63 protein-coding genes (1 of these 63 running past the window's edge) are annotated in these 55,220 nt (G+C 63.2%); 42 read left to right on the plus strand and 21 right to left on the minus strand.

Going from position 1 to position 55,220, the window contains the following annotated elements:
• Positions 1–171 precede the first annotated feature (171 nt).
• The 13 genes from VGN68_RS11885 (at position 172) to VGN68_RS11945 (ending at position 7,172) form a co-directional block, all read left to right on the plus strand.
• Positions 172–588: a MerC domain-containing protein gene (locus VGN68_RS11885; protein WP_327476901.1), complete on the plus strand. Its 417-nt coding sequence runs from the start codon at positions 172–174 to the stop codon at positions 586–588.
• Positions 589–718: 130 nt separating this feature from the next.
• Positions 719–892 carry a hypothetical protein gene (locus VGN68_RS11890; protein WP_327476903.1) on the plus strand — a complete coding sequence of 58 codons (174 nt, stop codon included), beginning with the start codon at positions 719–721 and terminating at the stop codon, positions 890–892.
• 3 nt (positions 893–895) lie between these two features.
• Positions 896–1,309 (plus strand): hypothetical protein, encoded by a 414-nt coding sequence (locus VGN68_RS11895; protein WP_327476905.1) that lies wholly within the window; start codon positions 896–898, stop codon positions 1,307–1,309.
• The gene (locus tag VGN68_RS11900) at positions 1,306–1,497 is read left to right on the plus strand and encodes a helix-turn-helix transcriptional regulator (protein ID WP_053556040.1); all 192 of its coding nucleotides are present in this window, start codon (positions 1,306–1,308) and stop codon (positions 1,495–1,497) included. The genes VGN68_RS11895 and VGN68_RS11900 overlap by 4 nt, the downstream gene beginning before the upstream one ends.
• Before the next feature lie 5 nt (positions 1,498–1,502).
• Positions 1,503–2,429 carry an alpha/beta hydrolase gene (locus VGN68_RS11905; RefSeq protein WP_327476912.1) on the plus strand — a complete coding sequence of 309 codons (927 nt, stop codon included), beginning with the start codon at positions 1,503–1,505 and terminating at the stop codon, positions 2,427–2,429.
• A gap of 76 nt (positions 2,430–2,505) precedes the next feature.
• Positions 2,506–2,760: a DUF6356 family protein gene (locus VGN68_RS11910; protein WP_088441503.1), complete on the plus strand. Its 255-nt coding sequence runs from the start codon at positions 2,506–2,508 to the stop codon at positions 2,758–2,760.
• A gap of 133 nt (positions 2,761–2,893) precedes the next feature.
• Positions 2,894–3,658, plus strand: a complete 765-nt coding sequence (locus VGN68_RS11915; RefSeq protein WP_327476915.1) for an alpha/beta hydrolase — start codon at positions 2,894–2,896, stop codon at positions 3,656–3,658.
• Positions 3,659–3,795: 137 nt separating this feature from the next.
• Positions 3,796–4,233 (plus strand): thioesterase family protein, encoded by a 438-nt coding sequence (locus tag VGN68_RS11920; RefSeq protein WP_327476917.1) that lies wholly within the window; start codon positions 3,796–3,798, stop codon positions 4,231–4,233.
• A 9-nt stretch (positions 4,234–4,242) separates the two neighbouring features.
• Complete coding sequence (locus tag VGN68_RS11925; protein ID WP_327476919.1) at positions 4,243–4,680, plus strand: VOC family protein; 438 nt, start codon at positions 4,243–4,245, stop codon at positions 4,678–4,680.
• A gap of 10 nt (positions 4,681–4,690) precedes the next feature.
• Positions 4,691–5,098, plus strand: a complete 408-nt coding sequence (locus VGN68_RS11930; RefSeq protein ID WP_327476921.1) for a VOC family protein — start codon at positions 4,691–4,693, stop codon at positions 5,096–5,098.
• Positions 5,099–5,167: 69 nt separating this feature from the next.
• Positions 5,168–5,896, plus strand: a complete 729-nt coding sequence (gloB, locus tag VGN68_RS11935) for a hydroxyacylglutathione hydrolase (protein WP_327476923.1) — start codon at positions 5,168–5,170, stop codon at positions 5,894–5,896.
• Between the two features lie 64 nt (positions 5,897–5,960).
• Complete coding sequence (locus VGN68_RS11940; protein WP_327476925.1) at positions 5,961–6,407, plus strand: hypothetical protein; 447 nt, start codon at positions 5,961–5,963, stop codon at positions 6,405–6,407.
• A gap of 135 nt (positions 6,408–6,542) precedes the next feature.
• Entirely contained in the window at positions 6,543–7,172 is a 630-nt protein-coding gene (locus tag VGN68_RS11945) for a DUF805 domain-containing protein (RefSeq protein WP_327476928.1), read from the plus strand.
• A gap of 10 nt (positions 7,173–7,182) precedes the next feature.
• On the opposite strand, the gene VGN68_RS11950 is transcribed toward VGN68_RS11945, so the two are convergent.
• The 3 genes from VGN68_RS11950 to VGN68_RS11960 all read right to left on the minus strand — a co-directional run bounded on the left by VGN68_RS11950 (position 7,183) and on the right by VGN68_RS11960 (position 11,974).
• A complete protein-coding gene (locus tag VGN68_RS11950) occupies positions 7,183–8,988 on the minus strand; it encodes a long-chain fatty acid--CoA ligase (protein WP_327476930.1) in 1,806 nt (601 codons plus the stop codon).
• 42 nt (positions 8,989–9,030) lie between these two features.
• The gene (gene ggt / locus VGN68_RS11955) at positions 9,031–10,722 is read right to left on the minus strand and encodes a gamma-glutamyltransferase (RefSeq protein ID WP_327476932.1); all 1,692 of its coding nucleotides are present in this window, start codon (positions 10,720–10,722) and stop codon (positions 9,031–9,033) included.
• A gap of 181 nt (positions 10,723–10,903) precedes the next feature.
• Positions 10,904–11,974: a quinone-dependent dihydroorotate dehydrogenase gene (locus VGN68_RS11960; RefSeq protein ID WP_327476934.1), complete on the minus strand. Its 1,071-nt coding sequence runs from the start codon at positions 11,972–11,974 to the stop codon at positions 10,904–10,906.
• A gap of 94 nt (positions 11,975–12,068) precedes the next feature.
• Between VGN68_RS11960 and VGN68_RS11965 the strand changes: the two genes are divergently transcribed.
• From VGN68_RS11965 to VGN68_RS12020, 12 genes are all read left to right on the plus strand, one after another.
• Positions 12,069–13,883, plus strand: coding sequence for a DUF885 domain-containing protein (locus tag VGN68_RS11965; RefSeq protein WP_414713041.1), 1,815 nt, complete (start codon positions 12,069–12,071; stop codon positions 13,881–13,883).
• Between the two features lie 106 nt (positions 13,884–13,989).
• Complete coding sequence (locus VGN68_RS11970; RefSeq protein WP_327476936.1) at positions 13,990–14,877, plus strand: helix-turn-helix domain-containing protein; 888 nt, start codon at positions 13,990–13,992, stop codon at positions 14,875–14,877.
• A gap of 305 nt (positions 14,878–15,182) precedes the next feature.
• Positions 15,183–15,689 (plus strand): Rrf2 family transcriptional regulator, encoded by a 507-nt coding sequence (locus VGN68_RS11975; RefSeq protein WP_327476938.1) that lies wholly within the window; start codon positions 15,183–15,185, stop codon positions 15,687–15,689.
• 1 nt (position 15,690) lies between these two features.
• Positions 15,691–17,169 carry a Fe-S cluster assembly protein SufB gene (gene sufB, locus VGN68_RS11980; RefSeq protein ID WP_327476940.1) on the plus strand — a complete coding sequence of 493 codons (1,479 nt, stop codon included), beginning with the start codon at positions 15,691–15,693 and terminating at the stop codon, positions 17,167–17,169.
• Entirely contained in the window at positions 17,166–17,735 is a 570-nt protein-coding gene (locus tag VGN68_RS11985) for a hypothetical protein (RefSeq protein ID WP_327476942.1), read from the plus strand. Before sufB ends, VGN68_RS11985 begins: the two co-directional genes overlap by 4 nt.
• 243 nt (positions 17,736–17,978) lie before the next feature.
• Entirely contained in the window at positions 17,979–18,242 is a 264-nt protein-coding gene (locus tag VGN68_RS11990; RefSeq protein WP_137869327.1) for a hypothetical protein, read from the plus strand.
• Positions 18,243–18,321: 79 nt separating this feature from the next.
• Positions 18,322–18,723: a hypothetical protein gene (locus VGN68_RS11995; protein WP_327476946.1), complete on the plus strand. Its 402-nt coding sequence runs from the start codon at positions 18,322–18,324 to the stop codon at positions 18,721–18,723.
• Entirely contained in the window at positions 18,710–19,453 is a 744-nt protein-coding gene (gene sufC / locus VGN68_RS12000) for a Fe-S cluster assembly ATPase SufC (RefSeq protein WP_327476948.1), read from the plus strand. Before VGN68_RS11995 ends, sufC begins: the two co-directional genes overlap by 14 nt.
• A 112-nt stretch (positions 19,454–19,565) precedes the next feature.
• A complete protein-coding gene (locus VGN68_RS12005; RefSeq protein ID WP_327476950.1) occupies positions 19,566–20,291 on the plus strand; it encodes a SufD family Fe-S cluster assembly protein in 726 nt (241 codons plus the stop codon).
• Positions 20,292–20,380: 89 nt separating this feature from the next.
• On the plus strand, positions 20,381–21,526 hold the full coding sequence (locus VGN68_RS12010; protein ID WP_327477126.1) for a cysteine desulfurase: 1,146 nt from the start codon (positions 20,381–20,383) through the stop codon (positions 21,524–21,526).
• Positions 21,523–21,993: an SUF system Fe-S cluster assembly protein gene (locus VGN68_RS12015; RefSeq protein ID WP_327476952.1), complete on the plus strand. Its 471-nt coding sequence runs from the start codon at positions 21,523–21,525 to the stop codon at positions 21,991–21,993. Before VGN68_RS12010 ends, VGN68_RS12015 begins: the two co-directional genes overlap by 4 nt.
• Positions 21,994–22,189: 196 nt before the next feature.
• Positions 22,190–22,540, plus strand: coding sequence for an iron-sulfur cluster assembly accessory protein (locus VGN68_RS12020; protein ID WP_327476954.1), 351 nt, complete (start codon positions 22,190–22,192; stop codon positions 22,538–22,540).
• Positions 22,541–22,561: 21 nt separating this feature from the next.
• Here VGN68_RS12020 and VGN68_RS12025 read toward each other — a convergent pair whose 3' ends face one another.
• The gene (locus tag VGN68_RS12025) at positions 22,562–23,278 is read right to left on the minus strand and encodes an extensin family protein (RefSeq protein ID WP_327476956.1); all 717 of its coding nucleotides are present in this window, start codon (positions 23,276–23,278) and stop codon (positions 22,562–22,564) included.
• A gap of 37 nt (positions 23,279–23,315) precedes the next feature.
• Positions 23,316–24,707, minus strand: a complete 1,392-nt coding sequence (locus tag VGN68_RS12030; protein ID WP_327476958.1) for a cytochrome P450 — start codon at positions 24,705–24,707, stop codon at positions 23,316–23,318.
• Between the two features lie 172 nt (positions 24,708–24,879).
• Between VGN68_RS12030 and VGN68_RS12035 the strand changes: the two genes are divergently transcribed.
• Positions 24,880–25,809 (plus strand): hypothetical protein, encoded by a 930-nt coding sequence (locus VGN68_RS12035; protein ID WP_327476960.1) that lies wholly within the window; start codon positions 24,880–24,882, stop codon positions 25,807–25,809.
• A gap of 7 nt (positions 25,810–25,816) precedes the next feature.
• On the opposite strand, the gene VGN68_RS12040 is transcribed toward VGN68_RS12035, so the two are convergent.
• From VGN68_RS12040 to VGN68_RS12065, 6 genes are all read right to left on the minus strand, one after another.
• Positions 25,817–27,148: a dicarboxylate/amino acid:cation symporter gene (locus VGN68_RS12040; RefSeq protein WP_327476962.1), complete on the minus strand. Its 1,332-nt coding sequence runs from the start codon at positions 27,146–27,148 to the stop codon at positions 25,817–25,819.
• 79 nt (positions 27,149–27,227) lie between these two features.
• Positions 27,228–29,009, minus strand: a complete 1,782-nt coding sequence (locus VGN68_RS12045) for an SLC13 family permease (RefSeq protein WP_414713042.1) — start codon at positions 29,007–29,009, stop codon at positions 27,228–27,230.
• Between the two features lie 10 nt (positions 29,010–29,019).
• Complete coding sequence (gene aroC, locus VGN68_RS12050) at positions 29,020–30,096, minus strand: chorismate synthase (RefSeq protein WP_327476966.1); 1,077 nt, start codon at positions 30,094–30,096, stop codon at positions 29,020–29,022.
• Entirely contained in the window at positions 30,093–30,920 is an 828-nt protein-coding gene (locus VGN68_RS12055; protein WP_327476968.1) for an SDR family oxidoreductase, read from the minus strand. Before VGN68_RS12055 ends, aroC begins: the two co-directional genes overlap by 4 nt.
• Positions 30,917–31,957 carry a YihY/virulence factor BrkB family protein gene (locus VGN68_RS12060; RefSeq protein ID WP_414713043.1) on the minus strand — a complete coding sequence of 347 codons (1,041 nt, stop codon included), beginning with the start codon at positions 31,955–31,957 and terminating at the stop codon, positions 30,917–30,919. The genes VGN68_RS12055 and VGN68_RS12060 overlap by 4 nt, the downstream gene beginning before the upstream one ends.
• 60 nt (positions 31,958–32,017) lie before the next feature.
• Positions 32,018–32,959, minus strand: a complete 942-nt coding sequence (locus VGN68_RS12065) for a DnaJ C-terminal domain-containing protein (protein ID WP_327476972.1) — start codon at positions 32,957–32,959, stop codon at positions 32,018–32,020.
• Between the two features lie 125 nt (positions 32,960–33,084).
• Between VGN68_RS12065 and pdxH the strand changes: the two genes are divergently transcribed.
• Both pdxH and VGN68_RS12075 read left to right on the plus strand, forming a co-directional pair.
• Positions 33,085–33,663, plus strand: coding sequence for a pyridoxamine 5'-phosphate oxidase (gene pdxH / locus VGN68_RS12070; RefSeq protein WP_327476974.1), 579 nt, complete (start codon positions 33,085–33,087; stop codon positions 33,661–33,663).
• A complete protein-coding gene (locus VGN68_RS12075; RefSeq protein WP_327476976.1) occupies positions 33,660–34,493 on the plus strand; it encodes a PhzF family phenazine biosynthesis protein in 834 nt (277 codons plus the stop codon). The genes pdxH and VGN68_RS12075 overlap by 4 nt, the downstream gene beginning before the upstream one ends.
• Before the next feature lie 405 nt (positions 34,494–34,898).
• Here the strand turns inward: VGN68_RS12075 and VGN68_RS12080 are convergent, their stop codons facing one another.
• Entirely contained in the window at positions 34,899–36,056 is a 1,158-nt protein-coding gene (locus tag VGN68_RS12080; protein ID WP_327476979.1) for a serine hydrolase, read from the minus strand.
• Between the two features lie 7 nt (positions 36,057–36,063).
• Between VGN68_RS12080 and VGN68_RS12085 the strand changes: the two genes are divergently transcribed.
• Positions 36,064–36,483: a hypothetical protein gene (locus tag VGN68_RS12085; RefSeq protein ID WP_327476981.1), complete on the plus strand. Its 420-nt coding sequence runs from the start codon at positions 36,064–36,066 to the stop codon at positions 36,481–36,483.
• Positions 36,484–36,493: 10 nt separating this feature from the next.
• Here VGN68_RS12085 and VGN68_RS12090 read toward each other — a convergent pair whose 3' ends face one another.
• From VGN68_RS12090 to VGN68_RS12105, 4 genes are all read right to left on the minus strand, one after another.
• Positions 36,494–36,739 carry a hypothetical protein gene (locus tag VGN68_RS12090; RefSeq protein WP_327476983.1) on the minus strand — a complete coding sequence of 82 codons (246 nt, stop codon included), beginning with the start codon at positions 36,737–36,739 and terminating at the stop codon, positions 36,494–36,496.
• 3 nt (positions 36,740–36,742) lie between these two features.
• The gene (locus VGN68_RS12095) at positions 36,743–37,525 is read right to left on the minus strand and encodes an AraC family transcriptional regulator (RefSeq protein ID WP_327476985.1); all 783 of its coding nucleotides are present in this window, start codon (positions 37,523–37,525) and stop codon (positions 36,743–36,745) included.
• 224 nt (positions 37,526–37,749) lie between these two features.
• Positions 37,750–38,670, minus strand: coding sequence for an alpha/beta hydrolase (locus VGN68_RS12100; RefSeq protein WP_327476987.1), 921 nt, complete (start codon positions 38,668–38,670; stop codon positions 37,750–37,752).
• A gap of 33 nt (positions 38,671–38,703) precedes the next feature.
• Complete coding sequence (locus VGN68_RS12105) at positions 38,704–39,291, minus strand: helix-turn-helix domain-containing protein (RefSeq protein ID WP_327476989.1); 588 nt, start codon at positions 39,289–39,291, stop codon at positions 38,704–38,706.
• A gap of 35 nt (positions 39,292–39,326) precedes the next feature.
• On the opposite strand from VGN68_RS12105, the gene VGN68_RS12110 reads away from it, so the two are divergent.
• Together VGN68_RS12110 and VGN68_RS12115 are read left to right on the plus strand one after the other, a co-directional pair.
• Positions 39,327–40,244, plus strand: coding sequence for an alpha/beta hydrolase (locus VGN68_RS12110; RefSeq protein WP_327476991.1), 918 nt, complete (start codon positions 39,327–39,329; stop codon positions 40,242–40,244).
• A 230-nt stretch (positions 40,245–40,474) separates the two neighbouring features.
• Entirely contained in the window at positions 40,475–40,882 is a 408-nt protein-coding gene (locus VGN68_RS12115; RefSeq protein WP_327476993.1) for a hypothetical protein, read from the plus strand.
• Here the strand turns inward: VGN68_RS12115 and VGN68_RS12120 are convergent.
• A complete protein-coding gene (locus tag VGN68_RS12120) occupies positions 40,873–41,757 on the minus strand; it encodes a pirin family protein (RefSeq protein WP_327476996.1) in 885 nt (294 codons plus the stop codon). The two genes, VGN68_RS12115 and VGN68_RS12120, sit on opposite strands and share 10 nt — an antisense overlap.
• Positions 41,754–42,035: a BolA family protein gene (locus tag VGN68_RS12125; RefSeq protein WP_327476998.1), complete on the minus strand. Its 282-nt coding sequence runs from the start codon at positions 42,033–42,035 to the stop codon at positions 41,754–41,756. The genes VGN68_RS12120 and VGN68_RS12125 overlap by 4 nt, the downstream gene beginning before the upstream one ends.
• A 178-nt stretch (positions 42,036–42,213) precedes the next feature.
• Between VGN68_RS12125 and VGN68_RS12130 the strand changes: the two genes are divergently transcribed.
• From VGN68_RS12130 to VGN68_RS12150, 5 genes are all read left to right on the plus strand, one after another.
• Complete coding sequence (locus VGN68_RS12130; RefSeq protein WP_327477000.1) at positions 42,214–42,705, plus strand: J domain-containing protein; 492 nt, start codon at positions 42,214–42,216, stop codon at positions 42,703–42,705.
• Positions 42,706–42,717: 12 nt separating this feature from the next.
• The gene (locus VGN68_RS12135; protein ID WP_327477002.1) at positions 42,718–43,155 is read left to right on the plus strand and encodes an ester cyclase; all 438 of its coding nucleotides are present in this window, start codon (positions 42,718–42,720) and stop codon (positions 43,153–43,155) included.
• A 96-nt stretch (positions 43,156–43,251) separates the two neighbouring features.
• Positions 43,252–44,241 (plus strand): cobaltochelatase subunit CobS, encoded by a 990-nt coding sequence (gene cobS / locus VGN68_RS12140; protein ID WP_327477005.1) that lies wholly within the window; start codon positions 43,252–43,254, stop codon positions 44,239–44,241.
• Positions 44,238–44,921, plus strand: a complete 684-nt coding sequence (locus VGN68_RS12145; RefSeq protein ID WP_327477007.1) for a hypothetical protein — start codon at positions 44,238–44,240, stop codon at positions 44,919–44,921. The genes cobS and VGN68_RS12145 overlap by 4 nt, the downstream gene beginning before the upstream one ends.
• Positions 44,922–44,992: 71 nt before the next feature.
• A complete protein-coding gene (locus VGN68_RS12150; protein WP_327477009.1) occupies positions 44,993–46,162 on the plus strand; it encodes an alpha/beta hydrolase in 1,170 nt (389 codons plus the stop codon).
• Here VGN68_RS12150 and VGN68_RS12155 read toward each other — a convergent pair.
• The gene (locus VGN68_RS12155) at positions 46,159–46,290 is read right to left on the minus strand and encodes a hypothetical protein (RefSeq protein WP_327477011.1); all 132 of its coding nucleotides are present in this window, start codon (positions 46,288–46,290) and stop codon (positions 46,159–46,161) included. The two genes, VGN68_RS12150 and VGN68_RS12155, sit on opposite strands and share 4 nt — an antisense overlap.
• Entirely contained in the window at positions 46,287–47,483 is a 1,197-nt protein-coding gene (locus tag VGN68_RS12160; RefSeq protein WP_327477013.1) for an MFS transporter, read from the minus strand. The genes VGN68_RS12155 and VGN68_RS12160 overlap by 4 nt, the downstream gene beginning before the upstream one ends.
• 232 nt (positions 47,484–47,715) lie before the next feature.
• Between VGN68_RS12160 and cobT the strand changes: the two genes are divergently transcribed.
• A complete protein-coding gene (gene cobT, locus VGN68_RS12165) occupies positions 47,716–49,539 on the plus strand; it encodes a cobaltochelatase subunit CobT (protein ID WP_327477015.1) in 1,824 nt (607 codons plus the stop codon).
• A 77-nt stretch (positions 49,540–49,616) separates the two neighbouring features.
• On the opposite strand, the gene VGN68_RS12170 is transcribed toward cobT, so the two are convergent.
• On the minus strand, positions 49,617–50,060 hold the full coding sequence (locus VGN68_RS12170) for a hypothetical protein (protein WP_327477017.1): 444 nt from the start codon (positions 50,058–50,060) through the stop codon (positions 49,617–49,619).
• Between the two features lie 122 nt (positions 50,061–50,182).
• Between VGN68_RS12170 and VGN68_RS12175 the strand changes: the two genes are divergently transcribed.
• The 5 genes from VGN68_RS12175 to VGN68_RS12195 all read left to right on the plus strand — a co-directional run.
• On the plus strand, positions 50,183–50,770 hold the full coding sequence (locus VGN68_RS12175; RefSeq protein WP_327477019.1) for a hypothetical protein: 588 nt from the start codon (positions 50,183–50,185) through the stop codon (positions 50,768–50,770).
• Positions 50,770–51,300, plus strand: a complete 531-nt coding sequence (locus VGN68_RS12180) for a hypothetical protein (protein WP_327477021.1) — start codon at positions 50,770–50,772, stop codon at positions 51,298–51,300. Before VGN68_RS12175 ends, VGN68_RS12180 begins: the two co-directional genes overlap by 1 nt.
• 181 nt (positions 51,301–51,481) lie before the next feature.
• Entirely contained in the window at positions 51,482–53,128 is a 1,647-nt protein-coding gene (locus VGN68_RS12185) for an acetolactate synthase large subunit (protein ID WP_327477023.1), read from the plus strand.
• A gap of 115 nt (positions 53,129–53,243) precedes the next feature.
• Positions 53,244–54,677, plus strand: a complete 1,434-nt coding sequence (locus VGN68_RS12190; protein WP_327477025.1) for an aldehyde dehydrogenase family protein — start codon at positions 53,244–53,246, stop codon at positions 54,675–54,677.
• Between the two features lie 234 nt (positions 54,678–54,911).
• Positions 54,912–55,220, plus strand: partial view of a UDP-2,3-diacylglucosamine diphosphatase gene (locus VGN68_RS12195; RefSeq protein WP_327477028.1) — the 5' end (the start) only. It continues 573 nt past the right edge of the window; 309 of the gene's 882 nt are visible here — the first part of the coding sequence; its start codon is at positions 54,912–54,914; its stop codon lies beyond the right edge, outside the window.

The following is a 55,220-nucleotide window of genomic DNA, read 5'->3' on the forward strand; positions in this document are numbered from 1 at the left end:
GTGACGCGGATCATCTGGGACATCGAAACTATAGCCTTTCTGGGCAAAATTGCCGGGTTCCTTTGCCAGCATGCGGTGGGGGCGGCAAGGGGCGGATTCACAATCGGACTTGCAATGATACAATGTATCACTATCTCGCACGGCAAGCCCCTCCCGCGAAAGTCTCCCATCATGTGTATCCCCGCCGCGCGCCCGCGCTTTGCCGACCTGTTGGGGATCACGCTGTCGCTGACCTGCCTTGTGCATTGCCTCGCACTGCCGCTGCTGATCCTGCTCGCTCCCGCACTCGGCACGTGGATCGCGATGCCTGAATGGGTGCATGCGGCCATCTTGATGCTGGCTTTGCCCGCCGCGACTTTTGCCATGAGGGATGGTTGGCGGCGCCACGGTCGGGTGGCGCCTGCTGCGCTTGCAGCAGCAGGCGTCGGCCTTTTGGCCGCGGGGCTGGCAGCGCACGAAGGTTGGCTGCCGCTAGCCGACCCCGAAACCGCCGACCGGTTACTGACGTCGTTCGGCGCGGTGACGCTCGCCAGCGCGCACCTCCTCAACTGGCGTTGGCGCCACGCCTTTCGCGGCCACCTTCGTTAGCGCGAGCTCTTACACGGCCGGACCGAACGGGCATCTTTGGGTGGGAAGCTTGTCACTTAGTCAATGTCGCTTGACAATCGCGAATCACAATGTCAATGTTCCTTGACTGATTAACAAGGGAGCTTGACCAATGCCGCATATGCTGCGCGCCCTGCCCTGGGCGATCGCCATCCTCGCCATCGCCCTGTTGGGTGCTGCCGACATCATCCGCGCCAACGTGGCGACCAGCCTGGTGACGGTGCTGCCACTCGTCATGGTCGCGATCGTCGCGGGTTCGGCGCGCTGCCGCCCGCGGGAGAGCTGAGCCGTGGCACAGAACCCCGCGCAGCGTCGCTATATGCGCCGGATGATCCTGCTTTCAGCTGCCTATATCGCGGCGGTGGTGCTGGCGAGCTGGCTCATTCCCGACGATGCGGCGGCGACGCCGCTGACCGTGACCATTGCCCTCGTCCCTGCGCTTGCTACCTCGGGCTTCATCTGGGCGATGGCGAGCTATGTTGCCGAGTTGAAGGATGAATATGTCCGGATGCTGGAAATCCGCAAGATGCTCGTGGCGACGGGCTTCACCCTCGCGCTGGCCAGTGGCTGGGGCATTTTGGAGCTGTTCACCACCGTGCCGCGGGTGCAGCTATTCTATGTGTTCCCGGTCTGGTGCCTGGGGCTCGCGGTCGGATCGTTGGTCAACAAGGTCACGATTGGCGACGGCGGACCTTGCCTGTGAAAAACCGCCTGAAAGTCCTGCGCGCCGAGCGTGACTGGAGTCAGGGCGACCTTGCCGAGCGGCTGGAGGTATCGCGCCAGTCGGTCAACGCGATCGAGACGGGCAAATATGACCCCTCACTCCCCCTCGCCTTTCGCATCGCCGACCTGTTCGGGCTGCCGATCGAAGAGATTTTTCTGAAGGATTGAACGCCATGACACGACAAACTTCTGTTGCCGCGACCTTCCTGCTTGCGGTCGGCCTGATCACGGGCCGCGCCGATGCCGCCGAGCCCTGTCCGACCGGGCTGGTCGAGGGCCAGCGCATCACCATATTGGTCGAAGGCGATGGTCCCGATGTCGTGCTGATCCCGGGCTTGTCGAGCCCGCGCGCGGTCTGGGACACGACTGCCGAGCGGCTGAAAGGCACACGTCGGCTGCACCGCGTCCAGATCCGCGGCTTTGGCGACGCAGCCGGGGTCAATGCCGAGGGACCGGTGCTCGACCCGATGATGCGCGAAGTGGCCGATTATATCGACGATTGCATCACCGATCAGGGCCGCGCTGCGCCCGCGATCATCGGCCATTCGATGGGCGGGCTGACCGGATTGATGATCGCGGCGCGAGTGCCGCAACAGGTCGGCAAGCTGATGATCGTCGACGCGCTGCCCTTCATCGGCACGCTGTTCAACCCGGCGGCGACGGTGGACAGCGTGAAACCGCAAGCCGAGCAGATGGCGGCGATGATGCGCGCCCAATATGGCCAGCCCGCGCCGACGGGGCCGGTCAGCGATCCCGGCCCGGTGAGCATGGCCGGCGGCATGTCGAACCAGCCCGCTGGCCGCACCGCGATCCTCGGCTGGACGCGCGCCGCCGATGCGCGGGTGACGGCGCAGGTCTTTCACGACGTGATGACCACCGACATGCGCGGCGAACTTGCCGCGGTGACCGCGCCGGTGACCCTGCTCTATGCTCAGGACAACAGCCTGATGCCCGCCGATCGCGCGAAGGCAGCGTTCGAACCGCAATATGTCGGCGTCGCCAAATTCACCGCGCACATGGTGACGGGCAGCCGTCACTTCATCATGCTCGACCAGCCCGAAGCCTTTGCCAAAGCGGTCGACGATTTCCTCGCCGAATGAGCGACCAGCCGCGCCCTGCCCTTGCGAGCCGATCGATGGCTCGCTAGGGCAGCGGCAGCCGGAAGGGAGCCACCTCATGTTCAAGCGCCTGTTTGTCGATCATCCCAAGGCGGTCGATGAAAATTACATCGAACATTTCGGCGTCGCCTCGAAATTCGGGGTGACGATGATCTATGGCGGCCTATGTGCGCTGGTCCATGCCGTCGTCCCCGGCTGGTGCATCACCACCGGCAGCGACACGATCCGCAGGCTCAACAAGATCATGGTCGAGCAGCGCGCCGCGAAGGGGCAGGCCGCGATGCAGATGAACACAATCGACTGGGTGATCTGACCGGCGTGCGCCCGACACGCCCAACTACACCTCCGTTCGCATCGAGCGACGTCGAGATGCCCCTCGATCTTGCGCTATCCCGAAGGGTGTCTCGACTTCGCTCGACACGAACGGGAATAGAGGGTGAAATTTGGTGAGCGAAGGTTCGGCACCCGACTACCTCGAACGCCCCGGCCGCCCTCGCCTCGCCTATCGCCATGTCGCGGGCGCGGGGCCGACGATCGTCTTTCTCCCCGGCTATATGTCCGACATGGCGGGTGGTAAGGCCACCGCGCTGTTCGACTGGGCAGCCGCCGAAGGTCGTGCCTGCCTGCTCCTCGATTATGCCGGTTGCGGGTTGTCGGACGGTCTGTTCGCCGAGCAGAATTTGCTCGACTGGCGCGGCGATGTCCTCGACCTGATCGACGCCCGCGCGACGGGTCCGGTGGTGATCGTCGGTTCGTCGATGGGCGGCTGGCTGATGCTGCTCACCGCGCTCGCGCTGGTCCAGCGCGACGGGCCGGGGCGCGTTGCGGGGCTGGTCGGGATCGCCGCGGCGCCCGATTTTACCGACTGGGGTTTCAGCGACGCCGAAAAGGCGATCATCCTCGCCGAGGGCGAACTGCGCGAAGAAACCTCGTACAGCGACCAGCCTTATGTGACGACGCGCGTTTTTTTCCAGTCGGGCGAGGCGAACCGGTTGCTGACCAGCGAAATCCCCCTCACCTGCCCCGTGCGTCTGCTCCATGGGCAGGACGATGGCGACGTCTCGCCCGACATCAGCCTGCGCCTGTCGGCGGCGCTCGCCAGCGACGATGTACAGGTGACGCTGGTCAAGGGCGGCGACCACCGCCTGTCGCGCGACACCGACATCGCGCTGCTGATCGACACCGTCGCGCGCTTGGCGACCGCAAACTAAACTTTGATTGAAAAAGCCCTGTTCTCCCGCGAAGGCGGGAGTCCATCTCCGATCGGTGCAAAATCGAACCGGCTGGAGATGGGTCCCCGCCTTCGCGGGGACACGGCTTTTCTATTCATCTATGCCCGAGGATGTTCATGGCTCGCAGCGACTTCAAATTCCACGTCATCAAGCGCGTCCGCTACGCCGAAATCGATGCGCAGGCGGTCGTGTTCAACAGCCGTTACCTGGAGTATTTCGACATCGGGATCACAGAGTATTGGCGCGCCGTGGGCGTCTATGACCGCTGGCCCGATCGCGACAGCCCCGAATTCCACGTCGCGCGGGCCGAGGTCGATTACAAGGTGCCAATTTTGCTCGACGAAGAAGTTGATATTTGCGTGCGCTGTTCGCGCGTGGGCAGGAGCTCGATGACCTTTCTGTTCGAGCTGCATGGCGCGGGCAAAGACGATCTGCGCGCGACGGGGCTGGAGGTCAGCGTCCATGTCGCCGAGGCACAGGGCGCACCGACCCCGGTGCCCGATGAATTCGTAAACTTGTTCGAAGCATTTGAAGGTCGGAGCCTTCGCGCGTAGAACAGCGACATGACCAAATATCTCCACACCATGATCCGCGTGTCGGATCCCGACGCGACCGTCGCCTTTTTCAACCTGATCGGGCTGGAGGAGGTCCGCCGTTTCGACAGCGAACAGGGACGCTTCACGCTGATTTTCCTCGCCTGTCCGGGGCAAGCGGGCGTCGCCGAGGTCGAACTGACCTATAATTGGCCGCCCGAGGACGGCAGCGCGCCCGAGCAATATGCGGGCGGCCGCAACTTCGGGCATCTGGCGTACCGCGTCGACGATATCTACGCGACGTGCCAGCGGCTGATGGACGCGGGAGTAACGATCAACCGCCCGCCGCGCGACGGCCATATGGCGTTCGTCCGCTCGCCCGACGGCATTTCGGTCGAACTGCTTCAGGAGGGGCACCTGCCGCCGCAGGAACCTTGGGCTTCGATGCCCAATACCGGCACTTGGTAGGGGCCGCGCGATGCCGGGCCTGTTGATCAATATCGACGTGCCCGATCTGGCGGCTGGCGAAAGATTCTACACCGATGCGCTGGGATTGACTGTCACCCGTCGATTCGGCGACGATATCGTCGAGCTGGCCGGATGCGAGGCGCCCATCTATCTGATCGCGAAACGCGCCGGGTCGGCGATCGGCCCCGGCGCTGGCGATTTTCGCCGCTATAATCGGCACTGGACGCCGGTGCATCCGGACTTTTCGGTCACCGACCTGGATGATGCCGTCCGGCAGGCCCTTGAGGCCGGCGCGGTGCAGGAGGGCGAGACACTGGCGCTGCCCTATGGCAGACAGGCGATGTTCGCCGATCCGTTCGGCAACGGATTCTGCCTGATCGAGTTCAACGAGTATGGCTATGATGCGCTGGCCCGCTGACCAGCCGAACCAAGGCTTTGGCGCTGCCGCTCCGTCTTGCAAAGGCGAGACGATGGAAAGGAGAAAATCGTGACCGCACTCGACATCGTTCGCATCCCGGTGCTCAGCGACAATTATGTCTGGCTGGTCCATGATTCGGACAGCGAAGCGACGATGGTCGTCGACCCCGCCGTTGCCGACCCCGTGCTCGAAGCCGCGGCCGCGCGGGGGTGGACGATCACCGACATCTGGAACACCCATTGGCACCCCGACCACACCGGCGGCAACGCCGCGATCAAGGATGCCACCGGCTGTACAATAACAGGACCGGCGGCCGAATTTGCGCGTATCCCGACCCTCGATGTGCAGGTGACGGGGGGCGACACCGTTCGCTTGGGCAATCATATCGCCAGCGTCTGGGACGTCCCCGCGCACACCGCCGGCCATCTCGCCTATCATTTTGCCGACGACGCCGCGATCTTCGTGGGCGACACGATGTTCGCGATGGGCTGTGGCCGGTTGTTCGAAGGCACCGCCGAGCAGATGTTCGCCAATATGCAGCAACTCGCCACGCTCGACGATGCAACGCGTGTTTATTGCGCGCATGAATATACGCTGTCGAACGCGCGCTTTGCGGTGACGGTCGATCCGGACAATGATGCGCTCGCCGCGCGGCTGGCGGCGGTCGAGGCGGCGCGCGCCGCCGGAGAAGCCACGGTGCCGACGACGATAGGCGCCGAGCGCGCCACAAATCCCTTTTTGCGGGCGCCGAGTGCTGCCGAACTCGGGCGTATTCGTGCGCTCAAGGACGCCGCATGATGCGGCCACTTCAGCGCCGGTTCATCTGCCGACAATATATTGCGCAATCTCAAGGAGCAATTTCATGGCCACGCTGAACCCGATGCGCGCTCTGCTGTTAATCGCAGCAGCACCGCTGGTCGCGAGCTGCGCGCCCGCCGGGACCGCCGAACCGGGCGCCGCCGCGTTGACCCCGAAACAGGCCGAGCGGCTGGACAAACAGCTGGCCGGCAAGGTTCCGGGCGAGCCGATGCGATGCCTGCCCAACTATCGCAGCAACGACACGATCCGCGTCTCGGACAGCATCCTGCTGTATCGTTCAGGCGGCAATCTGGTGTACCGTAACGACCTGAAAAACAGCTGCCCCGGCCTCGCCCGCGATAGTGATATCATGGTCGTCCGCCAGTTTGGATCATCGACCTGCGAAGGCGATTTTTTCCATCTGGTCGACCGGTCGAGCGGCATCCGCGGTCCGACCTGTGTCTTCGGCGAATTCGTCCCCTATCGCAAACCGGCGGGGGACGCGGGCTGAACCAGCGGTTCAGCCGCAGGCGGGGACCGGTTTGTGCCGAGCTCTTCGGGTCGCAACCCCGCCTGCTTTTGCAAGCAAAGCGATATGAGACGAGACGTTAGTCTTTTCTAAAACATATGTTGCTTTATCAGTACAATGGCTACTGTAAACCCACTAAAAAATATCGTCCACGGCTTGTCTGGCGTACTTCGATTTCGAGGACGAGATACGCGGATGCAGTTTTGGCACTATCTGGCTTTTCTGTTCTTTGTCATGTTTTTCATCCCGGCACCTCCCGCGCTCGATCTTTACCGCGAGCTCGGCTCCGCAGACCGCGCGGCATTTCTCGCCCGCGTCGCGCCAACCGACGAACAGCATATGTTTCTGAATATGTACGAAATGCAGGGCATGTTTGGGGTTATCCGTCAGATTTTCCTGCTTCTTCTTACCGCCGCGATGGTCCGCCGTTTGCACGACTTGGGCCGTTCCGGTGCTCACGCGCTGATCAACGTCCTTCTTAGCTTGTGGGCCTTGGGCGCCGCGCTGGTCGCTTCTTGGGATTTCGGACAGTCGGTGGAAGCGATGCTGACCGCGCGACAGGTCATGCTATGGATCGGACTGCTATGGCTTGCCCACTTCAGCTATCTCGCTATCCAGCTGATGCGGAAAACGGACCCCGGCTTTAATCGCGGCGGCGAACCCGCTGCATCCGAAAGGACAGTCCAAATCGAGACGCTACGCCGACGCGCCTTCGGTAAGCGTCCGGCAGACGAGCAGTCGCCGTAAGCCGTATTTCTCAGGCCTTATACAGCGCCGCAATCTTGTCGGCATACACCTCGCGCAGCACATGGCGGCGGATTTTCATCGAAGGTGTCATCTGTTCGTTCTCGATGGAAAAGGCTTCATCGGCAAAGTCGAACTTACGCACCTTTTCAATCACCGACAGCTGGCCGTTGACGCGGTCCACCGCAGCGCGGATCGCGGCGCGGAATTTCTCATGCTCGCGCAGGCGGCTCAGCTCTTTTGGCAGCCCCTCGGCCTCGGCCCATTCGGCCATCCACTCGGGATCGGGAACCAGCAAGCCGACAAGGTGCGGGCGCTTGTCGCCATAGACCATCGCCTGCAAAATCTCGGGCTGGAGCGTCAACATGCCTTCGACGCGCTGCGGCGAGACATTGTCGCCCTTGTCGTTGACGATCAGATCCTTTTTGCGGTCGGTGATGACGATGCGGCCCTTGTCGTCAATGTGGCCGATGTCGCCGGTGTGGAGCCAGCCGTCGACCAGCACCCGCGCGGTTTCGGCGTCATTGCGCCAATAGCCTTTCATGACGAGTTCGCCGCGCACCAAAATCTCGCCGTCGTCGGCGATCTTGACCTCGGTGTTCATCAGCGGCGGGCCGACGGTGTCCATCTTGATCCCCGCTGCGGGGCGATTGCAGCTGATCACCGGCCCCGCCTCGGTCTGGCCATAGCCTTGCAGCAGGGTGAGTCCGATCGAGTGGAAGAACACCCCGATCTCCGGATTGAGCGGCGCGCCGCCCGACACCAGCGCTTTCATCCGCCCGCCGAAGCGTTTCTGGATCTTGGGCCGGAACAATTTGTCGAGGATCAGGTCGACCGGGCGATCGAGCACGCCCATGCGGCGCTCATAATCTTTTTCGCCGACGCGCAGCGCCTGGTTCAGCATCCAGTTGGCGAGCTTGCCCTGCTTTTCGACCGATTTGATCATGCGGGCGCGGATGACTTCGAACAGGCGCGGCACGACGACCATGATCGTCGGGCGCGTCTCCTCGATGTTCGAAACCAGTTTTTCCAGACCTTCGCTGTAATAGATTTGCGCGCCGACCATGATCGGCAGAAACTGGCCGCCAGAATGTTCATAGGCGTGGCTGAGCGGCAGGAACGACAGGAACACTTCCTCGTCGCCGATGCCGAAATCATTGACCAGCACCTCGGCGGCGCCCGCGGCGTTGTGCAGGATCGCGCCATGATGCTGCATCACCCCGCGCGGCGCACCGCCGGTGCCGCTGGTGTAGATCAGGCAGGCGGTGTCATCGCGCGTCATCGCCGCGCCGCGCGCCTTGGCCTCCTCCAGATGCGCTTCACCGCCCGTGACGAGCGGCGCCCAGTCGCGCACCGCGACATCGCCCTGCTGCCCGACGCGAAGGCTTTCCATGGTGATGACGGTGTGCGCGTCGGAGCGGGTTACCGCGGGCATCAGCGTGCGCGCCAGCTTGGCGGTCGATACGATCACCGCCTTCGCACCGCTGTTGTCGAGGATGTGCTGGTGATCGCGTTCGGTGTTGGTCGTATAGGTTGGGACGGTGATGCATCCCGCGGCCATGATCGCCAGATCGGCGATGCACCATTCGGGGCGATTCTCGCTGACCAGCACGACGCGGTCGCCCTCCTTCAGCCCCATCTCGCGCAGCCCATGCGCGAGCGCTGCGACCTGGTTCGCGACCTGTCGCCAACTCAGCGGATGCCAGACGCGATCGGCTTTGCGCCACAGGAACGGATCTTCGCCGCCCCTTTCCGCGCGGTCGAAAAACATCGCGACCAGACTCGGAAAATGGTCGAGATGGGGATTGTCCAGCTTCATGCCTGTCACTCTCCGCGAATTTTGATCTGTTGTCGTTGTAGCTTAGCCCTGCGGCGGCGCGCCATCCACCGATGAAGTCCCCGGCCCGCGCGGATCGGCGGCGCCGCGCCAGCTGTCGCCGATGCGCTCGACCGCGTTGAGCTTGGAACCGAGGTCCGTGGGCGTGAAGCTATAGCCAAAGGGTTGCATCTTCGCGGCCATCGCCTCGCCCGCGTCGGTATTTTCGATCAGCACGCCGCGGTCGCCGAAATAAAGATTGGGCAGTTCCATCGCCGTCTTGGCATCGAGCCCCCAGTCGAGCACCCCGACCAGCACTTTCGTCACATGCATGATGATGCGCTTGCCGCCCGCCGAACCGACCGCCAGCACAACCTTGCCATCCGGACCATAAACGATGGTCGGCGACATCGACGACAGCGGGCGCTTGCCCGCCTGCACGCGATTGGCGGTCGGCACGCCGTTCTGCGTTGGTGCCAGATCGAAATCGGTGAGTTCGTTGTTGAGGAAATAGCCGTTGGCGATCAGGTGGCTGCCGAAAATGCTTTCGATGGTCGAGGTCATCGACACGACATTGCCGGCTTTGTCCGCCACCGCAAAATGGGTCGTCCCCTGCTCGGGGATCGGCACCGCCGCGGCGCGCGGCGTGGCCCCCGGCGGCGTACCGGGTTCATATTTGCCCGCAGCGCCGAATGGCGAGATCAGCTGGCGGCGTTCGGCCAGATATTTCTTGTCGAGCAGGCCCGTCACCGGCACATCGACAAAATCGGGATCGCCCAGATAGGCGGCACGGTCTGCGTAAGACAGCTGCATCGCCTCGGCGAGCAGATGCCAGCTCATCGGGTTGTCTTGCCCCATCGCCTTCATGTCCCAACCCTCGATCATCCCGAGGATACCGAAAACGGTGGTCGCCCCCGATGAGGGCGGCCCCATCCCGCAGACTTTGTACACGCGGTAAGTGGTGCAAACCGCGGGGCGCTCCTTGGCCTTGTAGGCTGCAACGTCCTTGACCGTCAGCGTCGCCTTGTTGCGCGGCGCATTGGCGACCGCGTCGCTAATCGCCTTGGCGTTGGCGCCGGTGTAGAAAGCATCGGGACCGCGCGCCGCAACATCGCGCAGCAGCGCGGCATAGGCGGGGTTGCGGATCCGGGTGCCGACCGGCGCGGGCTTGCCATCGACATAATAAATTGCGCGCGCTTCGGGAAAATCCTTCCACAAGGATTCGAAGCGCGTCATCCAATTGTGCAGCACCGGGGTGACTTCGAAGCCCTCTTCGGCCAGCTTGATCGCGGGCTGGAACAGCGCCGACCATTCCAGCTTGCCCCATTTCTTGTGCGCCATTTCGAGCAGCCGGATGTTGCCAGGGACGCCCACCGACAGCCCGCCCGGGATCGCGTCCGAATAGCCGCGCGGCTTGCCGTCAGGGCCGAGGAAGCGATCGGGCTTGGCCGACGCGGGCGCCATTTCGCGGCCGTCGATCGTCGAAATGCTGCCGTCCTTGGCATCATGGTGCAGCATGAGGCCGCCACCACCGATCCCGCTCGATTGCGGTTCGACCAATGTGAGTACGGCGACCATCGCGACCGCGGCGTCGGCGGCGGTGCCGCCCTGGTGCAGAATCTGACGCCCCGCCTCAGTCGCGCGCGAGTCGGCGGACGAGGTGACGCCTTGTGCGAGGGCGGTTGACGGAAGGGACAGGGTGAAGACCGCGGCAAGCGGCAGGAATCTTTTCAACATGGCGGCGACATTGGCGCGGGGTTGGGGGGAGTGCAAGCCTAACCGATCCTCCCTGTCGCGTAGCGATGGGGAGGTGGCAGCGCGAAGCGCTGACGGAGGGGCTTTTAACGCACCGTCGCTGCCCCTCCACCACCCGCTTCGCGGGCGGTCCCCCTCCCCACGGCTTCGCCGCAGGGAGGATTTATTCGCCTACTCCCACCCCGTCGCTCACCCGCGCGAACCCGTCGCGCACCGCCAGCTTTTCCAGCCCATGCGCAATCCGCGCCGCAAGCCCCGGTCCGGCATAGACCATCGCCGAATAAATTTGGATCAGGCTCGCGCCCGCTCGGATGCGCTCCCACGCTTGTTCCGCCGAGGCGATCCCGCCTGCCGCAATCAGCGGCACCTTGCCGCCACTCGCGACGTGAAAATCGCGAACGCGCTGGAGCGCCAGTTCGGCAAGCGGGGCGCCCGACAGGCCGCCCGCCTCCGCCGCATGGCGCGACACCAGCGCCGGACGGGTGATCGTGGTGTTCGACACGATGACCGCCGCCAGAGCTTTGTCGATCGCCACCGCGACAATATCGTCGATGTCGGCGGGTTCGAGGTCGGGCGCGACTTTCAGGAACACCGGCTTGGCCGCGCCCACTGGCTGCGCCGCTGCCACGCCGTCGAGCAGCGCCTCAAGCGCCCCTTTGTCCTGCAACGCACGCAACCCCGGGGTATTCGGCGAACTGATATTGACGGTCAGATAATCGGCGAGCGGCGCCATCGCCCCCGTCCCCTTGGCATAATCGGCGATGCGGTCGGCGCTGTCCTTGTTGGCGCCGATATTGATCCCGAGCGGCACCGGCAGGCCGTGGCGCCGCAAACATGCGATCCGCTCCGCCGCGGACGCCTGTCCACCGTTGTTGAACCCCATGCGATTGATCACCGCGCCATCCTCGACCAGCCGGAACAGCCGCGGACGCGGGTTGCCCTCCTGCGGCAGCGGGGTCAGCGTGCCAACCTCGACAAAGCCGAAGCCGAAATGCGGCATCGCGTGGGCGACGCGCGCGTCCTTGTCGAACCCGGGCGCCAGCCCGACCGGATTGGGGAAATGCAGCCCGGCGAGTTCGGTCGCGAGCACCGGGCTGGTCAGCGCCGATCGCGCCCGCGGTAGCGGCTGCAAAGCGTTGAGCGTCAGATTATGTGCCGCCTCGCCATCGGTGGCATGGACAATCGGACGGACCAGCGCATAGGCGGCATCGGCAGCGGAAGCGAAGAGCGACATGGCCCGCCATTGCGCGCCCCGCGCGGCTATGGCAAGCCCCGCCTCAACCTATTGTGCATCGCCAAAAAGCCATCGGAAAAACCGGGAGAAAATCGTGTCGCAGCTTCGCATCCTCGCTCGTCTGTCCACCAGCCTCGCGCTGCTCGCTGTGGCGGGCTGCGCGCCCGCCGCGATGCAGGAAACGCCCGCCACCGCGGCATCGACGCCCGCGCCTGATGCAGTGCCTGCCGGGGCGAACCTGGCGCAATTCTTCGACAATTATGACGCCGCGCAGCTGTCGCTCAGCCCGCAGGGCAAGGCGTATCGCGGGATTCGCGACGGCGACTATGGCCGCTGGAACGACGTCAGCGACGAGGCCGCGGTTGCCAGCCACAAATTGCAGCAGGCCACCGCCGCGGCAATGCGCGGCAGCTTCGATCCCAAAACGATGTCGACCGACGAAGCGCTGTCGTTCGAGCTATTCAACGCGCAGGCGGCGCGCGCCGAGCGCTTGTTCCCGTTCCGCGATCGCAGCTACGTCTTTGACCAGATGAACGGCCCGCAGAGCCAACTCCCCGCCTTCCTGATCAACATCCACCGCGTCGCCAATCCCGCTGAGGCCGAAGCCTATATCGCGCGGATCCGCGGGCTTGGCCCGGTGCTCGACGCGCTGACCGCGCAGTCGGTGACACGCGCCGCCAACGGCGTTCAGCCGCCCAAATGGGTCTATGCCTATCTGATTTCGGACATCGGCAATCTGCAGGGTCCGAACAATGCAGTGATAGAAGACATCACCGCGAAGGTCGCCAAGCTTGACATCGACGCCGCCGAAAAAACGCGGCTGACCGCCGCGGCAAAGGCCGCTTGGGCCGACAGCGCCGGTCCCGCCTACGGCCGCCTGCTCGCCGAGATGAAGCGCCAGCAGGCAAGCGCGCCAACGCAGGATGGGGTGTGGCGCCTGCCCGACGGCAAGGCCTATTATGAGGCGCTGCTCGCCAACTATACAACCACCGATATGACCGCGACGCAGATCCACGACCTCGGCCTGTCCGAAGTCGCGCGCATCCACGGCGAAATGAAGGCGATCATGTCCAAGGTCGGTTTCAAGGGCACGCTGCAGCAGTTTTTCGAGCATCTGCGCACCAGCCCGCAATATTATCACACGACGCGTGAGGCCTATCTGGCCGAAGTCGATGCGCGGACCAAGGCGATGGAAGCGCGGCTTCCAGCCTTCTTCAACACCCTGCCCAAGGCCGCTTTGCAGGTGAAGGCGGTCGAGGCGTTCCGCGAGAAGTCGGCGGGCAAGGCCTTTTACCAGTCGCCTTCGCCCGACGGATCGCGTCCAGGCACCTATTATGTGAACCTCTATGACCTGCGCGACATGCCCAAGACGGAGTTGGAAGCGCTCGCCTATCATGAGGGCGTCCCGGGCCACCACCTGCAACGCGCGGTGCAGACCGAACTCACCGGCCTGCCCCCTTTTCGCCGCTTCGGCGGCTTCACCGCCTACACCGAAGGCTGGGGCCTCTATACCGAGGAACTGGGCAAGGACATGGGCTTTTACACCGATCCCTACAGCGACTTCGGGCGGCTGGGCATGGAACTGTGGCGCGCCTGCCGCCTGGTCGTCGATACCGGCATCCATGACAAGCGCTGGAGCCGAGAACGCGCGATCCAGTATCTGAAAGACAACACGCCGAACCCCGATGGCGACATCGAAAAGGCGATTGAGCGTTATATCGTCTATCCGGGGCAGGCCACCGCCTACACCATCGGCAAGCTCAAAATCATGGAATTGCGCGCGCGGGCCCAGACCGCGATGGGCGCCAAATTCGATTATCGTGCTTTTCACGACGTCGTGCTCGAATCTGGACCGGTGCCGCTCGACATTCTCGAACGGCGGGTCGATGCATGGATCGCTGCGTCCTGAGGATAATTAAATAGTAAACTTCCCGCTTGACGCGCAGGGAAGAAATGCAAATGATTTGTTCCAGATAACAAGGCGGCCTGGGGAAAGGCCGTCGGGGCTGGGTCTCATGTCGGAAGCATCATCGTCGCGTGACAGCGTGGACGGCAGCGCGCCGTTCGAATTGCACTATTTCCCGCCCGATCCCGATCTGGCGGACATGGTGTCGAGTTTCTATTTCGCGCGGCTCAACATGCCGAAGTTCGACGAATATGAGCGCGCCGACCGGGCGCAGTTCCGCTTCGTCACCAATGCCGACGGCGAATATGTCTTTGCCGACGGCCACCGCGCGCCGGTGTCGCGCGCTATCATTATCGGCCCGACGAGCGGGCGGGTGCGCGCGATCAGCAATTGTCCGGCGCAATTGTTCGGTTTCGGCCTGCTACCCGCCGGATGGGCAGCGCTGATGGGCGACGACGCCGAAAAACTGACCGATCGCGCAATCGATGCAATGGATCGGTTCGGGCCGTGGATCGAAGAAGTGGCAACCACATTGGAACAGGCCGCGGATGTCGAGGGCAAGTTGGTGATCGGCAACAATTTTGCGCGCGAGGTGCTGACCCGCGGCGAGGCACCGCCGCTGTGGTTCATCCGAACGGTTGACGAGTGGTTGACCGCGTCACCCTCCCCGCAGGTTCCCGAACTGGTCGATGCCACGGGCATGTCGATCCGGTCGGTCGAGCGGATGACGAAACATTATTACGGCCTGTCGCCGCGAATGCTGGCGCGCAAATATCGCGCGGTGCGCGCCGCGTCGGCGCTGGCGCGCGGTGAAGGGCTTGATTCGGCGCAGCTCGGTGACGCCTTTTACGACCAGTCGCATCTGATCCGCGAGATCAAGCGCTTTGCCGGCGCGACGCCGGGGCAGTTGAGCAAGCCGACCTCCTATACAGCGGCGACAACCAAGGGGCGCAAGCAGCTTGCTGGCAAGGTCGGCCCGATGGTGTCGGAAACTTAGACGGTTTCGGCGTGGCGCGGTCGGGCGCACACCCTTACGACCCGTTAACCATCAAAATATGACCTAAGCCATTTTTGGCGTTTCCGTACAATCGCGAATCATCGCGTCGGCATAATCCCCCCTTGCGACCCAGAAGAGCTCATCCTCTGACGAGGACTGAGACCTTCATCTCGGCACTCATTTGGCCCCGGCCAAGTGGGTGCCTTTTTTTTGGCGCGCCGGAAATGTCGCTTGGTTGCGCCGCGCAAAGGCTTCGCCTATATAAGTGGAGTGATTTACTCCAGTTAAGAATCGTTCGCAAGCTTATGCGCCTGTCCAACCTTGCCGACTACGCCGTGGTACTGATGAGCGCCGCCGCCCGCCAGTGCGGGTCGGTGCCGATTCACGCCGGGATGCTGGCGGAGCAAACGGGGATCCCCGGGCCGACCGCGCAGAAGCTGGTGAGCAACCTCGCCCGCGCCGGGTTGCTCGTCGCGTCGCGCGGCAGCGGCGGCGGCGTACGGCTGGCGCGGCCCGCAGCGGCGATCAGCGTTGCCGACATCATCGAAGCCGTCGAAGGCCCGATCGCCCTCACCTCCTGCGTTGCCGAGGGGCGCCATGATTGCTCGCTGGAGGGTAGCTGCAAGGTGCAGCCGCACTGGGGCGTCGTAAATGGCGCGGTGCGCGGGGCGCTGGCGGGGATTAGCCTCTCAACTTTGAGTGTTGCTCCCAAAACCATTCGCCCTGAGCTTGTCGAAGGGCCGTCCTTCCTTGCTCGCGGCAATTCAGAAAAGAACAGTGCTTCGACAAGCTCAGCACGAGCGGGTGTGTGATATGGATGACGTGAAGATCAAGGACCAAGCCGCGCATGACGCCGCCGCCAAAGTCGCCGATTACGAACATGGCTGGTCCGCCGATATCGAAACTGACTTTGCGCCGAAGGGGCTGACCGAGGATACGGTCCGCTTCATTTCGGCGAAGAAGAACGAGCCTGAATGGATGCTCGACTGGCGGCTGAAGGCGTTTCGCCATTGGTTGACGATGGAAACGCCCGACTGGGCAAAGCTCAACGTACCGCCGATCGACTATCAGGACGCTTATTATTACGCGGCGCCCAAGCCGAAGCCCAAGCTCGGCAGCCTCGACGAGGTCGATCCCGAGATTCTTGAGGTCTACAAAAAGCTCGGCATTCCGATCGAGGAGCAAAAGGTGCTCGCGGGGGTCGAGGGCGCGCGCAAGGTCGCGGTCGATGCCGTGTTCGACAGCGTCAGCGTCGCGACCACCTTTCGCGAGGAATTGAAGCGCGCGGGCGTGATCTTCCTGTCGATTTCGGAAGCGATCCGCGAATATCCCGAGCTGGTGAAAAAATGGCTCGGCAAGGTCGTGCCGATGCACGACAATTATTTCGCGACGCTCAATTGCGCAGTCTTTTCGGACGGCACCTTCGTTTATGTGCCCGAAGGCGTGCGCTGCCCGATGGAGCTATCGACCTATTTCCGCATCAATGCCGAGAATACGGGGCAGTTTGAGCGGACGCTGATCATCGCCGACAAGGGCGCCTATGTCAGCTACCTCGAAGGCTGCACCGCGCCGATGCGCGACGAGAACCAGCTCCACGCCGCGGTGGTCGAACTGGTCGCACTGGACGATGCCGAGATCAAGTATAGCACGGTGCAGAACTGGTATCCCGGCAATGCCGAGGGGCTGGGCGGCATCTATAATTTCGTCACGAAGCGCGCGCTGTGCCAAGGCGCGCGCAGCAAGGTGTCGTGGACGCAGGTCGAAACCGGCTCGGCGGTGACGTGGAAATATCCGAGCTGCGTGCTGAACGGCGACGACAGCGTCGGCGAATTTTATTCGGTCGCGGTCACCAACAATTACCAGCAGGCCGACACTGGCACCAAGATGATCCACAATGGCAAGCGCACGCGATCGACCATCGTCAGCAAGGGGATCAGCGCGGGCAAGTCGAACAACACCTATCGCGGCATCGTGCGGGTCGCGCCGAACGCCGAAGGTGTACGCAACTTCACCCAGTGCGACAGCCTGCTTTTAGGGTCACTAAGCGGCGCGCACACCGTGCCGTATATCGAGGTCCGCAATCCGACGGCGACGGTCGAGCATGAAGCGACGACGAGCAAGATCAGCGACGACCAGCTTTTCTACGCGATGCAGCGCGGGCTGAACGCGGAAGAATCCGTGGCGCTGATCGTCAATGGCTTCGCCAAGGAAGTGCTGCAGCAGCTGCCGATGGAGTTTGCGGTCGAGGCGCAGAAATTGCTGGGGATTTCGCTTGAGGGGAGCGTCGGGTGACCGAGTTTCTCATCTTCCTCGCTATGTGCGCCGTCTTTTCGCTGCTGTTCTGGCGCTTTTTGAAGATACCCAACACCAAGCAGCGTCAAAAGGCGCAGGCCGCGCAAGAGTATAAGGAGCTTCATTCCAGAGTTGCTGCCGAAGATGCGGCAAAGCAGCAAGGTTTTGGTCGAAAAATGGAAGCCGAACCCGTCCAAAGATTCGTGCCAGCGGCCGGCCAATTCCCGCTGAGCGATTACGACGGCGTTGCGCCTGACTCACCATTCGGCGAGGATGTCGTTAGTCCAAAAAGCCGCACGATCCCTGCCACGTTCCTCGGCACCTGGATCGACAGCGATGGACGGAACGCCGTCATCTTCGAACCCAATCGCTACCAGTATATGGACGTAGTCGGAATGCAGCCTGTTGTCGCAGTTCGCCATATTTCGGAAACAGAGATCGCGGTTGTTTCGCAACAGGCAGAAGGCGGCAAGTGGCTCTATTGCTTGCAGTGTTACGGCCTTCTGGACGGCGGATCGACCCTTACCGACCTTGAAAATATGGATATGAAATGGGTTCGCGCCTGATGCTCCAAATAACTAACCTCCACGCCACGGTCGCCGAAAAGCTGATCCTGAATGATCGGCCGCTCGCTGATATGCGGAGAAGAATGACCCAAATTGACACAATGCCCATGGGATCCAGAGCCGACGCCGCCGCGAACCCGGCTAAATTAACTATAATTCCCGCCAGTCCGCATCCGGGGACATGGCCCATCACAGCTTTGTCATATGCTCGTAATCTGTCCGATTCGGTCCGGAGACACAGCCATGGCACGCGGTTTGGAATTCAACTGGTCGGACGCCGATCTGGTGGTGCATCCCGTGCAGGCGGTGACCGCCTATCCGACGCATCAGGGCGTGATCATCCGGCAGCAGAAAAAGTCGGAACGCGATCGCGACGAGGTGATCACCGTCCCGCACCATGCCGTGACCATGTTGATCCGGCGGTTGCAGCATCTGCAGAACACCAGCGTGATCAGCGTCGAGGAAGTCGCCAATTCGGAACTGGCGGAAATCTTCGCCGCCGAATAGGCTCAAGCTTTCCGCCCATTTCACGCGCCGCGCCGACGTCGGGCGGCGATGCGGCGCCGGGCGCGCCTTGGGGCGCAGCATGATTCGCCGTCTTCATCTGGTCCATGTCATTTTGGGCGCGGCGCTTTTGTCGGCGTGCGGCGATGCCGGATCGACCGACGACAGCCGCTTGCTGGACGTGGCAACAATCGCTGCGCAACTTCCGCCGGGAGTGCGCAGTGCCGTCACCTCCTATGAAAGCGATCTGCGCGCTGCTGCCACCAGTTATCAGGTCGAATTCGGCCAATTGCCTGTCAGCTTTGCCGATGTTGCGTCGGTCGCCGGTGCCCGCAGCGTCGCGGTCAACGTCCTGGCCGACGGGATCGGCGAGCAAATTCCCTTTGCGAGCCGCGAGACCGCCGAAAAAACCGCCAATGCCATCATTAGCGCCGCCGAACGGCGCATCCTGGAACAGATGAAAGCGCAAGATGCTGCAAATTGAAAATCTCCACGCCACCGTCGCCGACAAGCCGATCCTGAAAGGCCTGTCGCTGACCATCAATGCGGGCGAAATCCATGCCATCATGGGGCCGAACGGCGCGGGCAAGTCGACCTTGTCCTATGTGCTAGGCGGCCGTCCGGGTTATGAGGTGACCGACGGGTCGGCGACCTTTGATGGTGCCGATCTACTCGACATGGAACCCCATGAGCGCGCTGCGGCCGGGCTGTTTCTGGGCTTCCAATATCCGGTCGAAATCCCCGGCGTGTCGAACGTCCAGTTCCTGCGCGAAGCGCTCAACGCGCAGCGCCGCGCGCGCGGCGAGGAACCGCTGTCGGGCGGCGAATTCCTGAAGGTCGCGCGCGAGAAAGCGGCGCTGCTCAAGATGGACATGGACATGCTCAAGCGCCCGGTGAACGTCGGCTTTTCGGGCGGCGAGAAGAAACGCAACGAGATGGTGCAGATGGGGATCATCGATCCCAAGCTGGCGATCCTCGACGAGACCGACAGCGGCCTCGACATCGACGCGCTGCGCACCGTCGGCGACGGGATCAATTCGATCATGCGGCGCCCCGACAAGGCAGTGCTGCTGATCACCCATTACCAGCGCCTGCTCGACTATGTGCAGCCCGATTTTGTGCATGTGCTGGCCGCGGGGCGGATCGTGAAGTCCGGCGGGCCGGAGCTGGCGCGCGAGCTGGAAGCGCATGGTTATGCGGAGATTGCGGCGTGACACGCTTTCGCGCCGCAGGCGCCATTTCTCTTTCTCTCTGCGGTCTCTGCGTCTCTGCGCGCATTATATTTGATTCGCGCAGAGACGCAGAGACCGCAGAGAGGAGGACAGCATGACCGCGCACCCGACGCGCAGGGACGAGGCTTGGCGCTACAGCGATATTGAGGCGCTGACGCGCCTCTGGCCGTTACCCGCGCCCGAAAGCATCATCGTGCCTGCGGGCGGCAAGTTTGCACGCGCGATCGTTCAGGATGCGGGCGACATCCGGCAGATCGAGCTGGTGCTCGGCAAGGGCGCGGTCGCATCGCTGCATGTGCTCAACATCGGCGGCGCCTATGGACGGATCGAACTCGCCGTTACGCTGCATGAGGGCGCCGACTTCATGCTTGGCGCGGCGCAGATTGGCGGCGGCGAGCAGAATCTCGAGATCGTCACCACGGTCACTCACGCCGAACCCGGCGCGACGTCGCGGCAGGTGGTGCGATCGGTGCTCGGTGGGACGGCGACCGGCACCTACCTCGGCAAGGTTGCGGTCGCGCGTGATGCGCAGCAAACCGACAGCGCGCAGGATGTGAAGGCGATGCTGCTCAACCGCAGCGCGACCGCCAATGCCAAGCCCGAGCTGGAGATTTACGCCGACGATGTGAAATGCGCGCATGGGTGCGCGATTGGCGAACTCGATGCGATGGCGCTCTATTACCTCCAGTCGCGTGGCATTCCACCGGGCGAGGCAAAGAAGCTGATGTTGCAGGCCTTTGTCGCCGGGGTGTTCGATGGCGCCGAGGATGAGGCGCGGTTGCAGGAACTGGCGCTGGCGAAGCTGGGGGAACTGGTGTGACCACCCTCTCCTCCCCGTTCGTCCCGAGCGAAGTCGAGGGACGTGAATCCGAGCGCCAACCTGTCTCGACTTCGCTCGACACAAACGGAATTCGGAGCCAGTTTCCCGGCCTCGCCGACAACTGGCATTATCTCGACACCGCCGCCACCGCGCAAAAACCGCAGGCCGTCATCGACGCGACGGTCAACGCGATGGGCCGCGACTATGCGACGGTGCATCGCGGCGTCTATGCGCGATCGGCCGATATGACGCTCGCCTATGAGGCAGCGCGGCGGCGGATTGCGCTGTTTATTGGCGCGAAAGAAGATCAGGTTATATTCGTCCGCGGCGCGACTGAGGCGATCAATCTTGTCGCCTATTCGCACCCGCGGAAGGGCCGCGTGCTGCTCTCCACTCTCGAGCATCACAGCAATATCGTGCCGTGGCAGCTTGCGGGCTGGCAGGTCGATGTCTGCCCGCTGACTGCCGATGGCTGTATCGACCTCGACGCCGCCGAGAAGCTGCTGACGCCCGACCATAGGATGGTGGCCTTCGCGCATGTCTCGAACGTGCTCGGCAGCCCGCTCAACATCGCGCGCGCCGCGGAACTCGCCCACCGCGTCGGCGCCGAGCTGCTGATCGACGGCTGTCAGGCGGTGCCGCGGCTGCCCGTCGATGTCGCGGCGCTCGGCTGCGACTATTATGTCTTTTCGGGCCACAAGCTTTATGGTCCGACCGGCATCGGCGCGCTATGGAGCGACAAGCTCGATAGCCTGCCGCCTTGGCAGGGCGGCGGGTCGATGATCGACCGCGTGACCTTTGCCAAGACTACCTATGCCCCCGCGCCCACGCGCTTCGAAGCCGGTACGCCCGCAATTATCGAGGCGATCGGGCTCGCGGCGGCGGTCGATTATGTCGAAGCGATCGGGGTCGACGCAATCCACGCGTATGAATGCAAGCTCGTTGGCACGTTGCGCGAAGCGCTGGCTCGCAAGAACAGCATCACCTTGTTCGGCCCAGAAAACAGCGCCGGAATCGTCAGCTTTTCGATGGCGGGGGTGCATCCGCACGACATCGGCACTATCTTGGATGAAAGCGGGGTCGCGATCCGCGCCGGACACCATTGCGCGCAGCCGCTGATGGAGCATCTGGGGGTTCCGGCAACCGCGCGCGCTAGTTTTGGCGTGTACAGCAGTGAAGACGATGTGGAGGCGCTGATCGATGGCCTGTCGCGCGTCGAGAGGATTTTCGGATGAGTGAGGACCGGATGATCAAAGTGGAAGAAGTCACCAGCGTCGAATCACCGCCTAAGGCGCGCGTCGCGGATGTCGAGACGGCGCCCGAGAAATTGGAACGCAAGCGCGACTATCTTGAGGGTTTCCTCGCTGCCAAGCCCGCGGCGGTCGATCCGCACAGCGTCGGCGGCGATCTGTACGAGGCGGTCGTCAATGCGCTGAAGGACATTTACGACCCGGAAATCCCGGTGAACATCTATGACCTTGGCTTGATCTATAATGTCGAGATCGACGAGGGTCATGCGGTCGTCACCATGACGCTGACCACCCCGCATTGCCCGGTCGCGGAGTCGATGCCTGCCGAAGTCGAACTGCGCGTCGGCGCGGTCCCGGGGGTCGGCGATGCCGAAGTGAACCTCGTCTGGGATCCGCCATGGTCGCCCGCGAACATGAGCGACGAAGCGCGGCTTGAGTTGGGAATGTTGTGAGCAAAACCCTTCTCCCCTTGCGGGAGAAGGATACGAAGCCTTGTCACGAAGTGACTAGGCGTAGTTGGATGAGGGGTATGCGAGCCGCAGGCTCGCGCGGTCTTCGACCGCAACCCCTCACCCAGCTTCGACTAGGCAGCAAGCTGCCAAGTCTTCACAACCCTCTCCCGCAAGGGGAGAGGGGAAGGAGTGTGAGATGACGATTTTGAAAACCCGCCCTGCCGCAGTCACGCTGACCCCGAACGCCGAAGCACGCGTCGCGGCGCTGATGGCGGCCGCACCCGAGGGCGCGATCGGCGTCAAGCTGTCGACCCCGCGCCGCGGCTGTTCCGGCCTTGCTTACTCGGTCGATTATGTGACCGACGAACAGAAGTTCGACGAAAAGATCGAAACCCCCGGCGGCATTTTCTACATCGACGGTGCGTCGGTCCTCTACCTCATCGGTAGCGTCATGGACTGGGTCGAGGATGATTTCGCGGCGGGCTTTGTGTTCGAGAATCCGAACGCCAAGGGCGCTTGCGGCTGCGGCGAGAGCTTCACCGTCTGATCAAATAGGGACTGTCCCTATTTATCGACAGACCGACCACCCCGCCGTCCGCACCGCCATGTCGAAATGGAAATGGTCGGCATGGGCAGCGTTGTAATCGGGTGACAGCACCGTTGTGAACAGGTCGCACGACCCGTCGCGCACCGCGTGCAGAAATTCGCGGCGGACGTCGGCATCGTCCCAGTCGTTAATCAGCGCGATGCGCGTCCCGTCGGCCAGCACGAACGCCGAAATATCGATCGCATTGGCGGTCGAATGCTGGCTCGGCGTCTGCCCGCCGCGGATGCTCCGGCAGTTGTAGCTGCCGAGATTTTCGAGCGCGACGACCTTTTGCCCGAAATGCTTCTGCGCCAGCGGCTGGACGACGTCGCGGTTCCACAGCGCCATGGTCACGGTCACCGCGCAACCCGGCGCGGCATTCGCCGGGCGCATCGTCGGCACGAAACGATTGCCAGTGAGCACCATGCGCTGGCTGGCGCGGCAGGTGCCCTCCCCAACCACAGGGCGCCTTTCGTAGCCAACGCCGGCACGATCGAGCGCCGCAAAACAGGCGGCATCGTCACCGACCAGCCCCACCAGCTTACGCTGCGTCGCCCACCCCTGCGGATGCGCGATCTCGAAGCGCGCGGTCGGCATATGCTCGGGATGGTCGCGCACCCACTGCATGCCGCGGATCGCGCCGAGCGCGAGCAGCACGGCGATGCCGAACCAGATCAGATAGGGACGAGCGCTTTTCACCCCATTTCAATGGGGTGCGGCGCGCCGCTGTGCAAGCTCAGAGCGGCGCGAACGTCACCATCAACCCATCCTTGGGACGCGGGATCGGCAGCACTTGCCATTTCGGCTCATAGCCGGGCGCCACGACGATGCGATGCGTCGTGACAACATGATGGAAAAAGATCTTCGCCTGCATATAGGCAAAGTGCAGCCCCAGGCACATATGCGCGCCGCCGCCGAAGGGCACCCACGCATATTTGTGCCGCTCGCGCGCAACTTCGGGCGAGAAACGCATCGGGTCGAACTTGTCGGGCTCGGGCCAATGTTCTTCCATCATATGCGTATAGGCGGGGCTGACCCCGACCGACGTCCCGGCCGGGATGCGATAGCCGCCATATTCGAAATCCTTGAGCGCCCGGCGCGGAAAGCTCGGCACCGGGGGCACCAGCCGCAGCGCTTCCTTGAAAGCCCATTCGGTCATTTCCAGCTCGCCCAGGCTGTTGTGCCCGACACCCTCGCCCGCCGGCGAAACCGCGAGCATTTCTTCGCGCAACCTGTCCTGCCATTCGGGGTGCTTGGCGAGCATCCACACCATCGACGTGATCGAGCTGGTGATCGTGTCATGCGCCGCCATCATCAGGAAGTTCATATGATCGACGATAGCGTCGGCGCTCATATACTCGCCGTTATCGTCGCGAGCGCGGCAGATCTGGCTGAAAATATCCTCGCCCGTCCCCTCGCGGCGCTCCGGCACCATGCGGCCAAAATAATCGACCAGATAGGCGCGGCCCTTGGCGCCGCGGCCCATCGCGGTGAACGGCATCGGGACGCGGACGACGCCGATCGACGCCTGCACCATGTCGACAAAGGCCTTGTTCACCTTGTCGGCCTCGGGGCCGAAGGGGATGCCGAGGAAGCTGGTCGCGGCCAGGTCGAGCGTCAGTTTCTTGATCGCCGCATAAAATTGGAACGTTTGGCCACTCCACGATGCAACCCGATCCTTGATGCCCTCGTTCAGCGATTCGGCATAATGACGCATTGGTTCGGGCTTGAACGCCACCGACAATATCTTGCGGTCGGCGCGATGCTTTTCAAAATCCATCAGCATCAACCCGCGCGGGAACAGCAGGTTGAGCACCGGCCCCCAGCCCTGTTCGGACGAAAAAAACTTGTCGCGGTCGAACATGACCAGCTCGTTCGCCTCGGGACCGTGCAGCGCGACGCTGCGCCCGCCAAAGCTGTTGTTGCGATAGACGCGGCCATATTTCGCCACCATCCGCTTGGTGAAACCGCGATAGTCGCTGAGCTGTTCGAGGGTGTTGCCGATCACGGGATACCCATCCTCGCCGGGAATATGGTCGAGCGCCTGATCGGGATTGCGCGGCAGCCAATGCTGCGTTTCGGGGCCAAACCGGGCTTCGGGCCAATTGATCTTGGTCGGCGCGTTCATCGGGTCCATCCTCATCGGTGCTGCTGTGGTACCCAGCGTAACGCACTACTGACACTGATGCAAGTAACGCTGCGTCACTCTTCGAACGCTATTCACCGCAAATTCAACTCGACTCGGACAGCTTGCTAGCCAAGATGACCGGTCCGCACGGACCCGACAAAGGATTGGCTTGATGCCCACCAATTATAAACGCCCGCTTTCCATCGCGCTGGGAGCAATCGCGACGACGCTGCTCGGCGGTTGCTATGGCGGCGGCGTCTATGGCGCGAGCTATGCCTCCGGCGGCGATTGCGCCGCTCGTTATGGCAACGCCTATTATGACTATGACGGCTACGCCTATGACGATGGCTATGGTTATGATTGCTATGACGCGTCCGATTATGGCAGCGGCTTCATCAACATCGGGTTCGGCGGCGGCTGGTACGACGATTATTATTATCCCGGCTATGGCACGTGGATGTTTGACCGCTATCGCAACCGCTACCCGCTACGCGATCAATATCTGAACTATTGGGGCGGGCGGCGCGCGTGGTGGAAGCACCATGGCAGCCGCGGCCACGGCCAGCCGGGCCGCCCCGGCGGCTGGAATCGCGGCGATGGCGATGGGCGTCCGGGCGATGGTCGTCCGGGGCGTCCCGGCGGCTGGAACCGCGGCGATCGCGACAATGACGGCCCGCGCGGCACGCGTCCGGGTCGCGGCCGCGGCGACGGTGCGACCGCTACGCCGCCAGTCAATGCCAACCCCGAACGCCCTGGGCGGCCCGGGCGACCCGATTGGGGTACGGCGCGTCCGCGTCCGGTTCCGCAGGGGGACGGTACAGATGGTCGCCCGCGTACCGACCGCCCGCGTACCGATCGTCCGTCGGGGTGGTTGCCGCGCAGCGACACGGCCCCGCCGCGTACGGGCACCGAAATCCGTCGCATCCCGCGATCCGCGCCGTCGGCAATGCCCGAACGCGCGCCGCGCGGCGATCGTCCTGCGCCCGCTGTTCGTCAGCCTCCCGCAGCGCGACAGGCGCCGCCCGTCCAGTCCGCGCCGCCCCCGGCGCCAACCGAGCGCGTCAGCGGCGGGCGCCGTTTCAGCGCTGGTCAGCCGGAATGATGACGGATCAGGCGGCGGCCTGATCCGCCGCCGTCGGTTCGTCTGCTACCCCGGCCGACACAACCGTGGCGGCCACCAGATCGCCGATGACGTTGAGCGTGGTGCGGCACATATCAAGAAAACGATCGACGCCGAGCACCAGCCCGATACCGGCCGGCGGCACCCCGACCATCGCCAGGATCAGCGCAATGACCGGCAGCGACCCCGCCGGAACGCCAGCGGTACCAATGCCGCCCAAAATGCAGACCGCCATCACCATGATCTGCTGCTGGAGCGTCAGGTCGACGCCAAAAAACTGCGCCAGGAAAATCACCGTCACGCCCTCGAACATCGCGGTGCCATTCTGGTTGGCTGTCGCGCCGATGGTCAGCACAAAGCGCGCCACGCGGTCAGGCAGGTGCAGCCGGTCACGCGCGACACGCAGCGCGGTCGGCAGCGTCGCGTTAGACGATGCGGTCGAGAAGGCCATGACAAAGGCCTCTTGCGTCTGCTTGAAAAATTCGACCGGCGATTTCTTGGCGAGTGTTTTCAGCAATATCGGGAAAACGATGAACATCTGGATCCCGAGCGCAAGCAGCACGACCCCGACAAACGCCGACAATCGGACGAGCAGGTCAACCCCGAACTGCGCCCCCAGATTGAACATGAAACAGAAAATGGCGATCGGAGCGAGCTGGATGACCAGCCCGATCAGCTTCATCGCGACTTCGAACACACCCTCGATCGCGGCTTTCAACGCCTGTGACTGCGGTGTCTGTACCATCATCAGGCCGATGCCGAAAAACAGCGCGAAGAACATGACGGCCAGCACGTCATTCTCGCTCATCGCGAGGAAAAAATTGCTGGGAACGATGGCCACGATCGCGTCGGCCCCCGCCTTGGCTTCCTGGCTTGACTGGATGATGCTGCCGGCGCGTTCGGCGCCGTCGGCGATCAGCGACCGGGCCAGGGCCGGATCAACACCGGCGCCCGGCTGGAGCAGATTGACGACCAGCAGGCTGATAGCGACAGCGATCGACGAAACGATCACGGTGTAAATCAGGGTGCGAAGGCCGACGGTTTTCAGCGCCCGCATTTCGCCCATTTCGGCAACCCCCACGATCAACGCAGAGACCAGAAGCGGGATGACGAGCATGAACAACAGGCGCAGGAAAATATCGCCGACCTTGCCGAGATAGAAGATAACCTCTGCCACCCACGGCTGCCCCGCGGCGCCATAATGCGCCGCCAGCCCGGCCAGCAGACCGCCGACAAAGCCGATCAGCATCCGCCATTGCAGGCGCTTGGCTCGCGCATCCTCGCTCAACGCGACGGGCGCCACCATCGTTGTGTCGGCCATCTTTATCTTCCCCTTGTCGCGACCGTTCAAACCTTGACCCTAGCGACCGCCCCAAATGCGCGCAACCGGCGCTCCCGCCTCAGGTCATGAAAAAGACGATGGCCAAACAGGTCGAAACCCCGGTGATGATATTGAGCGGAACGCCGATTTTGACGAAATCGATGAAGCGATAATCGCCCGCGGCATAGACGATCGTATTGGTCTGATAGCCGATCGGGGTGGCGAAACAGGCCGAGGCGCCGATCATCAGCGCGATCACCAGCGGCCGCGGATCGACTCCCAGTTCGGCGGCGATGGCCAGCGTCACCGGCGTCATCAACGCCGCCACGGCATTGTTGCTGAGCAGTTCGGACAGGATCAGCGCGAAGAAATAAATTCCGAAAACGAGCACCCAGGCAGGCGCATCGGCGAGCGAAGGTTTGACCCACCCGACCATCATCGCGACCGCGCCGCTGTTTTCCAGCGCCAAGCCGACGGCGAGCATCGCGAAGATCAGGATGAGCACGTCGCCGTCGATCGTCCCCCACGCCTCTTCGCTGTCGATGCAGCGGGTGATCAGGATCACCCCGATTGCGATGATCGCCGCGACCCCGATGGTCAGCACATTGAGCGCCGCCAGCGTGACGACGCCGAGCATACAGACAATCGCGATCCAAGCCTTGCCGCGGCGAAAGGCGCGGACTTTTGCCAGATCGGCGCCGATCAGGTGCGGATTGTCGCGCAGCGCCTCCACCTCGTCCGGCCCGCCCGCCACCAATAGCCGGTCGGCGGGGCGGATGCGGACGCTGGCAAGGTCAGGGCCGGGTTGGTGCGCCGGGCGGTCGAGGCCGATGATGCGGGCGCGGATCTTTTGCAGAAAGGGAATGTCGATCAGCCGCTGGCCGATCGCGGGATGGTTCGATGCGACCATCGTTTCGACCACCATGTCACCCTCGGCCGGATCGCCGCTGCCGATCCCGAGCCTAAATCGTCCCTGCTCGCGCCAGGTCATCAACGTCGCGCCATCGACACGAACGATCAGGCGGTCGCCGGGGGCCAGAATCCAGTTCTCCAGTTCGGCGCCACGGACCACCGCCGACGCGCGCCGAATGCCGACGATCCGCCCCGTGCGCGGCAGGTCGCGAAACGCCTCGACCGTCATGCCAACAAGGTCGTCCTCTTCGTCCAGCACAAGTTCGGAAAGATATTGGTGCGCGTCATGCGTCCCGGCCGGTCCCTTGATCGGACTATCTGCCGGAAGCAGCCACCACATCAGGGCCAATCCGATCATCCCCGACGCCGCGGTGACCAGGCCGATCGGGGTAATCTCGAAAATGCCGAATCGCTCCATACCCGCATCGCGCACGATGCCGTCGACGACGAGGTTGGTCGAAGTGCCGATCAGGGTCAGCGTTCCGCCGAGCACCGCGACGATCGACAGCGGCATCAGCAATTTTTTGGCGCTGACCCCTGTCACCTCGGCCAGTTTCAGCATGATCGGCACCAGCACCACGACGACCGGCGTATTGTTCAGGAACGCCGAGGCGATCAGCGCCCCCACCAGCACCTCGACGATCGCAAGGCGCGGATGCTTTTCGGCCCGTTTCATGATGGCGTCGGCGACGCGTTGGATCACCCCGGTGCGGATCAACGCCCCCGACAGCACGAACATCGCCCCGATGACGATCGGCGCCGAGTTTGAAAACACCGAATACATCGCATCGGAATCGAGGATGCCCAGCGCCAGATAGACGCACGCGCCAACGACGGCGATCACCGTCGCAGGCAGGCGTTCCAGCAGGAAACCGACAAAAATGCCGGCCAGAATGATCAGGGAAATGACCGCCTGATGCGCTTCGACAAAAGCCTGAACAACCTCGATCACCGTCGGATCAGCCGCACTGCGCGCGGTGGAGCAGCTTGTGATCGGCGAGGACGAGTGCCATCATCGCCTCGACCACCGGGGCGCCGCGGATGCCGACGCACGGGTCGTGGCGGCCTCTGGTCACAATGTCGGCGGCCTCGCCCGCCTTGTTGATCGTCGGCACCGGGGTCAGGATCGAGCTGGTCGGCTTGAACGCGACGCGCACGACCACCGGCTGGCCGGTCGAAATGCCGCCCGCGATACCGCCCGCATTGTTCGACAGGAAATCGGGGCGGTTGCTGCCATCAGTCGCCGGGCGCATCGGGTCGGCATTTTCCTCACCGCGCAATCGCGCCGCTTGAAAGCCCGCGCCAATTTCGATGCCCTTGACCGCATTGATCCCCATCATTGCAGCGGCGAGGTCGCTGTCGAGCTTGGCATAGATCGGCGCGCCCCAACCGGCGGGAACACCGCTCGCCGCACATTCGATGACCGCGCCGAGAGAACTGCCCGCCTTGCGCGCGGCGTCCATCAGGCCTTCCCAGCGCTGCGCGGCAGCGGGGTCCGGACAGAAAAAGGGATTGCGGTCGATTTCTTCGAGGTCGAAATTCGCAGGATCGATCGCATCGCCGCCGATTTCGGCGACCCACGCGTGGATTTGCACCTCGGGGATCACCAGCCGCGCAACGCCGCCCGCCGCAACCCGCGCCGCGGTTTCACGCGCGCTCGACCGGCCGCCTCCGCGATAGTCGCGGATGCCATATTTGGCGTCATAGCTGTAGTCCGCGTGACCGGGACGATAGGCCTGCGCGATGTCGCCATAATCCTTCGATCGCTGGTCGACATTGTCGATCATCAGGCTGATCGCCGTGCCCGTCGTCTTGCCCTCGAACACCCCCGACAGGATGCGAACCTGGTCGGGCTCCTGTCGCTGCGTCGTGTGGCGCGACTGGCCCGGACGGCGCTTGTCGAGGAAGGGCTGGATGTCGGCCTCGGACAGCGACAGCCGCGGCGGGCAGCCATCGACGACGGCGCCGAGCGCGGGGCCGTGGCTTTCCCCCCAGGTGGTGAAGCGAAGAACGCGTCCGAAGCTGTTGAAACTCATACCAACGCGATGTCCGGCGCGTCTTCCTGTTTCATGCCGACGGTGTGGTAGCCCGCGTCGACATGGTGCGTCTCGCCCGTGACCCCCGACGCCAGGTCGCTGAGCAGGTATAGCGCCGAACCACCGACATCGTCGATGGTGACGTTACGGCGCAGCGGCGCGTTATGCTCGTTCCATTTCAGGATCAGGCGGAAATCGCCGATGCCTGACGCCGCAAGCGTCTTGATCGGCCCCGCCGAGATCGCGTTCACGCGCACCCCCTGCGGACCATAGTCGTTGGCAAGATATTTGACGCTCGTTTCGAGCGCCGATTTCGCCACGCCCATCACATTGTAGTGCGGGATCACCTTTTCAGCACCATAATAGCTGAGGGTCAGCAGCGATCCGCCACCCTTGCCCGTTTCGGGATCGAGCGGCGGCATCATCGCGACCGCGCGCTTGGCGGCCGCGGTAAAGCTGTACACGCTGATGTTCATCGTCATCAGGAAATCGTCGAGCGTCACATCGGCATAATGGCCGCGCAGCGCCTCCTTATTCGTATAACCGATCGCATGGACGACAAAGTCGATCGTCGGCCAGCGCGCGGCGAGCGTCGCGAACGCGGCGTCGAGATTGTCCATATCCGCCACGTCGCAGTCGATCAGCAGGTCGCAGCCAAGCTCGTCGGCCAGCGGCTTCACCCGCTTCAGCATCACGTCGCCCTGATAGGAAATCGCCAGTTCGGCGCCATGCGCGCTCAGCGCCTTGGCAATGCCCCAGGCGAGCGACTTGTCGTTGGCGAGACCCATGATCAGCCCGCGCTTGCCCTGCATTAAACCCGTCATTTTGCGTCTCCGGCCTTCTCAATCATCACATCGTCGATGCGCCCAATAGCGTCGTGGCCCAAATCCTCAACCTCGACGAGCGCGGCATTGAGTTCGGCGCCCATCACCATACCCAATCCGACGAGATAGAAAAAGAACAGCGCGACCATGACACCCGCGAGGCTGCCGTAGGTTGCGTCATAGCTGAGCAGGCTGGCGAGCAGCGGCGGCAGCGCGAGGGTGACGCCAATCCACCACAAAGTGGTGAACAACGCGCCCGGCCATTTGGGGAAATTGCGGGTGCGATACTTGGACGGGGTGAGCGAATAGAAGAGCATATAGATCGCCAGGAACAGGCCGAGCCCCGATACCCCGCGCGAGATCGCGACCACCCCCCACGACTGAAATTGTTCGGGCAGCACGCGGGTGACAAATTGTTCGATGCCGACAATCAGCACCTGCATGCTGAACGACAGCAGCATCAGCACGACGGCGCCGGTGATGATGCCGATCGACAGCAGTCGGTAATGGAAAAAACCCTTGCTGAAATGGGTGCCATAGGCGCGGCGCAGGATGTCGCGCACGGTTTCGATCAGGCTGCCCACCGTCCACAGCGCGACAAGCGCGCCGAGCCACAGGAAGATGCCGGTGCGCGCGCTCATCACTTCGCGGATCGGCCCCGACAGCGCGTTGGCGACCGTCGGTGGCATGGTCGAAAACACCGCCTCGATCGCCGCTTCGCCGCCGACGCTGCCACCGAGCAGCGAGAAAGCCGCGGCGAGCAGGATGAAGAAAGGAAAGAGCGCGATCAGCGCCAGATAGGCCAGATTACCCGCGTGGATAAAGCCGTCGGTATAGGTGCCGACGACGACGCGGCGAACGATCTTGAACGCCCGCGTTCCCGGCCCCAGCGTTTCGCGGCCACGATGGATCAGCCCCTGCGCGCGGGCGCGCAGCTGGAACCGCTTGGCGCGCTCGGCGCGCGCTTCGGGCGAGTGCGGCGAATGGCCACCCGCCAGAAATTCCTGATCGACCTCATTGGCAACCCGGCGTGCCAGCTCGTCGATGGCGGCAGCCTCGGCGGCCGTCCGGCCCTTGGGGGTGGCATCAGCCACGCATCAGACGCCCAGGTCGGCCCGCACCGCGCGCGAGTCGGTCCAATCGCCGAGCAACGCCGACAGCGCAGCGTTGTCGGCCGGTAAATCGACCATCAAGCGAACCAGCTGGTCGCCGCGCTCGCCGCCCTTCTGGCTAAAGCCTTTGCCTTTCAGCCGCATGACCTTGCCCGACGACGACCCGGCGGGGATCGACAGCATCACGGGGCCATCGACGGTCGGAACCTTGACCTTGGCGCCCTTTACCGCCTCGTCCAGCGTCACCGGCAGGTCGAGCCGGATGTTGGCGCCGTCGCGTTCGAAAAAAGGATGGTCCTTGACCATGATCGTGACGATCCCGTCGCCAGTGCCGCCCGGCCCCGGCTGGCCCTTGCCGGCCAGCCGCATCTGGGTGCCGCTTTCGACCCCGGCGGGCAGCTTCAGGTCGATCGTGCTGCCATCGGCCAGCGTGATCCGCTGCGGCGCCTGCGTCGCGGCATCGATGAACGACACCGACAGCCGATAAGCAACATTGGCGCCTTTTGGCGGTGGTGCGCTGCGCCCGCCGAAGCCGCCGAACCCGCCACCCGCCGCGGCGCCACCGCCGCGCCCGAACAGGCCTTCGAAAATATCGCCGAAATCGGCGCCCTCATTGCCGAAACCGCTGAAGCCGCCGGGCCCGCTGCGCTGATCGCCGCGAAACCCGCCGCCGCCGCCGCCGCCATAGCCAAAGGGCATCGCCGGATTGCCGTCGCCGTCGATCTCGCCGCGGTCGAACTGCGCGCGCTTGGTCTTGTCGGACAGGATGTCGTAGGCCCGCGTGACCTCGGAGAATTTCTCCGACGCCTTCGGGTTGTCCTTGTTCTTGTCGGGGTGCAATTGCTTGGCGAGCTTGCGATAGGCGGTTTTGATTTCCGCTTCGCTTGCGCCTTTTGCGACGCCCAGGGTGGAATAGGGATCTGCCATATTGTTCCTGTAGCCCGATAAGTGATTGGCCGGGAAGGCCCGATTGCGCGTCGATGTGGGAATGTGTCACGAAGCGGTCAAGTTCCGCCTTCCGTGTGGCCGAGCCTCGCAGTATGACCACGCACATGACAGATGATCCCTTAGCCCTGTTCGACGACTGGTTTGCCGAGGCGCGGACAAGCGAACCCAACGACGCCAATGCAATGGCACTCGCTACGACCACGGCCGATGGGCATCCGTCGCTGCGCATGGTGCTGCTTAAGGGGCATGGTCCTGACGGGTTTGTGTTTTACACCAATCTCGACAGCCGCAAGGGTGGCGAACTGGCGGCGAATCCCCACGTGGCGCTGCTTTTCCACTGGAAATCGCTGCGACGGCAGATCCGGATCGAAGGGCCGGTGGCGCCCGTCGACGACGCCACCGCAGACACCTATTTCGCCACGCGTGGCCGCGACAGCCAGCTCGGCGCCTGGGCGAGCGACCAGTCGCGCCCGCTCGCCGATCGCGCGACGTTCGAGGCGCGCTTTGCCGCCATGCAGGCGCGGTTCGAGGGGCAGGATGTGCCGCGCCCGCCGCGCTGGTCGGGGTGGCGCGTGACGCCATCGGCGATCGAATTCTGGCAGGATCGCGCGCACCGGCTGCACGAACGCACCGTCTTTACCCGCACCGGCAACGGCTGGTCGAGCGGGATGCTTTACCCATGAGCGCGGCGCGGCGCCTGCCGATCAGCCAGGTCGATGCCTTTGCCAGCCGGCCGTTTACCGGCAACCCCGCGGCGGTGATGCCGCTCGAAGAATGGCTGAGCGATGGCGTGTTGCAGGCGATCGCGGCCGAAAACAACCTCGCCGAAACCGCGTTCCTGATCCCCGACGAGAGCGGCGAGGCAGATTATGAGCTGCGCTGGTTCACTCCGACGGTCGAGGTCGCGCTGTGCGGCCATGCGACGCTTGCCAGCGGGCATGTGCTGCTGTCGGCGGCGCCATGGCGTCAGGAAATGCGCTTTCGCACCCGCAAGGCGGGCATATTGCAGGTAACGCGCATCAATGGAGAAGAGGGCGAGAACGCGGGTTATCGCATGGCATTGCCCGCTTATCCGCCCGCGCCGAAAGCGATGCCCGAAGTCGTCCGCGCCCTCGGCGGCGATCCGGTCGAGACACAATGGCACCCCGGCCGCTATGCGATCATCGCCTATCGCGATGCGGCGAGCGTGCGTGCGCTGGCGCCCGATTTTCGCGCCCTCAAGGATGGCGGCGACGTGCTCTATATCGCGACCGCGCCCGGCGCCGGCGACCCGTCGGGCGCCGATGTAATCAGCCGCGCTTTTGCTCCCGGCGCGGGCATCGACGAGGATCCGGTCACCGGGTCGGCGCACAGCGTGCTGACCCCCTATTGGGCGGCGCGGTTGGGGCGCGATCGCTTCGCGGCATATCAGGCGAGTGCGCGCGGCGGCCATGTCGGTTGCCGCCTCGACGGCGAGATGGTCGAGCTGACCGGCCACTGCGTCACGACGCTGGTCGGCGATTTCCTGCTGTAGGGTAGGCACCTCGGTCGGTTTTTCGACCGAAGCACGACATCAATAGCATCGTCATCCTGAACTTGTTTCAGGATCCATGGTCGGCCGTTTCCTTCGGCGCTACGCCAAATTCGATTTCAGGCCATGGATGCCGAAACAAGTTCAGCATGACGAAATTAGAGGACCGCTCCCCACCCCAAAAACCGACGCCCCTCAAATTTAAGTCTTTCCTACAATTTCCGGCTATGCCAGCATTTACTCAGGCTCTTTCATTTGGTGGATAAAGCAGTCACTGCCGTCTTGCGCCAGATCGGTGCACGGCGCGCGCGTACAGCGCCTCGCGAGGCTCAAATTGGCGGCGCATAGGGCTGAACTTTCCTGAACTTTGGGCGATCCATGCTCGGCGCAAGGCCCAGCCCGATCCGGTCAAAGCGCGGCCGTCAGATCGGCCAGATGACGGCGCAGCGCCGGAAACTGATCGCTTTTGGTCACCCCCAGCCGGACGATCGTCACCCGCTGCGACGGCGAGACGATGATGTATTGCCCTTGGTGGCCGATGCAGGCGAACAGGTCGTTGGGACCGCGGTCGGGCCATAGTGCGGGCTGCGCGCCCGCCGGACGCTTGCGGTTGAGCCAGATATGCCCGCCATAGCCGCGATCGTTGGCCGATGGGCTCAGCATGAAGTCCATCCAAGTTTCGGGCAGCAGCCGCTGGCCGTTCACGACGCCGTGGTTGCGCAGGAACTCGCCAAAGCGAGCATAGTCGCGTGCCGTCGCGTGCATGATCGATCCGCCAATCATCGTGCCGCTCGCGTCAAATTCGGGGGTCAGGCTGGTCATGCCCAACGGCTCCGCCAAGCGACCCGCTATGAATTCGCGCATCGCATCGCGGCGCGCCGCGGGGTTTTGCGCAGGCGTCAGCGTGTCGGCAATGATGTCGGACAGGATCACGCTGGTTGCCGAACTATAGTTGAAAACTTCGCCGGGTTGCGCCGCCGCGGGCTTGGCTTCGGCAAACCCCGCCATATCGGGGGCGCCGGGACCGAAGAGCATATCGACCGTATCACCCTTCCACACCGGATCGCCATTTTCGACATGCTCGAGCCCGGCCGACATATGCAGAAGATTTTTGAGGGTAATCGCGCCGCGCGGATCGCCGCTGCGTTGCCACGCCGCCACCGGCGCCGGTCCGTCGAGCGCCAATTGGCCATCGGCGACCAGAAAGCCAGTCAGGACCGCCGTGATGCTTTTGGCCATCGACCAGCTGATCAGCTTCGAATTGGGACCGAAGCCGGCACCATAGCGTTCATAGATTGGTTCACCGTCGCGCAGGACAAGCAGCGCTCGCGTCTCGCCGACGTCCTCCGCATGGACGAACAGTGCATCGGCGCGTGCTTTTATCGCGGCGGGCAGCGCAGGAAGCGATGGCGGGATATCGGAAACCGCGACGCCATCGAGCGAGGCGCCGAATTTGGGCGCGGGCGACGCGGGCGCCAGATTGCCCTGCCCTGCCGCCTGAACCAGCGACAAGGCGCCGAGCATCGCGAGAGCGGCACTTGCCAGCAGCCGTTTTTTCGTGATCATGGGATGAGTGACTAGCACCAACCCGACCGGTCCTTCAACGGGCGAAAATCCCGCCGTCGCGCCGCCGCCGATCGCCCCGGCGCTACCGCCGCGTCGGCGCAAAAAACCCAGCCGCTGGGGCGGGTGCCTGCCATGGATACTGGTGTTGGCAGTGCTGTTTGCGGTGTTTGCTGTCTGGAAATTCCCTTCGTTCGAGGCGCAGGCCGAACTCGGCTCAGCCTATGCGGCGCGCGTCGGCTGTTCGTGCCGCTATGTTCAGGGGCGCAGCCTGGAAAGCTGTCAGACTGATTTCGAACCCGGTATGGAGATGGTATCGCTGAGTGAAGATTCCGCGACGAAAACGGTGACCGGCAGCGTGCCACTGCTGGCGTCGCGCAGCGCGCGTTATGCGGGGGCGAGCGGTTGTTTGCTGCGGCCCGAAAACTAGGGACCTGACCCTAAGGCGCGATCCGCCGGGCCAAAAGAGCAACCGCTGCCGGGGCGCCGAAAACCAACAGCCAGATCCCCGCCTCCTCGGCCCAGCCGTAACCGGCGTACAGCACCCCGACGAGCAGGTTGGCGATCGAGATGGCAAGCCACAAGATGAGGAACATCCGCGTCGCCCGCGCCGCGTCGCGGATTGTCACGCGGAGCACGATCAGCAGCGCCAGTCCGGCGAGCAGCATGATGACGGTGTGCGACATCGATTAATCCTCCCAGGCTGGCGGCAAAATAGCCGAAACATGCCGCCGCCGCCACTCGCCCGGCGACATGCCCAGCTTGCGACGAAAAATCGCGCACAAGTGGGCGTGGCTGGAAAAGCCGGTCGCAAAGGCGATCTCGGCCACTGACAGCGGGCGGTTCATCAGGAACCAGCACGCGCGCCGCAGCCGCTGGCGCAGCATATATTGCGCCGGGGTATAGCCCGTCGCCCGGGCGAAATGGACGATCAAGCTGTTGACCGACATGCCGACCTTCGCCGCCATCTCTTCCACCGTCAGCGACAGTTCGAGCTGGGTTTGGATATAGGCCATCAGGTCATTCATGCGCTGGGTGACGGCGGACGAGTCCCGACGCACCACCATGCCGTCCAGCGTTTTGGCGAGAACGGTCACCAACGGATCGGCTGCCGCAGCATCGCCGGCTCCCAGAGCGCGCACCAGCGAAGCCAGCGCCATGTCATAATGCCCCGCGAGCGCGCGGGCGTCGGGCGCAACGACCAGCCGCGCGGCGGGAATTTCAACTTCGATGTAACGGACGCCGCCGCCCTTTGCGTCACCATGATAGCGGCGACCGGCCGGCGCCAGCCACATCTCGCCAGGCAAAGGATCTCCCAGCGAGGTTCGCTGGTCGTCGAGCCAGGTTTCGAGCCAGTGGTAGCTGCCGGCTTCATACAAGTAGAGGACATGGACGTCGCGTTCGACCGTCCAGCTCGACGGCCCTTCAATGCGATCAACGATCGAGGCGACCCTGAGTCCTCCCAATTCCATGGCACGAATATGGCAAGTTGGGGAGAATGTGAAAGCCTGCCATTTGCACCAAACCTATGGTTAACTCGCCCCTCCAGAATCCTTGGATAACGGCGGAAAATGGGGAAAAACTGCCGTTGGACAGACCATTTTGCGTGTCTCCCCGACACGTCTTACCAGCCCCCCCAGGCGGGCGGCGAATACGCCGCCCGCCACTTTTTTGGCCAATGGGAAATTGTATTAACTCAGTCGGTCATGAGGAAATCGTCCATCGCGGCATTGACCGCGTCCGGCGCCTCCCACGGCACGAAATGACCGCAATCAGGAACATGAACGATCCGCACTGCGGGGACGAGATCGACTATTCCATCAAGATTGCACGGCGGCAGCGCGACGTCCTCGAGCGCCCAGATCACAAGAGCGGGGATCGTCAGCTTGGGAAACGGGGGGACGGGCGGCTCGACATAAGGCGCATCCATCGCCGGGACAATCGATGGTGACCCGCGGTACCAGTTGATCATCGCCCGGCAGGCGTCACGATCCTCCCAATCCTTCAGCAGTCGGGCGATCTCGTCGGGCGGCTGGATGCCGCCGCTGGGGACGCGTCCCGCAAAGGCATGGGCAAGGATGCCGGCGATGCCATGTTCCTCGATGATTGGGTCGCTCGCGGGATCGCGAAAGATGCTGATATACTGACTCGCCGCGCGCTGCTGCGGGTTGGTGAACAACAGCCGCTGAAAGATGGCCGGGTGCGGTGCGTTGGCGATGACGGCGCGGGTCACTCGTCCCGACCATGCCGGATGCAGTCCGTTTGGCTGGCCGCCCAGCGCCACCCCCCATGCGATCGCCCCGCCCCAGTCGTGGCCGACAATTGTAAATTCGCCGACGCCGAGCGCATCGGCGAGCGCAAAGATGTCGGCGATCAACTTGTCGGGGGTATAGGATTCCGCGTCCTGTGGCTTGGACGACCCCCGATAGCCGCGCTGGTCCGGCGCGATGCAGCGAAACCGGGTCGCAAAATGCGGCAGCTGATTACGCCAGGTACGATGCGATTCGGGAAAGCCGTGGAGAAAGACGAGCGTCGGCGCGTCGCGCGGACCGATGTCGACGACGTCGAGTTCGATTCCTGTTGTCAATGCCACGCGTTGCTGCCGGAAATCCCTCATCAACTGCCCCCTCCCGATTGGTCTGCGCCGTTTCTATGGCCCGGATTGCTCCGTCATCGCAACGCCCAAGGCTGCTAGCCGCGCCTGCCAGATGCGCCGCGCGGCGTGCGCTGCATCGGCCGAGCCCGTCGCCGCGATGCGTTGCAGCACGCCTTCATACAGCAGCGCCAGCTCCTCGGCCGCCGCCGGTGGGTCGGCCACCCCTGCCGCCGCCAGTTCGGCGGTAAACCAGCGAGCAAGCTCCACCTTGTGCGCGGCCGCGACCTGACGGCTGGCCTCATGGGCGGCGGCATCGCCGAACTCAAGCAGCGCGCGCGAAAAGGGACAGCCGTGAAAGCCGGGATTACCCGCCAACTGGGCCAATATGTCGAACAGCGCCAGCATCCGGTCGCCCGGGGCCGCGGCGCGCGCGTCGATCGCCGCCAGCAACGATCGCCGCGTCCGCAGGTCGCGCGCACGCAGCCATTCGGCGAACAACCCCTCCTTCGACCCGAACTGCTTGTACAGCGTACGCTTGGTCACGCCCGCCGCCGCGGCGAGCGCGTCGACGCCGGTCAGGCCAAAGCCGTTGCGCGAAAACAGCCGTTCGGCGGCCACCAATATTGCATCGCGTTTCGTCATAGGTATACTGATCTGTATACAAGGAGAATCGCCCCATGCCCAGCCCCCAGCCTTCCATCGATCCCGCCGTCCTCGACACGCTGGCCTTTTCCGGGCTTGACGAACCCGCGTTCCGCACTCGCGCCATCGCGTCGCGGCCCGGGTTGGCGTTGTTCGAACATAATTTGTCCTTCATCCGCTATCGCATCGCTGGGCGTGATGCCGACAAACCGACGCTGGCGATTTTGCCCGACGCCCCGGCAACGATTGAGAGCTATGACGCGCTGATCGCTGCGCTGGAAGATCGATTCAACATTGTGATCATGGAATTGCCGGGCTTCGGCTTTTCGTTTCCCGTTTCTGCCGAAGCATTGGGCTTTGAGGCCAGTTGTCAGATCATCGCCGCGGCGTTGCGATCGCTCGACCTGCCGCGCGTCGTACTGGTCGGACCATGCATTCAGGGGCTCTACGCGGCGCGTATAGCGACGATCATGGGCGATGAACTGGCCGGCGTCATCATCGGGCAGACTGGCGATTTCGCGGCAGAGGATAAGTGGATTCACGCGACGCTGGGCGGGGCGATCCTCGCGCAACCCTTTGCAGGCCAAATCGGATTCCGGCTTAACCGCGTCAAGACGACGATCGATTTCTGGATCCCATTTGCCGCCGGCCCCTCGGCTCCTGTCGCGGCCCTGCAGGACGAGGCGCGTAAAATCCAGGCGGCAAACTGCTGTTACGCCTTAGCGTCTCAGGTACAAAAACTGGCTGAAATCACCGATCCGTTGATCGATGTCAGCATTCCAGCAGCGATATTTTGGGGGCTTTCGGACAAATCGCATGTCGCTACGGATCGTAAGTCGGTTCAAAAATATGCCCCCGATGCAAGCTATACCGAATGGAGCGATATCGGCCACTTCGCCGACATCGAGGCGCCCGAAAAGATCGCCGCATTGGCCTTTGATCTGCTCGGTTGAACCTGTGCAGCGGCGAACGATGCATCGCCAGCTCGTTTCGACGAATTTTTTCAACCCTAAGCCGACCGCTTTGATTCGTTCTGCCACCTTGTGCAGTTGTACGATGCCAAGGTCCAAGTGGTCGACCAGCCCTAACTTATCTCCTTGATAAACAAAATTTATCGGTCTGATTATTTGAGAACGTCCACAGCGATGATAGCGCAACACGATCAACGTCAGGACGAAACTTCATGCCCCGCCCCAACGCCAAGCTAAAAGTTGCGAAACGCGTCGTTTTGGAAACCCGTTTCGCTGGCATCGCCGCAGGCAGCGTCCTGTTCGTGGCGACGCCCGAGATAGTTGCCACCTATATCGCCCGCATCCCGGCCGGTGCCACGAAAAGTATCGAGCAGATGCGGCGCGAACTGGCGCGGCGCCACAAGAGCGATGCGACCTGCCCGGTTTCGACGGCCATTTTTGTCAGACAAGTGGCCGAACATGCGCTCCGCCGGTTGGCGGAGGGAAGCGCCCGCGACGCCGTCACGCCCTTCTGGCGCGTCGTCGCGCCAGGAACGGCTATTGCCAAACGATTGCCCGTTGACGACGATTGGATCGCGAGCCAGTTGGCGGTTGATCGCGTTTTTGCCGATCAGGGGTAGCTTACGGTCTTCGGAACCTCGGGGATCGGGATAAACTCCTCGCTATCCCCTGGCACAAGCGGGAATTTGCCATCTTTCCAGTCATGTTTCGCTTGGTTGATCCGATCGCGGCTGGAACTGACGAAATTCCACCATACGTGGCGCGGCGTCGTGAAGGCTTCGCCGCCGAGCAGCATCACGCGCGCGTCGCTGTCAGCACGCAGCGTCATCGCCTGCCCGGGTTTCAATATGTAGAGACTGTAGCGATCGAGCTTTTCGCCATCGAGGCTCGCGTCACCCAGTGCGACCAGCACTGCGCGCTCGTCGGCCTCGGCTTCGATCGTAATGCTGGACCCAGCGTTCATCAAGATGTCGGCGTAGATCGTCGCGGCATGCTGGGTGATCGGCGACGTTGCACCCCATAGGCTACCCATGATGACCCGCGCCGACACGCCGCCATCCTCGACCAGCGGCAGATCGTCCTTCGCGACATGCTCGAACGCCGCGTCAATCTCTTCCTTGCCGTCGGGCAAAGCGAGCCAGGTCTGCATCCCCGAAATGCCGGACCCGGTCGCACGTTCGGCGGCGGGCGTGCGTTCCGAGTGAACAATGCCGCTACCCGCGGTCATCAGGTTGCAAGCCCCCGGGCGGATTGTCGCGAGCGTCCCCAGGCTGTCGCGATGATCGATCGCGCCGTCGAACAAATAGGTGACCGTCGCCAGGTTGATATGCGGATGCGGGCGCACGTCCATGCCTGCGCCAATATCGAAATGCGCGGGGCCGAACTGATCGACGAAGATGAACGGGCCAACCATCGTGCGCGATTTGCTTGGTAACGTCCGCCGCACTTCAAAGGCGCCAAGATCATGGGTCGAGGGGGTGATAACGTCCATCATGATTCTCCCGGCGCGGTCGCTTTGATCGCGAGCGCGTGAACGCGCTGCCCCGGCAGGTCGCCGAGTGCCTTGTTGACCGCGCGCTGGCGGGCGACGCGATTCATGCCCGCAAAGCCAGCCCATTCGATCGTCAGGCTAAAATGCGATTCGCCCGATCCATCGTCGCCGGCGTGACCACGATGTTTCGCGCTGTCGTTGCTCACAACGAAATTGGCGTCGGGGAAAGCCGCACGGAGCAGGTTTTCCATCTCTTGTTGCACGGGGCCATTGCTGCTCATGGGGTTGACCATAAGCGCTTCGTCGCCAAATTATAAGACCTCCCTTCCCCTTGGCCCCACCACTCGAAAGCGTATTTTGTCGACGTCACCCCGCCCCAACCGTTTCCATGGTCGCGTCCCACGCGACGAGCCCTGCGCGGCGCCCGGATGCCGCGAGCCCGGCGAGTTTCGGGCGCCGATGTCGTGGACGCGTTCGCCCGACGGACCGCCGCAGTATCGCTGGCTGTGTCTCGACCATGTCCGCGAATTCAACGCGGGGTATAATTTTTTCGAGGGCATGAGCGCCGATCAGATCATGGCGGCGCAATCGCCGACCGCCGGCTGGGAGACGGAAAGCCGAACGTTTCGCGCTGCGGGCAGCGCCGACCTGCCGCCGCGCTGGGCCGATTTCAAGGATCCGATCGATGCGCTGGGCGCGCGGTTCCGGCAGCGCATGGACGAGGCGCGGCGCGAGGCGAAAAATCCCGGTCTGTCGCGCGAAGAACATGCCGCGATGCAATTGCTCGCCCTACCCGCTGAGGCCGACCGCGCCGCGCTGCGGCGGCGTTACAGCGAGCTCGTCCGCCGCTACCATCCCGACCGCAACGGCGGCGACCGGAGCTTCGAGTCGCGGCTGGGTGAGGTCGTCGCTGCGTATCAGTTGCTCCGCAAGACGAAAGCCTTTGCCTGAGGGAGAAGGACGATGAGCGAATTGGATGACGCCCGGATCGAGGTCGTCCGCCGCCATATGGCGCTGGAGATCACCCATGATTGGGATGGCGTCATCGCGACCTTCGAGCATCCGCGGTACGAACTACTCGGCCCCGGCACTGTGTTCGACGGCGAAGCCGCGGTGCGATCCTATTTCGCCGCGTCGCGCGAACCCTTCCCCGATCAAGCGAATGAGGTCATCGCGATTGCCGCCGATGCCGCGACCGACACGGTGCTGGTCGAATTCTGGCTGACCGGGACGCATCTTGGCCCGCTTAAGCTCGGCCCGCGCACGATTGAGCCGACCGGCAAGGCGTTCCGCATTCGCATCGCGGCGAGTTTCGAATTTGCCCCCGGGAGCGACAAGATCATCTGCGAACGCCCCTATTACGACCAGTCGGCGGTGATGAAGGCGCTCGGCCTCCTCTGAAAAGGCGTTGCAAGCTGAAACCGACGCCTATACCGCGCTAGCCGAAGCGCCGGGTACCGGCGACTCTCTCCCGACCGCCTTCGCTGGACCTTTGACATGACCGATATTCCGAACAGCCTTCCCGACCATCATGGTTCGACGCTTCTCGCGGCGCCCGATATCGAGGTCGATGCACGCGAGCTGTTCGGTATCGACATCGACATGAAGGTTCCGGCGTTCAGCGAAGCCGACGAGCGCGTCCCCGATCTCGATCCCGCCTATGTCTTTGACGGCGACACGACGCTCGCGATCCTGGCGGGCTTCAAGTTCAACCGCCGCGTGATGGTGCAGGGCTATCACGGCACCGGCAAATCGACGCATATCGAACAGGTCGCGGCGCGGCTGAAATGGCCGTGTATCCGCGTCAACCTCGACGCGCATATCAGCCGTATCGACCTCGTCGGCCGCGACGCGATCGTGCTCCGCGACGGCCAGCAGGTTACCGAGTTCCGCGAAGGGTTGCTCCCTTGGGCATTGCAGACCCCGACCGCGCTGGTGTTCGACGAATATGATGCGGGGCGTCCCGACGTGATGTTCGTGATCCAGCGCGTGCTGGAGGCCGAGGGCAAGCTGACCTTGCTCGACCAGAACCGCGTCATCCGCCCCAACCCCTATTTCCGCCTGTTCTCGACCGCAAACACCGTCGGGCTCGGCGACACGAGCGGGCTGTATCACGGCACGCAGCAGATCAACCAGGGCCAGATGGACCGCTGGAACATCGTCGTCACCTTGAACTATCTGCCTGCGGCGACCGAAAGCGCGATCATTCTCGCCAAGGTGCCGAACACCGACAACACGACCGTCGCCAATATGGTCAAGGTCGCCGATTTGACCCGCCAGGGTTTCATCAATGGCGACATCTCGACCGTGATGAGCCCGCGCACCGTGATCAGCTGGGCGCAGAATGCCGCGATCTTCAACAACCTCGGCTTCGCCTTCCGCCTCAGCTTCCTTAACAAATGCGACGAGGCCGAACGGATGATCGTTGCTGAATATTATCAGCGCGTGTTTGGCGAAGATTTGCCCGAAAGCGTGATCGGCAAGTGATTCCGAAACAGTCGCTGGCACGTTTGGGAGCCACTCTTTTCCTTATTTTTGCTTGCTGGAATACGGCACCAGCCCAAGTGACGGCGCAAAAATTTACTGCTCTCCAAATTATAGATTTGCATTTGCCTGACCGAGCATTTGAAGATGCCATCGCCCCAACTTTGCAGCGAATTCGCGATGATATCGAAGCTAACGAACAGACGCGGGCATTAGAGAAGAAGTTTCCTGGCGCACGCAAGACGCGCGCCGATGCGATGGTCATCGCAACCAGCGCTATATACAAGATTAAATTTGATCAAGCTGTGGGGGAAGTCGTGGTCGAGCTTTCTAGTCAGTTCGCTCCGGCTTTGTTAGATGAGGCACTCAATTTTTATCAAAAGCCGCACGTCGCCAATTTTCTCACGTTTGTTCGAAAGCAAAGGCCCTGTCAGGCAGCAATTGTAGCCGAATGTGAACGGCAAGGAGCGGTGGCGGCGAACGATTTCTTCTTAGAAGCCCCAAAGGACGAGAAGGAGGACTGGGCCGCATTCCTTTCGTCGGATGCAGGACGGGTGGATGCCTTCCTCGAAAACTTGTTGGGCCTCGTATTAGATCGCTTTGCAAAAATGCCCCTCACACCCGCCGAAAGTGAGGCCCTCCTCAAGAACGATAGGGAAACCTTGCGCAGGATCCAAAGCTAGCACCTTTTCCTCAATATCTAAGGCAGGGCAAACCCATGCTCCACTCGCATACGGCTCTTCGGAACTCCATCATGGTGCTTGGGTGTGCCGTTCTTTCGGGATGCAGCATCGCTGCCGTCGATTACGGCCCTGTCCGCCACGCCGACTATGTCGCCGATCCGCGCTGCACCGCGCAGCCGGGCGCCGTGGTCGACGGCGAGGCGCTGCCACTGTTTTTCGCGACCACGCGCCTGCCCGACTGCCGCACGTCCGACATCAGCCTGCTGCGCCATCGCGGGGACAAAATCCGCTATGGCCGCTTTGCCGTGCCGGTTGAGGCCGAGGTCGGCGGCAAGAAAAAGCTCCGCACCCCGATGGCATTTCAGGCATCAGCCGACTGGTGGACCGCGTTGCAGGCCGAAACCGACCGGCGCCAGGGCCGCGTCCTGCTCTATGTCCACGGCTATCGCGAGACGTTCGAGACAACGTCGAAGGATGCGGCCCAGATCGCAGGGATGACCGGCTTCGAAGGGCCGGTGATCGAATATAGCTGGCCGTCGCAGGGTGAAGTGTTGAGCTATGCGGTCGACGAGACCAACATGTATCACGACGTTCGCAATTTCCGCGACTTCCTGAAAACGCTCGCCGAGCGGCCGTGGGTCAAGGAAATCGTCGTCGTGTCGCATTCCTTGGGCGCGCGACTGGTCATTCCGGCCATCGCCTATGTCGATCGCACGTCGAGCAATGCCGACAGCAGTAACATTTCGAACGTCATCCTCGCCTCACCCGACGTCGACCGCGAAACATTCGAACGCGACATCGAGGAAGAAGTATTGTCGCCGCGCCGCGTCGCCAACAACCGGCGCATCACCGTTTATGTTTCGCACGCCGACAAGGCGCTGGCGGCATCGCGCGCACTGCACGGTTATCCGCGGCTCGGGTCGCCCTATTGCTTCGACCCGTTCGAAGCCGCCGATCTGAAAGCCAAGGGGCTGCCGGTGCGCTGCTATCCGGTCTCGGTGCCCGGATTGACCGTCATCGACACCACCGACGTGTCGCGCAGCGCGACCGGGCATAGCAATTTCCTGCGCAGCGCGGTTGCGTGCCGCGATTTCGTCGATGTGGTTGAGGACAAGCGCGCGCGGCCGGAGCGGATGGCGACGCATCTGGCGCATGTGTTCCGGCTGCTCCCCGACCCCGCCGAACCGAAACCCGACGACGAAACGATCTGCAATCGCGTCCCGGTGGCTGCCGCGACCTAAAAGCCGCACATGACGGCGAAGTCGGCCAGCCAGATCGCTGGCCCTTCGCCCGTCCACAGCCACAGTCCGCCCACCGCGATCAACGCGAACAGCCCAAGCGCCACTATGTCCTGCCGCTGTGCCTTCATGCCGGTTGGAGCCGTCTGACCGGCGTATCGGCGATCGGCAGGTGGACGAGACCGGCGAACAGGCCGAGCGCAATCGATAGGCCCCAAGCGATATTATAGCTGCCGGTGGCGTCAAAGATCAGCCCCGCCATCCACGCGCCGAAAAAGCTGCCGACCTGATGGCTCAAAAACACGATGCCATAGAGCATCGAGAGGTAACGGATGCCAAAGATGCGCCCGACAATGCCGCTGGTCAGCGGCACGGTGCCGAGCCACAGAAAGCCCATCGCCCCCGCAAACACCAGCGCGCTGGCGTGGCTGAGCGGCACGAAGAGGAACAGCGCGATGACCACCGAGCGCGCGACATAGAGCCCCGACAGGACATATTTCTGGCGCAGCACATCGCCCGCGCGGCCAAAGATGTACGAACCAAGGATGTTGAACAGCCCGACCAGCGCCAGCACCTGCGCCCCGATCCCGATCCCCAATCCCTTGTCGTCGAGATAGGCGGGCAGATGCGTCGCGATGAACGCGATGTGGAAGCCGCACACAAAAAAACCGGCATTGAGCAGCCAGAAACCGCGGTGGACCCCGGCTTCGCGGAGCGCCTCACGCGCCGTCTGTTCGGCCTCGGCTGCGACGCCCGGGCCTCCGTCAGTCCGTCCGGCGACCCCGATCGCGAGCAATCCGCATAGCGCGACCAGCCCCGCCATGATCCACAGCGTCTGATGATAACCGACATCGCCGAGCAGCATCGACGCCAGCGGCACGACAAGGAACTGGCCGAGCGACCCGCCCGCGGTGACGATGCCGAACGCACTGCTGCGCTTTTCGGGGCTGACGACGCGCCCGACCGCGCCGAGCACGACGACAAAGGTCGTCGCCGACTGCGCCATGCCGATGAAAATGCCGAAGCTGATATGCAGCCCGATCGCATCGGTCGCGAACGCCGCGCCGATCAAACCGAGCGCGTAGAGCAGCGCCCCGCCTAGCACGACGCGCCCGGCGCCATGTTTGTCGGCGAGTGCGCCAACGAAGGGCTGGACCAGCCCGAAGAGCAGATTCTGGAGCGCCATCGCGAGACCAAAATCGGATCGACTGATCCCGATATCGACGCTCATCTGGGGCAAGAACAGCCCAAACGACTGGCGGACGCCCATCGCCAGCGTGACGATGAAGGCGGCGCAGGCAATGACGATCCAGGGACGTTTCATCGGCGAAGTTGCGTGGAAGGGCATAGGTTGCCGGATGCAACCCTTACCGCGTCGGGTCAAGCGAGCTTAGCTATGACCTCAACTACTCCCCCTTCGTCACCCCGGACTTGATCCGGGGTCCCGCTCGGCGACGTTGCTAAGCGGGATCCCGGATCAAGTCCGGGATGACGATTGAAAAGGACAGCGCCTGACACCCTTCCTTCGCCATCAAAAGCTGGTTAGAGCCGACTCGATGACCACCTCCTCGCCCCTCGACGATTTCAAGGCCGCGCTGTCGAGCGTCGCGCGCGCTGTCACCCGCGATGCCGAGGTCGAGGTCGGCTTCACCGCCGATGCCCCGGCGCAGATCGGCAAGGCGATCAAGGTACCGACCCCGTCGCGCACGCTGCCCGCGGATCAGGTCGCTGAAGCCCGAGGCTTCGCCGATTCCTATGCGTTGCGGATCAAGCATCACAGCGAGAAGCTGCACGCCGCCGCGCGCCCCGCCGAACCGCTCGCCGCTGCCGCGTTCGACGCGATGGAGCGAGCGCGGATCGAAGCATTGGGCGCGCGGCATATGGACGGGATGCGCGTCAATCTGTCGGCTAGTCTGGCGATGCGGATGCGCAGCGACCCGATCAGCCGCGCGCAGGGCCGCGACGACGTCCCGATGTCGAGCGCGCTCGAACTGATGCTGCGCGAAGCCCTGACCGGCGAGGCGGCACCGCAGGGCACCGAAACCGGCCTGTCGCTGGTGCGCGAATGGATCGTCAAGGAAGCGGGCGGCGACCTCACCGCGCTGTCGATGCTGCTCGACGATCAGGCGGCTTTTGCCGAGACGGCCAAGCTTGCGCTGCGCCACCTCGACCTGATCCAGAGCGACGAGCCGCTGGAGCAAGGCGGCGAGGACGGCGGCGAGGAGGATGAGAGCGAGGCCGACGAGAGCCAGGAAGAGCAGGACAGCGAGGACGGCGGCGCCGGTGAGAGCCAAGTTGATGCCCGTGCCGAAATGGCGGGCGATCAGGCCGACGATGGCGACAGCGACCCCGACGCGCAAGAAATGGAAGCCGACGGCGAGCCCGAAATGGGCGGCGAAGGCGATGAGGGCATGCTGCCCGTCCGCCCCAACCGCCTGCCCGGCGACATTCCCGATTTCAATTACCTGCGCTTCACCGAAAAGCATGACGAGATCATCCTCGCGACCGAACTGTGCGACGCCGACGAACTGACGCGGTTGCGCGCCTATCTCGACCAGCAGATGCAGCATTTGCAGGGCGCGGTGACCAAGCTCGCCAACCGGCTGCAACGCCGGTTGATGGCGCAGCAGAACCGCGCGTGGGATTTCGATCAGGAAGAAGGTCAGCTCGACGCCGCGCGACTCGCCCGCGTCATCGTCTCGCCGGGCCAGTCGCTGAGCTACAAGATCGAGCGCGATACCGATTTTCGCGACACCGTCGTCACGCTGTTGATCGACAACAGCGGCTCGATGCGCGGGCGGCCGATCAGCATCGCCGCGATCAGCGCCGACATCCTCGCGCGCACGCTGGAGCGCTGCGGTGTGAAGACCGAGATCCTGGGCTTCACGACGCGAACGTGGAAAGGCGGCCAGAGCCGCGAGGACTGGCTCGCCGCCGGACGCCCCGCGCACCCCGGTCGCCTCAATGACCTGCGCCACATCATCTACAAACCCGCCGACGAGCCCTATCGCCGCGCACGCAAGTCGCTCGGGCTGATGATGCGCGAGGGGTTGCTCAAAGAAAATATCGACGGCGAAGCGCTGACCTGGGCACACAGCCGCATCATCGGCCGCCCCGAAGAGCGCAAGATCCTGATGGTAATCAGCGATGGTGCGCCGGTCGACGATTCGACGCTTTCGGTCAACCATGGCGCCTATCTCGACCAGCATCTGCGCCAGGTGATCGACTGGATCGAGAATCGCTCGCCCGTCGAGCTATGCGCGATCGGCATCGGCCATGACGTCACACGCTATTACAGCCGCGCGGTGACGATCATGGACGCCGAGCAATTGGGCGGCACGATGGTCGAACAACTGGCCGGGTTGTTCGACATCGATTGAGGGGATGCAAAAAGGGGGAACGGCAATGCCGCTCCCCCGTCCGTTCTGGTCAACCATCCGGCCCGCGCCGGACGCGCTTATTTTGTCTTGCCGGTCCACGCTTCGGGGTCGAAACCTTCGAGCGTATCGCTCTTGGTTCCAGCAGCGATTTCCTCGGCGGTCAGAAACTTGATCGCGACCCCGCCCGCTTTTGTATTGCCCCAGCTGAGCGCAGTGATGTGGCTATCGCCATATTTGGCACCGATCACAGCATCGGCGCCCAGTTTTTCGCCACGTTCCCAAATCTCGTTATAGATTTTCTGCTGCGACGGTTCCTTGCTGAAAATCGTTGCCTTGCGAACGCCAGCGGTCACGACGCCGACGATTTTATAAGGTTTGTCGGTGATGTCGTGCGGGAAGACCGGGACGCCCATCTCTTCGTTGACCACGACATAGGTCACGTCCTTTTTCTTCGCGACAGCCGGTGTCGCCACCGCCATCGCGGCTACGGCAACCACCGCAAGAAGGTTGATTCGCTTCATATTAATGCTCCCCAATTGGACGGCTTTCATCCATCGCAAGGCAGGCTCAGGTCAACCAGAATTTATCTTGGCAAAGCGCTTTGTTCATGGCCTAAAAGCCGCTGGGGTTTCAGGGGGATATCATGTTTGCATTTCCGGCGGTGCTGGCCGCAGCTTGGACGATGGCGGGGGTGCAGGCAGCGCCCGTCGATATGCCGCTTCCGCCCGCCATGGCGGCAGAGCCTGTATCGACCGAGGCCTTCCCGGTGACCCCGCCCCCTGCGGCTCCGCTACTCCTGTTACGGCGCGACACCCCGATCCATTTCATGGTCGTAACCGAAGTGACGACAAAAACCCATCTGGCCGGGCATCGCTTCAAACTGCGGGTCGATAAGCCGGTGCTCATCGACGGCGTCATCGTCATTCCGGTCGGGGCGACGGCATGGGGCGAAGTGCTGGCCGCAAAAAAGAGCGGCAATGTCGGCAAATCGGGATCCCTTGAGGCAAAACTCCTGTATGTCGAAAGCGATGGCCTGCAGATTCCGGTCAGTGGCACCAACAGCGCCAAGGGTGCCGGTGGCGGCGGCGAGACGGCGCTCGGCATCCTCGCGCTCGGCCCGCTCGGTCTGTTTGCGAAGGGCAACAACGCCAAGATCAAGGCGGGCGAACTGATGACTGGCTTTGTCGAGCAGGACATCGAAATCCCGCGCGCGGTGCCCGCTGGATTATGATGTGGCTTCGCACCACCGCCGCCTGCGTCGGCCTTGTGCTGGCCAGCGTTGCGAGCGCTCAGGAAGCCAGCGGCACGGTGATGCCCTCCGGCACGGCCGAAGCGGCCATAGTGGTCCCGGCGGGCACTGTCATCGACCTCGTCACGACCAGCGCCGTTTCCAGCAAGAAAAGCGTCAAAGGCGACCTTCTCTACCTTAAGGTCACGGCGCCGCTCGTCGTCGATGGCATCGTGGCGATACCCGCTGATGTGACCGTTGTGGGCCAGTTGAGCCAAGCCAACCCGCGCGGTGCGTTCGGAAAAAAGGGGAAACTTGCAGTCCAATTGCTCTATGCGGAACTGCCCAGCGGGACTGTACGGATCAGCGGTGCGCTCGAAGCCAGGGGCAAAAGCGGCGCCGACGATGCAGCAGCCACCGCGGCCGCCTTCCTTCTGCTGCCCTTCGTCGCCACCGGGCGCAGCGCGGAGATACCGGCTGGATCGCAGGTATCGGGCCGCCTCGACCGCGACCTTCGCATCGATCTTCGCTGATCTGTCGATCGGTTATTCCGACAGGGTGACAACCCCCTCCCCCCTCGTTACAAACTCCCTCGGAGCAGCACGGACTCGCGGCCTGACGACGGGAGCCGCTGCACCGCTATTCATGCTGTGGGTCGCCAGCATGGCTTGGGGCCGCACCGGGGTGGTGCGTGGCTGAGGGGGCGACTGACATATGAAAAAAGCATCCGACCTGTTCATCGAATGTCTGGAAGAAGAAGGCGTCGAATATATTTTCGGCGTTCCGGGCGAGGAGAATCTCGACTTTCTCGACAGTCTGTCGCGATCGACGCAGATCAAGCTGATCCTGACGCGGCACGAGCAGGGCGCGGGCTTCATGGCCGCAACCTATGGCCGCCACACAGGCAAGACCGGCGTCTGCCTTGCCACCCTCGGCCCCGGAGCGACCAACTTTGTGACCGCGGCCGCGTATGCGCAGCTGGGCGGGATGCCGATGATGATGATCACCGGGCAAAAACCGATCAAGAAATCGAAACAAGGGCGCTTCCAGATCCTCGACGTCGTCGCGATGATGGGGCCGATCACCAAATTCACCCACCAGATGGCGGCGTCGGACAATATCCCGAGCCGGGTGCGCGAAGCCTTTCGACTCGCCGAAGAAGAAAAGCCCGGCGCGGTGCATATCGAATTGCCGGAGGATATTGCCGACGAACATACCGACGCGACACCGCTGAAACGCAGCCATTCGCGCCGCCCGAACGCCGATAGCAAATCGATCCGCGAGGCGGTGAAGGCGCTCGAAGCCGCGAAGTCGCCGGTGCTCGTCATCGGCGCCGGCGCCAACCGCACAATGACCAGCCGGATGCTGCTCCAGTTCATCGAAAAGACCGGCATCCCGTTCCTGACCACCCAGCTTGGCAAGGGCGTGATCGACGAACGCCACCCGAAGTTCCTTGGCTGCGCCGCGCTGTCGGCGGGCGATTTCGTCCACCGTGCCGTCGAGGCATCGGATTGCATCGTCAACCTGGGCCACGACGTGATCGAAAAACCACCCTTCTTCATGCAGCGCGGCGGCCCGACGGTGATCCATGTGTCGTCGAAGACTGCCGAGGTCGATCCGGTCTATTTCCCCAACATCGAGGTGATCGGCGATATCGCAAACGCCGTGTGGCAGATGAAGGAAGACATCGTCCCCAGCGGTAGCTGGAAATTCGACCATATGCTGAAGTTCCGGCAGGGCGAGGTCGACCATACCAAGCCGCTGGCCGAAGATGCGCGCTTCCCGATCTTTCCGCCGCATCTGGTCCAGTCGATCCGCGACGCCATGCCCGACGACGGCATCATCTGCCTTGACAATGGCGTCTATAAAATCTGGTTCGCGCGCGGCTACACCGCCTATCGCCCCAACACCGTCTTGCTCGACAATGCGCTGGCGACGATGGGTGCGGGGCTGCCGTCGGCCATGATGTCGGCGATGGTCTATCCCGATCGCAAAGTGATGGCTGTGTGCGGCGACGGCGGCTTCATGATGAACAGTCAGGAGATGGAGACCGCGGTGCGGCTGGGGCTCAACATGACGGTGCTGATCCTCAACGATAACAGCTATGGCATGATCCGCTGGAAACAGGCGAACATGGGCTTCAAGGATTGGGGGCTGACCTATGGCAACCCCGACTTCGTCAAATATGCCGAAGCCTATGGCGCGCACGGCCACCGCGTGACCAGCGCCGCGCATTTGCAGGAACTGCTCGCGCACACCCGCGATACGCCGGGGGTGCATCTGATCGACTGCCCGGTCGATTATTCGGAGAATGACCAGATTTTGAACATCGATATCAAGAAGATATCGAAAGATATGTAACCGCTTAGCCCCTCCCCTTCAGGGGAGGGGTTGGGGTGGGGCCTATCGGCCTTGCTCCATGCCTCGACACCCCACCCCCGGCCCCTCCCCTGAAGGGGAGGGGTGGAGAAGCCGAATGAAACTCAAGGACGTCTATCCGCTCTACCTCAACAACAAGGCGGTGCAGCCGAACACCGATCTGGAGGTGACCGACAAGTTTACCGGTGAGGTCGCGTTCCGCACCGCGCTGGCGACCCCCGATGTGATCGACGAAGCGATCGCGGGTGCCGTCCGCGCCGCCGAACCGATGGCGCGGCTGGCCAGTTTCGAAAAACGCGATGTGCTGCTCCACTGTGTCACCCGCTTTCAGGAGCGGTTCGACGAGTTGGCCTATGCGCTGTGCGTCGAGGCGGGCAAGCCGATCGCCGACAGCGAGGGCGAGGTCACCCGGCTGATCGACACCTTCCGCATCGCCGCCGAGGAAGCGACGCGCAATTATGGCGAGGTCCAGCCGCTCGACATTTCGGCGCGCGCCAAGGGCTATATGGGGATGTGGAAACGCGTGCCGATCGGCCCGTGCAGCTTCATCTCGCCGTTCAACTTTCCGCTCAACCTCGCCGCGCACAAGATCGCGCCAGCGATTGCGATCGGCTGTCCGTTCGTGATGAAACCCGCGTCGCTGACCCCGCTCGGCGCAATCATCATGGGCGAGGTACTTGCGGAGTGCGATATCCTGCCCGAGGGTGCGTTCAGCATCCTGCCCGCGAGCCGCGCGGGGGCAGATCTGTTCACCACCGACGAGCGGCTGAAGCTGCTTTCCTTCACCGGCTCACCCGGCGTGGGCTGGGATCTGAAGGCCAAGGCGGGCAAGAAAAAGGTGGTGCTCGAACTTGGCGGCAACGCCGCGGTGGTTGTCGACGAGGACGCCGACCTCGACCATGCGCTCGCCCGGATCATCTTCGGCGGCTATTATCAGTCGGGGCAGAGCTGCATCCATGTCCAGCGCGTGATCATCCACGAAGCCATCTATGACAAGTTCCGCGACATGCTCACCGCGAAGGTCAAGGCCTTGAAATCGGGTGATCCCAAGCATCGCGACACCTTCATCGGTCCGATGATTTCGGTCAAGGAAGCGCAGCGGCTGAAGGGCTGGATCGACGATGCGGTCGCCGCGGGCGCGACCCTCCTCGCAGGCGGCGGCTGCGACGGCAATATGCTCGAGGCGGCGCTGCTGGAAAATGTCCCGGCGGGCAGCGATGTCGTCGTCGAGGAAGCGTTTGGGCCGGTTGTGGTGCTCAGCAAATTTTCCAAATGGGAAGAGGCGCTGGCAGAGGTCAACGACAGCAAGTTCGGCTTGCAGGCCGGGCTGTTCACCAGCGACATCCAGAAGGTGCTGGAGGCCTGGGATCATCTCGATGTCGGTGGCATCGTCGTCAACGACGTGTCGAGCTACCGCGTCGACAACATGCCTTATGGCGGGGTGAAGGATTCGGGGCTGGGCCGCGAGGGCGTACGTTTCGCCATGGAAGATATGAGCGAGATCCGGAATCTGGTGATCCGGCGGACTTGATCCTTCCCTCCCGCTTGCGGAAGGGGAAGCGAGACTTGCGAACTTGTTCGCTAGTCGCAGCGGGGAGGGCGGCACTACAGGCCCTCCCCTAACCCCTCCCGCAAGCGGGAGGGTGACTTACCGTCACCAAACCGCCTTCAAACCGTCGTCAAACAGACGCCACTTTGAATCGCACAGTGTCACAAAACTCCTGTCTAGGCCGTGGGCAGCCAGAGGCTGTTTACGGAGTGTGACATGGCATCGATTTCGACCCTGCCCATCCCCGCGCGTTTCCCCGATCCCTTCGCCACCGACCCTCACGTCCCCGAACGCCTGATCGGCGAACGGCGGAGCTATCGCGCGGTGTGGGTCAGTGACATCCACCTCGGCACCCGCGGCTGTAACGCCGCGATGCTGATCGACTTTTTCGACCATGTCGATTGCGAGACGCTGTACCTAGTTGGCGACATCATCGACGGCTGGCGCCTCAAGAAGCGGCATTTCTGGCCGCCCGAGCATAATGACGTCGTCTGGCGCGTATTGAAGCGCGCCAAGCGTGGCACA

Origin of the sequence: Sphingopyxis sp. (genome assembly GCF_035998965.1) — a bacterium.
GTDB lineage: Bacteria > Pseudomonadota > Alphaproteobacteria > Sphingomonadales > Sphingomonadaceae > Sphingopyxis.

Excerpts from the sequence above, each read along its gene's own strand:
- VGN68_RS11885 (WP_327476901.1), top strand. The coding sequence starts at position 172 with ATGTGTATCCCCGCCGCGCGCCCGCGCTTTGCCGACCTGTTGGGGATC.
- VGN68_RS11890 (WP_327476903.1), top strand. The coding sequence starts at position 719 with ATGCCGCATATGCTGCGCGCCCTGCCCTGGGCGATCGCCATCCTCGCC.
- VGN68_RS11905 (WP_327476912.1), top strand. The coding sequence starts at position 1,503 with ATGACACGACAAACTTCTGTTGCCGCGACCTTCCTGCTTGCGGTCGGC.
- VGN68_RS11910 (WP_088441503.1), top strand. The coding sequence starts at position 2,506 with ATGTTCAAGCGCCTGTTTGTCGATCATCCCAAGGCGGTCGATGAAAAT.
- VGN68_RS11920 (WP_327476917.1), top strand. The coding sequence starts at position 3,796 with ATGGCTCGCAGCGACTTCAAATTCCACGTCATCAAGCGCGTCCGCTAC.
- VGN68_RS11925 (WP_327476919.1), top strand. The coding sequence starts at position 4,243 with ATGACCAAATATCTCCACACCATGATCCGCGTGTCGGATCCCGACGCG.
- VGN68_RS11930 (WP_327476921.1), top strand. The coding sequence starts at position 4,691 with ATGCCGGGCCTGTTGATCAATATCGACGTGCCCGATCTGGCGGCTGGC.
- VGN68_RS11940 (WP_327476925.1), top strand. The coding sequence starts at position 5,961 with ATGGCCACGCTGAACCCGATGCGCGCTCTGCTGTTAATCGCAGCAGCA.
- VGN68_RS11945 (WP_327476928.1), top strand. The coding sequence starts at position 6,543 with ATGGCTACTGTAAACCCACTAAAAAATATCGTCCACGGCTTGTCTGGC.
- VGN68_RS11950 (WP_327476930.1), bottom strand. The coding sequence starts at position 8,988 with ATGAAGCTGGACAATCCCCATCTCGACCATTTTCCGAGTCTGGTCGCG.
- ggt (WP_327476932.1), bottom strand. The coding sequence starts at position 10,722 with ATGTTGAAAAGATTCCTGCCGCTTGCCGCGGTCTTCACCCTGTCCCTT.
- VGN68_RS11960 (WP_327476934.1), bottom strand. The coding sequence starts at position 11,974 with ATGTCGCTCTTCGCTTCCGCTGCCGATGCCGCCTATGCGCTGGTCCGT.
- VGN68_RS11970 (WP_327476936.1), top strand. The coding sequence starts at position 13,990 with ATGTCGGAAGCATCATCGTCGCGTGACAGCGTGGACGGCAGCGCGCCG.
- VGN68_RS11975 (WP_327476938.1), top strand. The coding sequence starts at position 15,183 with ATGCGCCTGTCCAACCTTGCCGACTACGCCGTGGTACTGATGAGCGCC.
- sufB (WP_327476940.1), top strand. The coding sequence starts at position 15,691 with ATGGATGACGTGAAGATCAAGGACCAAGCCGCGCATGACGCCGCCGCC.
- VGN68_RS11990 (WP_137869327.1), top strand. The coding sequence starts at position 17,979 with ATGGCACGCGGTTTGGAATTCAACTGGTCGGACGCCGATCTGGTGGTG.
- VGN68_RS11995 (WP_327476946.1), top strand. The coding sequence starts at position 18,322 with ATGATTCGCCGTCTTCATCTGGTCCATGTCATTTTGGGCGCGGCGCTT.
- sufC (WP_327476948.1), top strand. The coding sequence starts at position 18,710 with ATGCTGCAAATTGAAAATCTCCACGCCACCGTCGCCGACAAGCCGATC.
- VGN68_RS12005 (WP_327476950.1), top strand. The coding sequence starts at position 19,566 with ATGACCGCGCACCCGACGCGCAGGGACGAGGCTTGGCGCTACAGCGAT.
- VGN68_RS12015 (WP_327476952.1), top strand. The coding sequence starts at position 21,523 with ATGAGTGAGGACCGGATGATCAAAGTGGAAGAAGTCACCAGCGTCGAA.
- VGN68_RS12020 (WP_327476954.1), top strand. The coding sequence starts at position 22,190 with ATGACGATTTTGAAAACCCGCCCTGCCGCAGTCACGCTGACCCCGAAC.
- VGN68_RS12030 (WP_327476958.1), bottom strand. The coding sequence starts at position 24,707 with ATGAACGCGCCGACCAAGATCAATTGGCCCGAAGCCCGGTTTGGCCCC.
- VGN68_RS12035 (WP_327476960.1), top strand. The coding sequence starts at position 24,880 with ATGCCCACCAATTATAAACGCCCGCTTTCCATCGCGCTGGGAGCAATC.
- VGN68_RS12040 (WP_327476962.1), bottom strand. The coding sequence starts at position 27,148 with ATGGCCGACACAACGATGGTGGCGCCCGTCGCGTTGAGCGAGGATGCG.
- aroC (WP_327476966.1), bottom strand. The coding sequence starts at position 30,096 with ATGAGTTTCAACAGCTTCGGACGCGTTCTTCGCTTCACCACCTGGGGG.
- VGN68_RS12055 (WP_327476968.1), bottom strand. The coding sequence starts at position 30,920 with ATGACGGGTTTAATGCAGGGCAAGCGCGGGCTGATCATGGGTCTCGCC.
- VGN68_RS12065 (WP_327476972.1), bottom strand. The coding sequence starts at position 32,959 with ATGGCAGATCCCTATTCCACCCTGGGCGTCGCAAAAGGCGCAAGCGAA.
- pdxH (WP_327476974.1), top strand. The coding sequence starts at position 33,085 with ATGACAGATGATCCCTTAGCCCTGTTCGACGACTGGTTTGCCGAGGCG.
- VGN68_RS12075 (WP_327476976.1), top strand. The coding sequence starts at position 33,660 with ATGAGCGCGGCGCGGCGCCTGCCGATCAGCCAGGTCGATGCCTTTGCC.
- VGN68_RS12080 (WP_327476979.1), bottom strand. The coding sequence starts at position 36,056 with ATGATCACGAAAAAACGGCTGCTGGCAAGTGCCGCTCTCGCGATGCTC.
- VGN68_RS12090 (WP_327476983.1), bottom strand. The coding sequence starts at position 36,739 with ATGTCGCACACCGTCATCATGCTGCTCGCCGGACTGGCGCTGCTGATC.
- VGN68_RS12095 (WP_327476985.1), bottom strand. The coding sequence starts at position 37,525 with ATGGAATTGGGAGGACTCAGGGTCGCCTCGATCGTTGATCGCATTGAA.
- VGN68_RS12100 (WP_327476987.1), bottom strand. The coding sequence starts at position 38,670 with ATGAGGGATTTCCGGCAGCAACGCGTGGCATTGACAACAGGAATCGAA.
- VGN68_RS12105 (WP_327476989.1), bottom strand. The coding sequence starts at position 39,291 with ATGACGAAACGCGATGCAATATTGGTGGCCGCCGAACGGCTGTTTTCG.
- VGN68_RS12110 (WP_327476991.1), top strand. The coding sequence starts at position 39,327 with ATGCCCAGCCCCCAGCCTTCCATCGATCCCGCCGTCCTCGACACGCTG.
- VGN68_RS12115 (WP_327476993.1), top strand. The coding sequence starts at position 40,475 with ATGCCCCGCCCCAACGCCAAGCTAAAAGTTGCGAAACGCGTCGTTTTG.
- VGN68_RS12120 (WP_327476996.1), bottom strand. The coding sequence starts at position 41,757 with ATGATGGACGTTATCACCCCCTCGACCCATGATCTTGGCGCCTTTGAA.
- VGN68_RS12125 (WP_327476998.1), bottom strand. The coding sequence starts at position 42,035 with ATGAGCAGCAATGGCCCCGTGCAACAAGAGATGGAAAACCTGCTCCGT.
- VGN68_RS12130 (WP_327477000.1), top strand. The coding sequence starts at position 42,214 with ATGTCGTGGACGCGTTCGCCCGACGGACCGCCGCAGTATCGCTGGCTG.
- VGN68_RS12135 (WP_327477002.1), top strand. The coding sequence starts at position 42,718 with ATGAGCGAATTGGATGACGCCCGGATCGAGGTCGTCCGCCGCCATATG.
- cobS (WP_327477005.1), top strand. The coding sequence starts at position 43,252 with ATGACCGATATTCCGAACAGCCTTCCCGACCATCATGGTTCGACGCTT.
- VGN68_RS12150 (WP_327477009.1), top strand. The coding sequence starts at position 44,993 with ATGGTGCTTGGGTGTGCCGTTCTTTCGGGATGCAGCATCGCTGCCGTC.
- VGN68_RS12155 (WP_327477011.1), bottom strand. The coding sequence starts at position 46,290 with ATGAAGGCACAGCGGCAGGACATAGTGGCGCTTGGGCTGTTCGCGTTG.
- VGN68_RS12160 (WP_327477013.1), bottom strand. The coding sequence starts at position 47,483 with ATGAAACGTCCCTGGATCGTCATTGCCTGCGCCGCCTTCATCGTCACG.
- cobT (WP_327477015.1), top strand. The coding sequence starts at position 47,716 with ATGACCACCTCCTCGCCCCTCGACGATTTCAAGGCCGCGCTGTCGAGC.
- VGN68_RS12170 (WP_327477017.1), bottom strand. The coding sequence starts at position 50,060 with ATGAAGCGAATCAACCTTCTTGCGGTGGTTGCCGTAGCCGCGATGGCG.
- VGN68_RS12175 (WP_327477019.1), top strand. The coding sequence starts at position 50,183 with ATGTTTGCATTTCCGGCGGTGCTGGCCGCAGCTTGGACGATGGCGGGG.
- VGN68_RS12180 (WP_327477021.1), top strand. The coding sequence starts at position 50,770 with ATGTGGCTTCGCACCACCGCCGCCTGCGTCGGCCTTGTGCTGGCCAGC.
- VGN68_RS12185 (WP_327477023.1), top strand. The coding sequence starts at position 51,482 with ATGAAAAAAGCATCCGACCTGTTCATCGAATGTCTGGAAGAAGAAGGC.
- VGN68_RS12190 (WP_327477025.1), top strand. The coding sequence starts at position 53,244 with ATGAAACTCAAGGACGTCTATCCGCTCTACCTCAACAACAAGGCGGTG.